Origin of the sequence: Pseudonocardia sp. 73-21, assembly GCF_001899645.1 — a bacterium.
In the GTDB taxonomy this organism is placed as follows: domain Bacteria; phylum Actinomycetota; class Actinomycetes; order Mycobacteriales; family Pseudonocardiaceae; genus Pseudonocardia.
Window position 1 is genome coordinate 176,399 of record NZ_MKVV01000044.1, and the last position, 56,922, is coordinate 233,320.

Annotated in this window: 51 protein-coding genes and 2 pseudogenes (2 of these 53 only partly in view); 29 read left to right on the forward strand and 24 right to left on the reverse strand. The window is 73.2% G+C overall.

Annotated elements, in window-relative coordinates:
* The 4 genes and pseudogenes from BGP03_RS13395 to map all read right to left on the reverse strand — a co-directional run.
* A pseudogene (locus BGP03_RS13395) lies at positions 1-454 on the reverse strand (hypothetical protein); the annotation flags it as partial.
* Between the two features lie 4 nt (positions 455-458).
* On the reverse strand, positions 459-1,073 hold the full coding sequence (locus BGP03_RS13400) for an MOSC domain-containing protein (RefSeq protein WP_298798829.1): 615 nt from the start codon (positions 1,071-1,073) through the stop codon (positions 459-461).
* Positions 1,074-1,093: 20 nt separating this feature from the next.
* A pseudogene (locus BGP03_RS13405) lies at positions 1,094-1,231 on the reverse strand (MOSC N-terminal beta barrel domain-containing protein); the annotation flags it as partial.
* A 109-nt stretch (positions 1,232-1,340) separates the two neighbouring features.
* Positions 1,341-2,114 carry a type I methionyl aminopeptidase gene (gene map, locus BGP03_RS13410; RefSeq protein WP_296373467.1) on the reverse strand — a complete coding sequence of 258 codons (774 nt, stop codon included), beginning with the start codon at positions 2,112-2,114 and terminating at the stop codon, positions 1,341-1,343.
* A 32-nt stretch (positions 2,115-2,146) separates the two neighbouring features.
* Between map and BGP03_RS13415 the strand changes: the two genes are divergently transcribed.
* Positions 2,147-2,419 (forward strand): helix-turn-helix transcriptional regulator, encoded by a 273-nt coding sequence (locus BGP03_RS13415; RefSeq protein WP_296373469.1) that lies wholly within the window; start codon positions 2,147-2,149, stop codon positions 2,417-2,419.
* A gap of 4 nt (positions 2,420-2,423) precedes the next feature.
* A complete protein-coding gene (locus tag BGP03_RS13420) occupies positions 2,424-4,703 on the forward strand; it encodes an FdhF/YdeP family oxidoreductase (RefSeq protein ID WP_298798832.1) in 2,280 nt (759 codons plus the stop codon).
* Between the two features lie 52 nt (positions 4,704-4,755).
* On the opposite strand, the gene BGP03_RS13425 is transcribed toward BGP03_RS13420, so the two are convergent.
* Together BGP03_RS13425 and BGP03_RS13430 are read right to left on the reverse strand one after the other, a co-directional pair.
* Complete coding sequence (locus tag BGP03_RS13425) at positions 4,756-5,655, reverse strand: NADP-dependent oxidoreductase (protein ID WP_296373473.1); 900 nt, start codon at positions 5,653-5,655, stop codon at positions 4,756-4,758.
* 34 nt (positions 5,656-5,689) lie between these two features.
* Positions 5,690-6,844, reverse strand: a complete 1,155-nt coding sequence (locus tag BGP03_RS13430) for a pyridoxal phosphate-dependent aminotransferase (protein WP_296373475.1) — start codon at positions 6,842-6,844, stop codon at positions 5,690-5,692.
* 61 nt (positions 6,845-6,905) lie between these two features.
* On the opposite strand from BGP03_RS13430, the gene BGP03_RS13435 reads away from it, so the two are divergent.
* The 4 genes from BGP03_RS13435 (at position 6,906) to BGP03_RS13450 (ending at position 11,909) form a co-directional block, all read left to right on the forward strand.
* Positions 6,906-8,258: a carotenoid oxygenase family protein gene (locus tag BGP03_RS13435; protein ID WP_298798834.1), complete on the forward strand. Its 1,353-nt coding sequence runs from the start codon at positions 6,906-6,908 to the stop codon at positions 8,256-8,258.
* Positions 8,259-8,280: 22 nt separating this feature from the next.
* Positions 8,281-9,624, forward strand: a complete 1,344-nt coding sequence (locus BGP03_RS13440; protein ID WP_296373479.1) for a glutamine synthetase family protein — start codon at positions 8,281-8,283, stop codon at positions 9,622-9,624.
* Positions 9,625-9,851: 227 nt separating this feature from the next.
* On the forward strand, positions 9,852-10,607 hold the full coding sequence (locus BGP03_RS13445; RefSeq protein WP_296373481.1) for a response regulator: 756 nt from the start codon (positions 9,852-9,854) through the stop codon (positions 10,605-10,607).
* Positions 10,608-10,646: 39 nt separating this feature from the next.
* Positions 10,647-11,909, forward strand: a complete 1,263-nt coding sequence (locus tag BGP03_RS13450; RefSeq protein ID WP_296373483.1) for a multidrug effflux MFS transporter — start codon at positions 10,647-10,649, stop codon at positions 11,907-11,909.
* Here BGP03_RS13450 and BGP03_RS13455 read toward each other — a convergent pair.
* Positions 11,897-12,526: a hypothetical protein gene (locus tag BGP03_RS13455; RefSeq protein WP_296373485.1), complete on the reverse strand. Its 630-nt coding sequence runs from the start codon at positions 12,524-12,526 to the stop codon at positions 11,897-11,899. The two genes, BGP03_RS13450 and BGP03_RS13455, sit on opposite strands and share 13 nt — an antisense overlap.
* A gap of 78 nt (positions 12,527-12,604) precedes the next feature.
* Between BGP03_RS13455 and BGP03_RS13460 the strand changes: the two genes are divergently transcribed.
* On the forward strand, positions 12,605-14,644 hold the full coding sequence (locus BGP03_RS13460) for a TPM domain-containing protein (protein ID WP_296373486.1): 2,040 nt from the start codon (positions 12,605-12,607) through the stop codon (positions 14,642-14,644).
* Here BGP03_RS13460 and BGP03_RS13465 read toward each other — a convergent pair.
* Positions 14,641-15,129: an NUDIX hydrolase gene (locus BGP03_RS13465; RefSeq protein ID WP_296373488.1), complete on the reverse strand. Its 489-nt coding sequence runs from the start codon at positions 15,127-15,129 to the stop codon at positions 14,641-14,643. The two genes, BGP03_RS13460 and BGP03_RS13465, sit on opposite strands and share 4 nt — an antisense overlap.
* Before the next feature lie 96 nt (positions 15,130-15,225).
* Here BGP03_RS13465 and BGP03_RS13470 point away from each other — a divergent pair, with 96 nt between their 5' ends.
* Together BGP03_RS13470 and BGP03_RS13475 are read left to right on the forward strand one after the other, a co-directional pair.
* Complete coding sequence (locus BGP03_RS13470) at positions 15,226-15,684, forward strand: MarR family transcriptional regulator (protein ID WP_296373490.1); 459 nt, start codon at positions 15,226-15,228, stop codon at positions 15,682-15,684.
* The gene (locus tag BGP03_RS13475; protein ID WP_296373493.1) at positions 15,681-16,943 is read left to right on the forward strand and encodes an MFS transporter; all 1,263 of its coding nucleotides are present in this window, start codon (positions 15,681-15,683) and stop codon (positions 16,941-16,943) included. The genes BGP03_RS13470 and BGP03_RS13475 overlap by 4 nt, the downstream gene beginning before the upstream one ends.
* Here BGP03_RS13475 and BGP03_RS13480 read toward each other — a convergent pair.
* Positions 16,911-17,405 carry a bifunctional nuclease family protein gene (locus BGP03_RS13480; protein WP_296373494.1) on the reverse strand — a complete coding sequence of 165 codons (495 nt, stop codon included), beginning with the start codon at positions 17,403-17,405 and terminating at the stop codon, positions 16,911-16,913. The genes BGP03_RS13475 and BGP03_RS13480 overlap by 33 nt on opposite strands.
* A 72-nt stretch (positions 17,406-17,477) precedes the next feature.
* Here BGP03_RS13480 and BGP03_RS13485 point away from each other — a divergent pair, with 72 nt between their 5' ends.
* Positions 17,478-18,167: a class I SAM-dependent methyltransferase gene (locus tag BGP03_RS13485; protein WP_298798837.1), complete on the forward strand. Its 690-nt coding sequence runs from the start codon at positions 17,478-17,480 to the stop codon at positions 18,165-18,167.
* 19 nt (positions 18,168-18,186) lie between these two features.
* Here BGP03_RS13485 and BGP03_RS13490 read toward each other — a convergent pair whose 3' ends face one another.
* The 4 genes from BGP03_RS13490 to BGP03_RS13505 all read right to left on the reverse strand — a co-directional run bounded on the left by BGP03_RS13490 (position 18,187) and on the right by BGP03_RS13505 (position 22,185).
* Entirely contained in the window at positions 18,187-19,143 is a 957-nt protein-coding gene (locus BGP03_RS13490; RefSeq protein WP_296373500.1) for a lysyl oxidase family protein, read from the reverse strand.
* A 61-nt stretch (positions 19,144-19,204) separates the two neighbouring features.
* Positions 19,205-20,188 carry a sigma-70 family RNA polymerase sigma factor gene (locus BGP03_RS13495; RefSeq protein ID WP_296373502.1) on the reverse strand — a complete coding sequence of 328 codons (984 nt, stop codon included), beginning with the start codon at positions 20,186-20,188 and terminating at the stop codon, positions 19,205-19,207.
* 68 nt (positions 20,189-20,256) lie between these two features.
* Positions 20,257-21,228: an AraC family transcriptional regulator gene (locus BGP03_RS13500; RefSeq protein ID WP_296373504.1), complete on the reverse strand. Its 972-nt coding sequence runs from the start codon at positions 21,226-21,228 to the stop codon at positions 20,257-20,259.
* 219 nt (positions 21,229-21,447) lie between these two features.
* Entirely contained in the window at positions 21,448-22,185 is a 738-nt protein-coding gene (locus tag BGP03_RS13505) for an SDR family oxidoreductase (protein WP_298798840.1), read from the reverse strand.
* Positions 22,186-22,349: 164 nt separating this feature from the next.
* Between BGP03_RS13505 and BGP03_RS13510 the strand changes: the two genes are divergently transcribed.
* The 4 genes from BGP03_RS13510 to BGP03_RS13525 are packed head-to-tail and all read left to right on the forward strand — an operon-like array spanning position 22,350 to position 26,914.
* On the forward strand, positions 22,350-23,402 hold the full coding sequence (locus BGP03_RS13510; protein ID WP_296373508.1) for a sugar ABC transporter substrate-binding protein: 1,053 nt from the start codon (positions 22,350-22,352) through the stop codon (positions 23,400-23,402).
* Positions 23,399-24,889 carry a sugar ABC transporter ATP-binding protein gene (locus BGP03_RS13515; RefSeq protein ID WP_296373510.1) on the forward strand — a complete coding sequence of 497 codons (1,491 nt, stop codon included), beginning with the start codon at positions 23,399-23,401 and terminating at the stop codon, positions 24,887-24,889. The genes BGP03_RS13510 and BGP03_RS13515 overlap by 4 nt, the downstream gene beginning before the upstream one ends.
* The gene (locus BGP03_RS13520; RefSeq protein WP_298798842.1) at positions 24,886-25,905 is read left to right on the forward strand and encodes an ABC transporter permease; all 1,020 of its coding nucleotides are present in this window, start codon (positions 24,886-24,888) and stop codon (positions 25,903-25,905) included. The genes BGP03_RS13515 and BGP03_RS13520 overlap by 4 nt, the downstream gene beginning before the upstream one ends.
* A gap of 46 nt (positions 25,906-25,951) precedes the next feature.
* Positions 25,952-26,914 carry a winged helix-turn-helix domain-containing protein gene (locus BGP03_RS13525; protein WP_298798844.1) on the forward strand — a complete coding sequence of 321 codons (963 nt, stop codon included), beginning with the start codon at positions 25,952-25,954 and terminating at the stop codon, positions 26,912-26,914.
* 19 nt (positions 26,915-26,933) lie between these two features.
* Here BGP03_RS13525 and BGP03_RS13530 read toward each other — a convergent pair whose 3' ends face one another.
* From BGP03_RS13530 to BGP03_RS13540, 3 genes are all read right to left on the reverse strand, one after another.
* Positions 26,934-27,896: a tat pathway signal sequence gene (locus tag BGP03_RS13530; RefSeq protein WP_296373515.1), complete on the reverse strand. Its 963-nt coding sequence runs from the start codon at positions 27,894-27,896 to the stop codon at positions 26,934-26,936.
* A 257-nt stretch (positions 27,897-28,153) separates the two neighbouring features.
* A complete protein-coding gene (locus tag BGP03_RS13535; protein ID WP_298798847.1) occupies positions 28,154-30,436 on the reverse strand; it encodes a molybdopterin-dependent oxidoreductase in 2,283 nt (760 codons plus the stop codon).
* Positions 30,433-31,014 carry a TetR/AcrR family transcriptional regulator gene (locus BGP03_RS13540; protein ID WP_296373519.1) on the reverse strand — a complete coding sequence of 194 codons (582 nt, stop codon included), beginning with the start codon at positions 31,012-31,014 and terminating at the stop codon, positions 30,433-30,435. The genes BGP03_RS13535 and BGP03_RS13540 overlap by 4 nt, the downstream gene beginning before the upstream one ends.
* A 125-nt stretch (positions 31,015-31,139) precedes the next feature.
* On the opposite strand from BGP03_RS13540, the gene BGP03_RS13545 reads away from it, so the two are divergent.
* The 4 genes from BGP03_RS13545 to BGP03_RS13560 all read left to right on the forward strand — a co-directional run bounded on the left by BGP03_RS13545 (position 31,140) and on the right by BGP03_RS13560 (position 36,517).
* Positions 31,140-32,888 carry an AMP-dependent synthetase/ligase gene (locus tag BGP03_RS13545; protein WP_298798849.1) on the forward strand — a complete coding sequence of 583 codons (1,749 nt, stop codon included), beginning with the start codon at positions 31,140-31,142 and terminating at the stop codon, positions 32,886-32,888.
* Positions 32,889-32,987: 99 nt separating this feature from the next.
* Positions 32,988-33,356 (forward strand): YciI family protein, encoded by a 369-nt coding sequence (locus BGP03_RS13550; RefSeq protein ID WP_296373524.1) that lies wholly within the window; start codon positions 32,988-32,990, stop codon positions 33,354-33,356.
* Between the two features lie 140 nt (positions 33,357-33,496).
* Positions 33,497-34,747 (forward strand): RNA polymerase sigma factor, encoded by a 1,251-nt coding sequence (locus BGP03_RS13555; protein ID WP_298798852.1) that lies wholly within the window; start codon positions 33,497-33,499, stop codon positions 34,745-34,747.
* Between the two features lie 87 nt (positions 34,748-34,834).
* Positions 34,835-36,517 (forward strand): L-lactate permease, encoded by a 1,683-nt coding sequence (locus BGP03_RS13560; protein WP_296373527.1) that lies wholly within the window; start codon positions 34,835-34,837, stop codon positions 36,515-36,517.
* A 20-nt stretch (positions 36,518-36,537) separates the two neighbouring features.
* Here the strand turns inward: BGP03_RS13560 and BGP03_RS13565 are convergent, their stop codons facing one another.
* Positions 36,538-37,527: a Gfo/Idh/MocA family oxidoreductase gene (locus BGP03_RS13565; RefSeq protein ID WP_296373529.1), complete on the reverse strand. Its 990-nt coding sequence runs from the start codon at positions 37,525-37,527 to the stop codon at positions 36,538-36,540.
* 240 nt (positions 37,528-37,767) lie between these two features.
* On the opposite strand from BGP03_RS13565, the gene BGP03_RS13570 reads away from it, so the two are divergent.
* Positions 37,768-38,763, forward strand: a complete 996-nt coding sequence (locus tag BGP03_RS13570; protein ID WP_296373532.1) for a zinc-dependent alcohol dehydrogenase family protein — start codon at positions 37,768-37,770, stop codon at positions 38,761-38,763.
* A gap of 465 nt (positions 38,764-39,228) precedes the next feature.
* Here BGP03_RS13570 and BGP03_RS13575 read toward each other — a convergent pair whose 3' ends face one another.
* Complete coding sequence (locus BGP03_RS13575) at positions 39,229-41,652, reverse strand: FUSC family protein (RefSeq protein ID WP_296373534.1); 2,424 nt, start codon at positions 41,650-41,652, stop codon at positions 39,229-39,231.
* Positions 41,653-41,775: 123 nt separating this feature from the next.
* Here BGP03_RS13575 and BGP03_RS13580 point away from each other — a divergent pair, with 123 nt between their 5' ends.
* From BGP03_RS13580 to BGP03_RS13595, 4 genes are read left to right on the forward strand one after another with little or no spacing between them, the layout of a single operon-like run.
* Positions 41,776-42,231, forward strand: coding sequence for a MarR family transcriptional regulator (locus BGP03_RS13580; protein ID WP_298798855.1), 456 nt, complete (start codon positions 41,776-41,778; stop codon positions 42,229-42,231).
* Positions 42,232-42,280: 49 nt separating this feature from the next.
* A complete protein-coding gene (locus tag BGP03_RS13585; protein WP_298798857.1) occupies positions 42,281-43,078 on the forward strand; it encodes an arpA protein in 798 nt (265 codons plus the stop codon).
* Positions 43,079-44,824, forward strand: coding sequence for a choline/carnitine O-acyltransferase (locus BGP03_RS13590; RefSeq protein WP_298798859.1), 1,746 nt, complete (start codon positions 43,079-43,081; stop codon positions 44,822-44,824).
* A complete protein-coding gene (locus BGP03_RS13595) occupies positions 44,817-45,650 on the forward strand; it encodes a hypothetical protein (RefSeq protein ID WP_296373542.1) in 834 nt (277 codons plus the stop codon). The genes BGP03_RS13590 and BGP03_RS13595 overlap by 8 nt, the downstream gene beginning before the upstream one ends.
* Here the strand turns inward: BGP03_RS13595 and BGP03_RS13600 are convergent.
* Positions 45,625-45,936, reverse strand: coding sequence for a hypothetical protein (locus BGP03_RS13600; RefSeq protein WP_296373544.1), 312 nt, complete (start codon positions 45,934-45,936; stop codon positions 45,625-45,627). The two genes, BGP03_RS13595 and BGP03_RS13600, sit on opposite strands and share 26 nt — an antisense overlap.
* A gap of 67 nt (positions 45,937-46,003) precedes the next feature.
* Between BGP03_RS13600 and BGP03_RS13605 the strand changes: the two genes are divergently transcribed.
* Together BGP03_RS13605 and BGP03_RS13610 are read left to right on the forward strand one after the other, a co-directional pair.
* Positions 46,004-46,303 (forward strand): PadR family transcriptional regulator, encoded by a 300-nt coding sequence (locus BGP03_RS13605; RefSeq protein WP_296373545.1) that lies wholly within the window; start codon positions 46,004-46,006, stop codon positions 46,301-46,303.
* Between the two features lie 549 nt (positions 46,304-46,852).
* Positions 46,853-47,290, forward strand: a complete 438-nt coding sequence (locus BGP03_RS13610; protein ID WP_296373546.1) for an undecaprenyl diphosphate synthase family protein — start codon at positions 46,853-46,855, stop codon at positions 47,288-47,290.
* A gap of 165 nt (positions 47,291-47,455) precedes the next feature.
* On the opposite strand, the gene BGP03_RS13615 is transcribed toward BGP03_RS13610, so the two are convergent.
* On the reverse strand, positions 47,456-47,866 hold the full coding sequence (locus BGP03_RS13615) for a MarR family transcriptional regulator (protein ID WP_296373548.1): 411 nt from the start codon (positions 47,864-47,866) through the stop codon (positions 47,456-47,458).
* A gap of 82 nt (positions 47,867-47,948) precedes the next feature.
* Here BGP03_RS13615 and BGP03_RS13620 point away from each other — a divergent pair, with 82 nt between their 5' ends.
* Complete coding sequence (locus BGP03_RS13620; RefSeq protein ID WP_296373550.1) at positions 47,949-49,724, forward strand: ABC transporter ATP-binding protein; 1,776 nt, start codon at positions 47,949-47,951, stop codon at positions 49,722-49,724.
* A gap of 16 nt (positions 49,725-49,740) precedes the next feature.
* On the opposite strand, the gene BGP03_RS13625 is transcribed toward BGP03_RS13620, so the two are convergent.
* The 4 genes from BGP03_RS13625 to BGP03_RS13640 are packed head-to-tail and all read right to left on the reverse strand — an operon-like array spanning position 49,741 to position 54,186.
* On the reverse strand, positions 49,741-50,337 hold the full coding sequence (locus BGP03_RS13625; protein ID WP_296373552.1) for a TetR/AcrR family transcriptional regulator: 597 nt from the start codon (positions 50,335-50,337) through the stop codon (positions 49,741-49,743).
* A gap of 10 nt (positions 50,338-50,347) precedes the next feature.
* A complete protein-coding gene (locus tag BGP03_RS13630; protein ID WP_298798862.1) occupies positions 50,348-51,256 on the reverse strand; it encodes a metal-dependent hydrolase in 909 nt (302 codons plus the stop codon).
* A 24-nt stretch (positions 51,257-51,280) separates the two neighbouring features.
* Complete coding sequence (locus tag BGP03_RS13635; RefSeq protein WP_298798864.1) at positions 51,281-53,821, reverse strand: PEP/pyruvate-binding domain-containing protein; 2,541 nt, start codon at positions 53,819-53,821, stop codon at positions 51,281-51,283.
* A 26-nt stretch (positions 53,822-53,847) separates the two neighbouring features.
* A complete protein-coding gene (locus BGP03_RS13640) occupies positions 53,848-54,186 on the reverse strand; it encodes a DUF1801 domain-containing protein (protein WP_296373558.1) in 339 nt (112 codons plus the stop codon).
* Between the two features lie 282 nt (positions 54,187-54,468).
* Between BGP03_RS13640 and BGP03_RS13645 the strand changes: the two genes are divergently transcribed.
* Positions 54,469-55,242 (forward strand): cyclase family protein, encoded by a 774-nt coding sequence (locus BGP03_RS13645; RefSeq protein WP_296373562.1) that lies wholly within the window; start codon positions 54,469-54,471, stop codon positions 55,240-55,242.
* A 61-nt stretch (positions 55,243-55,303) separates the two neighbouring features.
* A protein-coding gene (locus tag BGP03_RS13650) for a thiamine pyrophosphate-binding protein (protein WP_298798867.1) crosses the window boundary here: on the forward strand, positions 55,304-56,922 show its 5' portion. 4 nt of this gene lie beyond the right edge of the window; only the first 1,619 of its 1,623 coding nucleotides appear in the window; its start codon is at positions 55,304-55,306; its stop codon lies off the right edge, out of view.
* A protein-coding gene (locus tag BGP03_RS13655; protein ID WP_298798869.1) for an NAD(P)/FAD-dependent oxidoreductase crosses the window boundary here: on the forward strand, positions 56,916-56,922 show its beginning. The gene runs 1,592 nt beyond the window's last position; the window shows 7 of its 1,599 coding nt (coding positions 1-7); its start codon is at positions 56,916-56,918; the stop codon falls past the right edge of the window. Before BGP03_RS13650 ends, BGP03_RS13655 begins: the two co-directional genes overlap by 11 nt.

The following is a 56,922-nucleotide window of genomic DNA, read 5'->3' on the forward strand; positions in this document are numbered from 1 at the left end:
CGATCGGCGTCCCGAGCAGGCCGCCCTTGGCCGTCAGGTCGAGGCGGCCGATCAACCGGCTCGCGCGGTCGCCGGCGGGCACGACCCGGTAGGTGCAGGCCATCGGCCCGAAGCGGCGGGTCGGCCCGGGCCGGCCGACCCCGGTGATCTCCCGGCCCGGCACCACCCCGGCCACCTGGAAGATCATGACGAACGTCGTGCCGACGGCCACGTCGTCGGCACCGGGGGTGAGCGTGCGGGGGCTGCGGCGGCCGAAGTTGTCGATCAGGTCGTAGCTGTAGGGCGCCCGGGTGAGCTGGCACAGCCAGCGGAACGCCGTGTCGGCGGGCGCAGCCACGTCGACCGCGCGGATCATGCGGTGCGCCGGATCCGGCACGAGCGCGGCGCAGGGGTAGTCGGCGAGCCGCTCCTCCTCGGTGGCGCCCCAGCTCCAGGGCAGGCACGCTCTGATCACTCCGTCAGGAGACCACGTACGCGTCGCCCACGCTCACCGATCCACCCGCCGTCACGTCGGCGTACACGCCCGCGCACGCCCAGACGCCCATTCCCGGGATCTCGAGGCGGTTGTGCTTCGCGATCGTCCGCAGCGTGTCGACGTCGGCGGGGAGGTCGGACTGGGCCAGCGTCGTCATCACGCAGCGCATCACGGTGATCGACACCTTCAGCTCCGGACCGTCCCCGAGGGTGATCCCGCGGCCGGGCCACCCGTTCTCGGTGAATCCCGAGTCGTCGCCGTCGAGGACGACGTTGGGCCGGTAGCGGCGCACGTCGAAGGTGGCGTCGGGGGCGAGCTCGCGCAGGTGGTCGAGGGTGGCGTCGGTGAGGACGTGCAGGACGGCCAGGTCGAAGGACCGTCGATGTCGGGCCAGAGCTCCTCGAAGCTGCTGCCGTCGGGCCGGGTGGAGGCCAGGTGCACCGGACGGTCGAACACCGCCGAGAGGGCCTCGTCGAGGCCGGGATCGTCGCTGCGCAGCACGGAACCGTCCGGGAAGGTGATCTCGACGGGCGGCGCGGGGTCGCCGGCGACCGGCTCGGCGACGTAGCGCGCGGAGAAGTCCAGCAGGGCCGCCCACCGCTTCGGGACCTTCGCGCTCGCCACCGCGCCGGTCTCGACGTCGATCACGGCATAGGCCCGGTCGCCCAGCACCCCGCCGGCGTCGATGGTGCAGGTGCGCAGCGACTCGCCGAGCATGGATGTGACGGGGAAGCGGTAGAGCGCGGTGACGGCCATCCGACCGTTCTAGCAGCGGGACGCGGGGGCCGGCGCCGGCACTTCCGCAACCGCCCGCGAGGGGGCGAACTCGCGCACCGGGGGCGCGACTCGCGGGGTTCCGGTGGGGTCAGCGGGTTGCCGTCAGGATGCGGGGGCCGTCCTTCGTCACGGCGATGGTGTGTTCGGCGTGGGCGGCGCGGGTGCCGTCGGCGGTGCGCAGCGTCCAGCCGTCGGGATCGTGGCGGTAGGCGTCGGTGCCGCCGGCGATCAGCATCGGCTCGATGGCGAGCACCAGACCCGGCCGGAGCTTGACGCCGCGGCCGGCGCGACCCTCGTTGGCGACGTGCGGGTCCTCGTGCATCGAGCGGCCGACGCCGTGGCCACCGTGGTTCTCCAGCATCCCGAACCCCGAGGCCCGGGCGACGGTGCCGATCGCGTGGGACACGTCGCCGAGCTTGGCTCCGGCGCGGGCGGCGCGGATGCCGGCGGCCAGCGAGCGCTCGGTGGCGTCGATCAGGGCCATGTCGGCGGGGTCGGGGTCGTCGCCGACCACCACGCTGAACGCCGAGTCGGCGCACCAGCCGTCGAGGTGGACCGCGAAGTCGACCGACAGCAGGTCGCCCGCCACCAGCGGATCGGCCGCCGGGACGCCGTGCACGATCGCGTCGTTCACGCTGATGCAGGTCACCGCCGGGTAGGGCGAGGGGGCGAAGCGCGGGTGGTAGCCGAGGAAGCTCGACTCCGCCCCGGCGTCGGCGATCATGTCGGCGGCCAGCGCGTCCAGCTCCAGCGGCGTGATGCCGGGGGCGGCCTTCGCCCGCAGGGTCGCGAGGATGGTGGCCACGACGGAACCCGCGGCGGCGATGGCGTCGATCTCTCCGGGGGTCTTCAGCTCGATCACACGATAACTATAACGGTATTAGTATCCGGGTCATGGTGCGCGTCCCCCTGACCCCGTCCGAGCGCGAGCGCGGCGAACGGCTCGGCGGGCTGCTGCGCGAGGCCCGGGGCGACCGCAGCCTCGTGGACGTCGCGGCGATGGCCGGCATCTCGGCCGAGACCCTGCGCAAGATCGAGACCGGCCGCATCCCGACGCCGGCGTTCTTCACGGTCGCGACGCTCGCGGCCGCACTGGGCCTCTCCCTGGACACCCTGGTGACAGTGGTCATCCGGGACGCGGACACGATCACGGCGGCCTATCGTTGAACCCGTGACGACCTACCCCGACACCACGCCCGAGCCCGATCTCGAGGTCACTCCACCGAAGACGAAGGCGGCGGGTCTCCCCGCGGTGGCGAAGAGCCTGGGCATGGCCGTCACGCAGATGGGCGTCGGACGCACGGCCCACAACCTGCTGCGGCTCAACCAGGTCGAGGGCTTCGACTGCATGAGCTGCGCCTGGCCCGACCCCGACCCCAAGCACCGCCACACCGCCGAGTTCTGCGAGAACGGCGCCAAGGCCGTGGCCTGGGAGGGCGACACCCGCCGCATCGGCCCCGAGTTCTTCGCCGAGCACAGCCTCGACGACCTGGGCACCCGCACCGAGTACTGGATGGGCCAGCAGGGTCGGCTCACCGAGCCGATGGTGCGCCGGCCGGGGAGCACGCACTACGAACCGATCAGCTGGGACAGCGCGTTCGCGCTGGTGGCCGAGCACCTCAACGGTCTCGCGAGCCCGGACGAGGCGCTGTTCTACACGTCGGGCCGGGCGTCGAACGAGTCGGCGTTCGTCTACCAGCTCTTCGCGCGCGCCTACGGCACCAACAACCTCCCCGACTGCTCGAACATGTGCCACGAGTCCACCTCGGTGGGCCTGGCCGACACGATCGGCATCGGCAAGGGCTCGGTCTCCCTCGACGACATCCACGAGGCCGACCTGATCGTCATCTCCGGCCAGAACCCGGGCACCAACCACCCGCGGATGCTCTCGGCGCTGGAGATCGCCAAGCACAACGGGGCGAAGATCATCGCCGTCAATCCGCTGCGCGAGGCCGGGCTGCTGGGGTTCATGAACCCGCAGAAGCCGCGGGGGCTGGCCGGCAGGCCGACCGACCTGGCCGACCACTTCCTGCAGATCCGCTCCGACGGCGACCTCGCCCTCTGGCAGGCCCTGGGCCACCTGCTGCTGCGCCGGGGCGCCGTCGACCGCGAGTTCATCTCCGAGCACACCGTCGGCTTCACCGCCTACGCCGAGCACCTCAAGGAGATCGACCGCGACGAGGTGCTCGCCGCCACCGGGCTGACCTGGGCGGAGATCGAGAAGACCGCCGACATGTTCGCGAGCGCCACCAAGATCGTGAACTGCTGGGCGATGGGCATCACCCAGCACCGCAACGCCGTCGCCACCATCAAGGAGATGGTCAACGTCGCGCTGCTGCAGGGCATGATCGGCAAGCCCGGCGCCGGCCTGTGCCCCGTCCGCGGCCACTCCAACGTGCAGGGCGACCGCACGATGGGCATCTGGGAGCGCTCCCCCGACGAGTTCCTCGACGCCGTCCGCGACGAGTTCGGCTTCGAACCGCCGCGCGAGCACGGGTTCGACGCGGTCCGCGCCGTCCGGGCCCTGCGTGACGGGAAGGCGAAGGTGTTCGTCGGGCTGGGCGGCAACTTCGTGGCCGCGATGCCCGACACCGAGGTCACGGAGGCCGCGCTGTCCGGCGCCGAGCTCACGGTGCAGATCTCCACCAAGCTCAACCGCTCGCACGTGGTGTGCGGGAACACGGCGCTGATCCTGCCGACGCTGGGCCGCACCGAGCGCGACGAGTCGGGCGGCCGGACGCAGCGCGTCACCGTCGAGGACTCGATGTCGGCCGTGCACGCCTCCCGCGGACGCACCGAGCCCGCGAGCGACCAGCTGCGCTCGGAGGTCGGCATCCTGTGCGGCATCGCCGACGCCACCCTCGGCGACCGGTACGGCATCCCGTGGCGCGGGTTCGCCGGCGACTACGACCTGATCCGCGACCGCATCGCCCGCGTCGTACCCGGCTGCGACGACTACACGGAGAAGGTCCGCCGCAAGGGCGGCTTCACGCTGCCGCACCCGCCGCGCGACAGCCGCACCTTCCCGACGCGCCACGGCAAGGCCGTGTTCTCGGTGAGCCCGCTCGCCGCGGTCCAGGTACCGGACGGGCACCTGGTGCTGCAGACCCTGCGCAGCCACGACCAGTTCAACACCACGATCTACGGCCTCGACGACCGCTACCGCGGCATCCACCACGGCCGCCGCGTCGTGTTCATCGGCGCCGCCGATCTCGCCGAGCTGGGCTTCGCCGAAGGGGAGACCGTGCACCTGGTCAGCGAGTGGGCGGACGGGGTGACCCGGCGGGCCGAGGACTTCCGGCTCGTCGAGTACTCCACGCCCAAGGGCTGCATCGCCGCCTACTACCCGGAGACCAACCCGCTGATCCCGCTCGACTCGACGGCGCTGGAGAGCAACACCCCGACGTCGAAGTGGGTGGTCGTCCGGCTCGAGCGGCCCGCCACCAACTGAGCGCCGTCCCCGGACGACGATCAAGCGCGGTGGGCGGGCCAACCCCGGCCGGTCACATCCGCAGGACGACCTTGCCGCTCGTGTGGCCGTCCTCCACCGCCGCCAGGGCGGCGCCGGCCTCGGCGAAGGGGCGGACGTCGGTGACGTGGGGGTTCAGCTCCCCGGCCGCGACGAGCCGCGCCAGCTCCGTCAGTACGGCGGTGCTGCGGTCGCGCACCACCTCCGTGCCGCCGAGCTCGACCGCCAGGGCCTTGTCGGCCACCGAGGCCACCTTCGCCCGGTCGGCGACCAGCGGCGCGACCGTGCGCAGGGCGTCGCCGCCCACCAGGTCGAACACGGCGTCGACGTGCGGCGCGGCCGCACGGATCCGGTCGAGCACCCCGTCGCCGTAGGCCACGGGCACGGCGCCGAAGCCGGCGAGAAGGTCGTGCTTGCCGGGGCTCGCCGTGCCCACGACGGTCAGGCCGCGGGCCACCGCCAGCTGCACGATCGCGACGCCCACGCCGCCGCCCGCGCCGTTGACCAGCAACGTCGCGCCCTTCGGGAGATCCAGGCAGGTGAGCGCGTCGTAGGCGGTGCCGGCGGCGACGGGCAGGCTCGCGGCGTCCTCGGGCGTGACGGTGTCGGGCCGCAGGGCCGCGAACGACGCGGTGACGATCGCGAGCTCGGCCCAGCCGCCGACCATGCCGGGGCAGCCGCCGAACACCTCGTCACCCGGCGAGAAGCCCGCGACGTCCGCCCCCACCTGCTCGACCGTGCCGGCCACCTCGCGCCCGAGCACGGCGGGCGGGGTGGTGCCGTAGGAACCGTTGCGGAGCTTCCAGTCGCCCGGGTTCACGCCGGCGGCGCGGACCCGCACGACCAGGTCGTACGGCCCGGCGACCGGCTCGGGGACGTCGAGGAAGGCCTCGTTCTCCGGCCCGCCCAGCGCGGTGAACCCGTATGCCCTCATGATGTCGCCTCCGCGGGGGAGAGCACGTCGGCGATCACAGCGCCTCCTTCAGTCCGGCCAGGCGTGCCACGGCCTCGGTGAGCACCTCGTCGCGCTTGCAGAACGCGAAGCGCACGAGCGTCCGACCGAGATCGGGGTCGGCGCAGAACACGGAGACCGGCACGGCCGCCACGCCGACCATCTCCGGCAGCTTCCAGCAGAACGCCGCCCCGTCGGTGATCCCGAGCGGCGCGACGTCGGTGACCACGAAGTACGTGCCCGCCGACGGGTACACCGTGAAGCCGGCGGTGCGCAGGCCCCCGGACAGCAGGTCGCGCTTGCCCTGCAGGCCCGACGCCAGCTCGGTGTAGAACGCGTCGGGCAGCCCCAGCGCGGTGGCGATGGCCGGCTGGAACGGTGCCCCGCTGACGTAGGTGAGGAACTGCTTGGCCGCGCGGACGGCCGCCACCAGCTCCGGCGGCCCGTGCACCCACCCGACCTTCCAGCCGGTGACGGAGAACGTCTTGCCCGCCGACGAGATCGTCAGCGTCCGCTCGGCCATCCCCGGGAGCGAGGCCATCGGCACGTGCCGCACACCGTCGAAGACCATGTGCTCGTAGACCTCGTCGGCCACCACCACGGCGCCGAACTCGGCGGCCAGCTCCCCGATCTGCGTGAGCTGCTCGGCCGTGAACACCGCGCCGGTGGGATTGTGCGGGGTGTTGACCAGCACCACCTTCGTCCGCGCCGAGAACGCTGCGCGCAGCTCGTCGTAGTCGAAACCGAACGTCGGCGGGCGGAGCGCCACCGGCTTCTGCACCGCCCCGGCCAGCGCGATCGTGGCCGCGTACGAGTCGTAGTACGGCTCGAACAGCACCACCTCGTCACCGGCCTCGCACAGCCCGAGGATCGCGCCCGCGATGGCCTCGGTCGCGCCGGTGGTGATCAGAACGTGCCCGGGATCGACGTCCAGGCCGTGGAAGCGCTTCTGGTGCTCCGCCACCGCCGTGCGCAGCGAGGCGACGCCCAGGCCCGGCGGGTACTGGTTGACCCCGCCGGTGATGTTGGCCGCGGCGTCGGCGAGCAGCGACGGCGGCCCGTCGGTGTCGGGGAAGCCCTGGCCGAGGTTGATGGCGCCGGTTCTCAGGGCGAGCGCCGACATCTCCGCGAAGATCGTCGAGGTGTGCGGGCGCATCCGTTCCACGAGCATGACGGCACCGTAACCCGGAGGGCGGTTGCCGGGCGCCTCGGACGGTGAGCACGATACGGCCATGACCAATTCCAGTACGGCGTCGTACTACCTCACCGGACACATGGCGCCGGTGCCCGACGAGATCGACGTCGCCGGGCTGGAGGTCACCGGCGCGCTCCCGCCGGAGCTGTCGGGCCGCTACCTGCGCAACGGCCCCAACCCGAAGCCCGGCGAGGACCCCGGCCACTGGTTCATGGGCCACGGGATGATCCACGGCATCCGGATCCACGACGGACGTGCCGAGTGGTACCGCAACCGCTGGGTGCGCACCGGGCAGTTCGAAGGGCGCGAGCGCTTCGCCGACGGCCGTTTCGATCTCACCGTCGGCAGCGCCAACACCCACGTCATGAGCCACGCCGGGCGGATCTACGCGCTGGTGGAGAGCTCGCTGCCCTACGAGCTGACGCCCGAGCTGGAGACGGTCGGCCCGTGCGACTTCGGTGGGAAGCTCACCACCGGCATGACCGCCCACCCGAAGGAGCACCCGGCCACCGGCGACCTGCACTTCTTCGGCTACGGGTTCCTGCCGCCCTACCTGACCTACCACCGGCTCTCCGCCGCGGGCCGCCTGGAGGTCAGCGTCGAGATCCCGGTGCGCGGGGCCACGATGAACCACGACTTCGCGATCACCGAGCACCACGCGCTGTTCCTCGACCAGCCCATGACGTTCCAGATGGAGCTGCTCGCCACCGGCATGCCCTTCGGCTGGGACGACTCCTACGGCACGCGGATCGGCGTCATGCCGCTGGACCGGCCCGGCGAGGTCACCTGGTTCGACGTCGCCCCCTGCTACGTCTTCCACGTCGGCAACGCCCACGAGGACGCGGCCGGTCGGATCGTGCTGGAGGCGCCGCGGCACGGGCCCGCGGACGCCATCGCGATGTGGGGAGCGGTGGCCGGGCGCGGCGCCACCGGCCGTCCCGGCGACGACGGCACGGGCCTCTCGCAGCTGCACCGCTGGACGCTCGACCCCGCCACCGGCGCCGTCACCGAGGAGCGCGTCGACGACCGCGGGGTCGAGTTCCCCACCCTCGACGACCGGCTCACCGGCCGCCGCAACCGCCACCTCTACACGCGCGCCGACGCGGGCGACGACGTCGCGGTGGTCAAGTACGACACCGTCACGGGCGCGTCCACCGAGCACGTGCTGGGCCCCGACGTGGTGCTGGGCGAGGCGGAGTTCGTGCCGTCGACGGCCCCGGACCGCGCCGAGGACGACGGCTGGCTGATGGCGATCGTCAGCAGGCGCGACGGGAGCGCGTCGCGGCTGCTGGTGCTCGACGCGTCCGACGTGGCCGCCGCGCCCGTCGCCACCGTGCGGCTGCCGCGCCCGGTGCCCACCGGGTTCCACGGTTCCTGGATCCCCGACTGACGAGTGGTCCAGGATGGCGGGCATGACGCCGGACGTGCACAGGCTCACCGCCGCCCTCCAGGACTCCGGTGTGGCCGGGGTGACCATCAGCTGGGCCGACAACAACGGCATCCCCCGCTCACGGACGGTGCCGGTGGCGGCACTGCCGCGCGTCGCGGAGGTCGGCGTCGGGGTCACGTCGTTGTTCGCGGTGTTCGACAGCGCCGACGCCATCACGTTCGCCCACTCCGACCTCGGGACGCCCTCGGGCGACGTCCGGCTGCTGCCCGTCCTGGAGAAGCTGGTGCCGCTCGCCGGGCAGCCGGCGCTGGCGTGGGCACCCGGCCGGCAGCTCGCCGCCGACGGCGGTCCGTGGCCCTACGACCAGCGCGCGGTGCTGGAGCGCCAGGTCGACGCGCTCGCCGCCGACGGGCTCACCGCGCTCGTGGGCTACGAGATGGAGTTCGGCGTCTACCTCGACGACGACGCCGAGCCCCCGGCGCCCGCCCACGCCGGTCCCGCCTACAGCCCGCACGCGCTCGTCGCCATCGACGACTTCGTGACCGACGTGCTGCGCGACTGCGTCGCCAACGGCCTGGAGCTCGGCCAGCTGCACGCCGAGTACGGGCCCGCCCAGATGGAGCTCTCGCTCGCGGCCACCGACCCCGTCACCGCCGCCGACAACCAGCTCCTGGCCCGCCAGACGCTGCGCGTCGCGGCGAAACGCCACGGGCTGCGGCTGACCTTCGCGCCGCTCCCCGCCACCACCGTGGCGGGCAACGGCTGGCACATCCACACGTCGGTGTGGCGGGGGGACGAGAACCTGCTGGCCGGCGGCCCTGGTCCCGAGGGAGCGGCGTACATCGCGGGGCTGCTGCGCGACCTGCCCGCCGTCGCCGCCGTCACCGCGCCCAGCCAGGGGTCGCTGGCCCGGCTGCGCCCCGGCTACTTCGCGGGCGCGTACGGGTTCTGGGGCGTGGAGAACCGGGAGGCGCCCCTGCGCTACGTGCCCGGTTCGGCGTTCCTGGGCAGCGGCAACGCGAACGTCGAGCTCAAGACGTCCGATGCCTCGGCCAACCCGTACCTGTCGCTCGCCGCGGTGCTGGCGGCCGGGCGTGCGGGCATGGCCGAGCAGCTGGAGCTGCCCGAGCCGGTGCAGAGCGACCCCGGCACGTGGAGCGCCGAGGACCGTGCCGCCCGCGGGATCGCCGCCCTGCCCACCACCGCGGAGGACCAGGAGGCCGCGCTCACGGCGTCGCCGCGGGTCACCGACGCCCTCGGGCCGGAGCTGCTCGGCGCGTTCCTGGCCGTGCGCCGCTCCGACGCAGGCTCGGCCGCCCACCGCGAGCTCGACGCCGTGCTCGCGGACCTGCGCTGGCGCTACTGAGATCCAGCCGGGATCAAGCTCCGGGAGACGGCGGCGGCAGGTTCCGTGGGTGCCCGTACCCGCCGCCGCCGGGGACTCCCCTCCCCGCGCGTAGCCAATCACCGGGGGCACCGTCGTGCAGCTAGCAGCGACACCCGTCGGCGCGGGGACGGGCCCACCCCTGTCCGGACGTCGAGCTGCGCGTACCAGATCTTGCCTGGACCGCGGGCACCCGACATCATTCCGGTATGGAAAGCGACGGGCTCAGGATCCTGATCGCCTCGACGCTCGGCGGCATCGTGGCACCGCGGTTCCGTGCGGAGTTCACACCCGGCACCGTCACCGTGGCGGTGGGGGAGCAGCAGGTGCGGGAGGCGATCACCGAGAGCCTCCGGTTCGACGTGGTCCTCACCGACCTGCTGTGGAACGACACCGAGCTCGAGTACACCTTCGACGGCCTGGACGTCCTCGACCTCGTCGCCACCCTCGGCCGCCCCGCCCCGGTGCTGCTCGCCGCGCAGGGGCACGGCGTCGAGAACGACCACCTCGACGAGGCCGTCGTCCGGGACGGGGTGGCGGGCGTCGTCCGCAAGGCCGACGGGGTGGAGGGCCTCGTGCCGGCGCTGCGCCAGGTCGCCGCCGGCCGCTCGCTCGCGCCGACCCCCGCACCGTCGTCCCGCGTCTCGGTCCACGCCTACTTCGGGGCCGGCCGGCGCGGCGAGACGGCGGGGCGGATGGCGGGCGCCATCGCGTCGGGCCGCGCGGTCAACTACGACACGCTCGCCACGGCGGCCGGATGCTCGCGCAACACCGCCATCAAGATCGCGGACAAGTATCTCGGACCGCTGATCCGCGAGCGCGGCGAGCACCCCGACGATCTCCCGCTGAGCACACAGGTGGTCTACCGGTGGTGCGGCGAGCACTCCCGCTACCTCGTCAGCTGGTGCCGGCGGCACGGCCACGCGGACGTGCTCGGCAGTGGCTCAGGTCACACCCGATCGTGAACGGGAACAGCGCGCCGTTGACCGGGCCTTGACCACCAGGTGACCACGACTCCCGAGAAGGTCGACCCGACCTTCCTCTCCCCTGCGGCACCCCAGAGTCGGGGACAACGCCTCACCCTCATCGTCGTGCTGGGCGGGCTCATCGCCCTCGGCCCGCTGACGATCGACATGTACCTGCCGGCCCTGCCCACCATCACGGCCGACCTGATGACCACCTCGTCCACGATCCAGCTGACGCTCACCGGCACCCTGGTGGGGCTCGCGCTGGGCCAGCTCGTGATCGGCCCGCTGTCGGACGCGCTGGGCCGGCGCCGCCCGCTGCTGGTCGGCACGGCCGTGCACGTCCTGGCGTCCGCGGCGATCATCATCGCCCCGAACGTGGCCGTGCTCGGCGCGCTGCGCGTGCTGCAGGGCGTGGGCGCCGCGGCCGGTGCGGTGATCGCCCTCGCCGTGGTGCGGGACCTGTTCACCGGCCGCGCCGCCGCCACTCTGCTGTCGCGGCTGATCCTCGTGATGGGCGTGGCGCCCGTCGTCGCGCCGACGCTGGGCGGCTACCTGCTGACCGTCACGTCGTGGCGCGGGGTGTTCGCGTTCCTCGCCGTCTACGGCCTGATCATCATCCCGCTGACGGCCCGCACCCTGCGCGAGACGCTGCCGGTGGAACGCCGGCGCAGCGCGGGGGTCCGCCAGACCCTGCGCACCTACGGCGGGCTGTTCCACGACCGCGTGTTCGTCGGCCTGATCCTCGTGGCCGGGCTCGCCATGGCCGGGCTGTTCGGTTACGTCGCCGGGTCCTCGTTCGTGTTCCAGGAGGAGTACGGCCTCAACCAGCAGCAGTTCGGGCTGGTCTTCGGCGCGGGCGCGGTGTGGCTGATCGCCGCCACCCAGCTCAACGCCTACCTGCTGCGACGCTTCGAGCCGCGCGTGCTGCTGCTGGCCGCCGTGATCGGCGGAACCGTGTCCGGCCTCGTGCTGCTGACGCTGGCCGCCACCGGGGTGGGCGGCATCGTCGGGATCCTGGTCCCGATGTGGGCGGCGCTGTTCAGCGTCGGCCTCGCCCTGCCCAACGCGCCGGCGCTCGCGCTGGCGCGACACGGCGACGCCGCCGGCACGGCCGCCGCGCTGCTCGGGGCCGTCCAGTTCGGGGTCGGCGCGATCGTGTCGCCGATGGTGGGCATCCTCGGCAACGATGCGGTCGCCATGGGCACGGTCGTGGCGGGCGGGCTCGCCCTCGCGCTCGTCGTGCTGGTGGTCGTCGTGCGGCCGTGGCAGCTGGAGGACCTGGAGCCTCAGAGCGTCTGACGGTCGCGCACGGCCAGGAACGGCAGGAACAGCTGCGTGAGCGGGCCGATGGCCACCGCGTAGAGCACGGTGCCGACGCCCACGGTGCCGCCGAGCACGAAGCCGGCGGCCAGCACCACCACCTCGATGCCCGTGCGCACCGTCCGGATCGACCAGCCGGTCCGGGCGGCCAGCCCGGTCATGAGGCCGTCACGCGGGCCCGGGCCGAGGCGGGCGCCGACGTAGAGGGCCGTCGCGACGCCGTTGAGCACGATCCCGCCGACCATCATCGCGATCCGGGCCACGATCGTGTGCTGCTCGGGCACCAGGGCGAGCGCGGCGTCCACCGCCACCGCGATGACCAGCACGTTCGCCACCGTCCCGATACCGGGGCGCTGGCGGAGCGGGATCCACAGCAGGAGCACCAGCACGCCGGTGATCGCCGTGGTCACGCCGAAGCTCCACGGCGCGTGCGCGGTGATGCCCTCGTGCAGCACGTCCCACGGGTTGAGGCCCAGCCCCGCCCTGATCTGCAGCGCCATGCTCGTGCCGTACAGCGCGAGGCCGACGGCCAGCTGCGGGATGCGCCGCAACGGGGAACGGGTGACGGGCAACGGGCGCAGATCGACGGCGGGCACACCTCCATCCTGTCCGGCCCCACCCCCGTCACCAGTGCCAATCGACGGCGGGTGGACCGGGCCCGACATGATGGCTCCATGCGGATCGTCGGTCGCCGGTTGTCCTTCCTCCTCGCCGTCCTGGCCGCGCTGCTGCTCTCAGGTGCGGGGGCCGCGCTGGCCGACCCGCCGTCGCGGCTGGCCGACCGGGTCACCGACCGGGCCGGGGTCCTGGACGCCGCCGGTCGGGCCGAGGTGGCGTCGGCCATCAACGACCTGCGCTCGGCCGGCAAGGGCATGGACCTGTTCGTCGTCTACGTCCGGTCGTTCGACGGCGCCGACGGCCAGGCCTGGGCGGACAGGGCCGCGCAGCTGTCCCAGCTGGGCTCCCAGGGCGTGCTGATGGCCGTGGCCACCGACGACCGCGCGTACGGCGTGTCGATCGCGGACGGCTTCCAGCTCTCGCAGTCCACCACCGACACGATCATCCGCAGCGACGTGGAGCCGCGGCTCTCGTCAGGCGACTGGGCGGGCGCGGCGGTGGCGCTGGCCAACGGGCTGCGTTCCGGCGGCAGCGGGGGCAGCGGCGGGGTCGGCACGGGGGTGCTCGTCGTGGGCGGGGTCGTGGTCGTCGGAGGTGGGGCCTACCTGCTGTCGCGGCGGCGGAAGTCCCGCACCACCCGGGCGACCCCGGCCGAGCCGGCGCCGGTTCCCGAGCCCGACGAGTTCTCCGCCGTCTCCACCGAGGACCTCACCTACCAGGGCAGCCAGGCCCTGATCGCCGCCGACGACGCGGTGCGCACGTCCGAGCAGGAGCTGGCGGCGGCGAAGGCGCACTTCGGGGAGGCCGCCGTGGCCGGCTTCGCCGCGGCGCTGGAGCAGTCGCGCGCGGACATGCTGCGCGGGTTCACCCTCCAACAGCAGCTGGACGACGCCGGGGCGGGCGGGGAGAAGGCGCTGGCCGAGCCGACGAAGCGCGCCATGCTCGGCGACATCATCCGCGCCTGCCGCTCCGCCGACGAGCGCCTCGACGCGCAGGTGGCCGCGTTCGACAAGCTGCGCGACCTGGAGGCCACCACGCCGGAGTACCTGGCCGGGCTGGGCACCCGCCTCGACGCCGTCTCGGCCCGGGTGCCGCAGGTCGACGCGGTGCTGGCCTCGCTGCGCACCCGCTACGCCGCCTCCGCGCTCGAGGGCGTGGCGGGCAACCACGACCAGGCCCAGCAGCTGCTGGGCGTCGCCGCCACGGAACTGCAGGCCGCCCGCGACCAGCTGGCGAAGGCCGTCCCCACGCCCACCGAGCCGAACGCGGGCCGCAGCTCCGCCGTCGTGTCCGGGCGGGCCGCGGAGGACGCGATCACGCAGGCCGAGACGCTGCTCGACGGCGTCGGCCGGCTGGAGGGGGAGCTCGCGGCCGCCGCGGACAAGATCGTGGCGGCCCGGGCCGAGACCGAGCAGGACCTGGCGGAGGCCCGCACGCTGCCCGCGTCCGACGACCTGGCCGGGCTCGTCGCCCGCGCCGAGGCGGCGCTCGTCTCCGCCACGCAGGCCCAGCAGGCCACGCCGCCCGACCCGCTCACCGCACTGCGGCTGATCGACGAGGCCGACGACGCGCTCGACCGCGGCCTCGCCCAGGCCCGCGACGCGGCGGCCCGCACCAAGCGCGCCACCGCCGCCCTGGAGCAGACGCTGCTCACCGCGCGCTCGGCCGTCGCAGCGGCCGACGACTTCATCAGCACCCGCCGTGGCGCCGTCGGTGCCGAGGCCCGCACCCGGCTCGCCGAGGCCCGGCGCCACCTGGCCGTGGCCCAGGGCGGTGGCGACCCGACCGTCGCGATCGGGGAGGCCCAGGCCGCCGACTCCATGGCCCAGCAGGCCCTCCAGCTCGCCCAGGGCGACGTCTCGCGCTGGTCGGGGCCGTCCGGCGGCGGCTACGGCGGGGGCGGTTCGAACCTCGGGGTGGAGCTGGGCAGCCTGGTGCTCGGCGGCATCCTCAACGGCGCCATCTCCGGCGGCCGGGGCGGTTACGGCGGAGGCGGGTTCGGTGGGGGCGGGTTCGGTGGGGGCGGTGGCCGCTCCCCGGGCAGCTTCGGCGGCTCGAACACCCGCGGCCGCCGCGGCGGAGGTGGCCGCTTCTAGGTGGCGTGGGGCGTGGTCAGCGGGACGCCGACCGGCACGCCGTTCTCCAGGTACCACGTGCCGCCGGCCTCACGGGCGCCCAGCGCCGCCGTGACGCGGCGGGACAGGCGCGGCTCCATCATCACGAACAGCTCCTCGGGCGAGATGAACGCCCAGGACTCCAGCTCGTGGGGCGGGAGCTCGATCGCGTCGAGCTGCTCGTCGGTGAGCACGCCGCCGTCGAAGACGAAGCGGACGCGTTCCTCGCGGACGTGCGGAGCCCAGTCCACCACCAGCAGCCGCCCGACCGGCACCGTCAGCGACAGCTCCTCCTCCAGCTCGCGGGCCAGTGCCTCCCGCGGGCTCTCCCCGACCTCCATCCGGCCGCCCGGGATCTCCCACATCGCCTTGTAGGTCGGCTCGACGAGCAGGACGTCACCCGCCTCGTCGAGGAACAGCACGCCCGCGGCGCACTCCGGTCGGGCTCCCTCGTCGACATCCGCCATCCGATCACTGTGGCAGCCGTCACGGCTGCGGGCCACTCGGCGTTTCTCACCCCACGAGGTATATGCTTGCTGGCAGGCAACTAATTGGGGGCGGGTATGCCGGACACCTTCGACGCCGACGACGTCGCGCGCCTGCGCATCGCCCTGGCCCGCGTCTCGCGCCAGCTCGACCGCCACTCCCGCGGCGGCTCGCTCTCGACCACGCAGGCCTCGGTCCTGGCCAGCACGGCGAAGCACGGCCCCGTCCGGATCAGCGACCTCGCGGAGTTCGAGGGGATCAACCCCACGATGCTCTCCCGCATCGTCGCCAAGCTCGAGGACGCCGGGCTGCTCCGGCGTCGCCCCGATCCCGACGACGGGCGCGCCGCGCTCGTCGAGACCACCGAGGCCGGCCTGGCCCAGCACCGGACGCTGCGCGAGGAGCGCACCCGGCTGCTGACCGACCGCCTCGCCGCGATGCCGGCCGACCGGGCCGCCCAGCTCCTCGCCGCACTGCCCGCTCTCGAAGCACTCGCACAGATCCCGTCCGGACCCCTCAGCTCGGAGAACTCATGACGACGCTCGCGGCCCGCGCCGCAGCACCCCTGACCGCCCTGCGACGGCAGACCTTCGCCGCCCTGTCCAACCCCAACTACCGCCGCTACGTCTCCGGCCAGGCCGTGTCGCTCGTCGGCACCTGGATGCAGTCGATCGCCCAGTCGTGGCTGGTCCTGCAGCTCACCGGTTCGGCCACCGCGCTCGGCGTGGTCATCGCCCTGCAGACGCTCCCCACCCTCGTGCTCGGCCCCTACGCCGGCGTCGTGGCCGACCGGTTCGACAAGCGCAGGCTCATGATCGGGCTGCAGTCGGGCATGGGCGTGCTCGCGCTGCTGCTCGGCGTCCTGACGATCACCGGCACCGTGACGCTCTGGCACGTCTACGTCCTGGCGTTCCTGCTCGGCATGAACAACTGCTTCGAGAACCCGGCGCGCCAGTCGTTCATCCTGGAGATGGTCGGCCCCGACGACCTCCGCAACGCCGTCAGCCTCAACTCGGTGCTGGTCAACGTCGCGCGGGCCGTCGGCCCGGCCATCGCCGGCATCGTGATCGCGCTGGGCGGTATCGGGCTGTGCTTCCTGCTCAACGCCGTGAGCTTCGTGGCCGTCGTGGCCTCGCTGGCCCGGCTCGACGTCAGCAGGCTGAGCCGGTCGGTCCCCACGCCGCGCGCTCCCGGGCAGCTGCGCGAGGGGCTCGCCTACGTGCGTCGCACCCCGGAGCTGGCCGTGCCGCTGCTGATGATGGCGCTGGTGGGCTGCCTGGCCTACGAGTTCCAGGTGGTGCTGCCGGTGTTCGCGCAGCAGACCTTCGCCGGTGACGCGTCCACCTACGGCTTCCTGACCGCCGCGATGGGCGTCGGAGCGGTGGTCGGCGGGCTGTACGTGGCCGCGCGCGGCCGCACCGGGCTCCACGCCCTGGTGGTGGCGGCCACGCTGTTCGGGCTGGCGATGGTGGCCACCGCCCTCGCCCCGAACCTGCCTGTCGCCCTGGTCGGGATGGGGCTGATCGGCGCGTTCAGCGTCGCGTTCCTCTCGACGGGCAACAGCACGCTGCAGCTGGCCGCCGACCCGCAGATGCGCGGGCGCGTGATGGCGCTGTGGGCCGTGGCGTTCCTCGGCTCCACGCCGATCGGTGGCCCGATCGCGGGCGTCGTCGTGCAGTCCTTCGGCAGCCGCGCCGGCCTCATGCTGGGCGCGGTGGCCTGCCTGCTCGCCGCAGCACTGGGCTCGGTGGTGGCCCGCAGGTCACGGGTTGGGCGCGCCGAAGTCCTCCGGTGACACGCCTTCCAGGAAGTCCTTGAAGTCCTGGAGCTGCTTCTCCGGCGGCGCGTCCGTGCCGTCGGGGAAGAACTGCGAGATGGGCTGGCCGACGTCGTCGAGGATGTCGTCGGCCACGCCGATCGGCAGACCCTCCCGCACCGCGATCGCCAGCGCGTCGCTGGGCAGCACGGCCACGCGGGTGTCGCCGTCGAACACCAGCTCGGCCGTGTAGATGCTGTCGACCAGCGCCGTCAGCTCCGCGCGTTCCAGCTTGTGCCCGAGACCGCTGATGATCGGGATCAGCACGTCCTGCGGCAGCAGCGGGTCCTTCTCGGACCGCGTGCCCACCGAGATGACGTCGGCCTGGGCGCGGCGCAGGAACACCGGCAGGCAGCGGTCGCCGTCCTCCTCGCCGAGCAGCAGCACCGGCTCCCGGGTCCGGGAGTGCACGACCAGCCGCAGCACCCGCATCTCTCTCATGCCATCGACCTCATCCGGGCATTCTCGCCTACCGGTCGCTCGCCGCCCGGCTCGAATTGACACACTCCACGGGTGCAGAGCCTAGAGTTCGCGGCCGGGTTGTACCGGAAGTACGCCTCCGACCTCATGCCCGTCATCGAGCAGCAGCGCGCGTTCCACGCGGAGAACCGCGAGCGCATGACGCCCCAGCTCGACGACATCGAGGCCGAGCTCACCTACCTCCACCTGCGGGAGCTGCGGCCCGCCACGGTGATGGAGCTGGGCACGTTCCACGGGTGGTCCACCACGTGGATCCTGTCGGCCCTGCGCGACAACGGCACCGGCACGCTGCACTCGTTCGACCGGATCGACAACGTGGTGCGCAACGTCCCCACCGCGCTGGCCGACGGACGCTGGACGTTCGTACAGGGCGACGTCCAGAAGGCCCTCGACCTCGTGCCGCCCGACGTCGACTTCCTGTTCGTCGACGCCGACCACAGCCGCCGCTTCGGCCGCTGGTACCTCGCGCACCTGTTCCCGCTGATGCGCAGCGGCACCACGGTGAGCGTCCACGACGTCTTCCACGGGAAGAACGCGCGGATCCTCTCCGAGGGCCGCGAGGTGGTGTCCTGGCTGGACGAGCGCGGCGTCGAGCTGTTCACGGCAGCCCGCCGGCACGCGCCGGAGACGTTCGCGGCGCTCAACGAGGTGCGGGCCGAGGTGGGCATCGAGGGCGCGAGGGGCGCAGGAGTGAACCCGATGATCTGGTTCACCCTCCCCTGACCGGCCCCGGGCGGAAGGGTCAGGCGGCGCAGGTGGCCGATCCGGGGCAGCTGCGCAGCATCTTCACGGTCGGCGGGGAGACGATGACCCTCGGCGCCGCTCCGCCACCCGGCCACTGCACCGACACCGCCATCGACGACGAGTTGTTGTCGTAGTCGGACTCGGTGATGCTGCGGTCCGAATTCACCGTGTTGACCACCGTGTACGTGCCGGAGGCGACCTTGGTGAGGTCGAGCCACTGGAAGTCCACCGTGTAGTCGTAGTTGTCGCCCTGGCCCACGGAGATGCCCTCGGTGACGTCGAGCGTGGCGGGCTCACGGCGCTTGCAGGTGCTCTCGGCCAGCTTCGCGGCCAGCTCGTCCTCGGGGGTGCCGCTCTGCGGGGTCGCGGCCAGGCCGGCGGCGGACGGGGCGGTGTAGCGGTCGCCCAGGCAGAAGCCGTTCTTGCGGTCGGTGACCACCGTGGCCCCCTTCTGCGTGCGCAGCTGGAACCGGTCGAAGTCGAGCAGGTGCCAGTGCTGGTGCATGGCCGCGGGCTCGTAGTACGTGGTGGCCGCCGTGGCGTGCTGCGCCTCGGCGAACGACTGCGGGATGGCGCCGTGCACGCCGTCCTGGAACGCCTGCCGCACCGCCATCTTCGGGGTGCCGGTGCTGTCGCGGTGGCCGTAGAGCAGCAGCGGTCCGGCTCCGACGTTCTCCTCCGACGACGTGAAGCGCAGCCGGACGGCCTGGATCGGGCCGGACGTGACGCACGTGCCGTTCGGCGCGGACGCGTCGAGGACGGGGCAGACGTCCCAGTCGGTGCAGCCCATCGGGTCGCCGTCCCAGCCCGCGGCACAGCCGATGGGCGCCTGACGCAGATCGGGCAGCAACGCCTGATCGGCGGCCTGGGCCGGGGCGACCACCAGCGCGGCCAGTGTGGTGGCCGCGAGGACGACGGCGGCACCGCCGATCCACGCGAACGCTCTGCGACTCATGCCGCACCCAACGAGCACCCTGCCCGGGAGTGACGAGACTGTTGCGCGGAGTAGTACCTGCTCAGTCCAGCGTCAGCGGCAAACCGAACATCGGGAACAGAACGGCGGTGTCGAGGAACGAGTTGAGGCCGATGATGCGGCCGTCCCGGATCTCGACGACCTGGATCGCCCACGCCTCGAACCGCCCGCCGGGCGTGGCCCGGTACTGGCCCCAGCCGGGCGCACCGTTGACCGTGACGGGCAGCATCCGCGAGCCCTCGCAGGCCGCCCCCGGCCCGAGCCACCACGTGCGGACGTCGGTCGGGCCCTGCAGCCACAGCGCGTAGGGCGGCATCGACAGCACCACGTCCTCGTGCAGCAGCGCGACCATCGCCTCGATGTCGTAGCGCTCGAACGCGTGGGCGTAGCGGTCGAGCAGGGACTGCTGGTCGTCGCCCACCTCGGCGGCATGGCCCGCGTCGAGATCACGCTCGGCGAGGGTGGCACGGGCGCGCTGCAGCGCGCTGTTGACCGAGGCGACCGTGGTCTCCAGCAGTGCCGCCGTCTCGGCCGCGCTCCACTGCAGCACCTCGCGCAGGATCAGCACGGCCCGCTGCCGGGCCGGGAGGTGCTGCAGGGCCGCCACGAACGCGAGCCGGATGCTCTCCTTCGCCACCGCGGCCTCGGCCGGATCGCCACCGACCGGCACGACCATGGCGTCGGGCACGGGCAGCAGCCAGGTGGCCTCGCCGTGCTGCTCGCCCAGCGACTCCACCACCGGCGTGCCGGCCCCGCCGAAGTCCATCGGGCGGGCCCGTCGGCCGCGGCCCTCGAGCTGCGTGAGGCAGACGTTGGTGGCGATGCGGTAGAGCCACGACCGCAGCGAGGAACGGCCCTCGAACTTCGCGAGGTTGCGCCAGGCCCGGACCATCGTGTCCTGCACGGCGTCCTCGGCGTCGAAGCCGGACCCGAGCATCCGGTAGCAGTAGCCGGTGAGCTCCACGCGGTACTGCTCGAGCTGCTGCTGCAGCTCGCTCTCGGACAGGTCGGTGACGAGCTCGGTCATATCTCCCCCTCGGAAGTGACGTCGGTCTCCGAGACTAGAGGGGGCCACCGACAGTTCTCGACGAGGAATCAGCCCCGCAGGGTCTCGCTCGGGGAGACCCCGAACCGCGACCGGTACTCCGACGCGAACCGTCCCGGATGGCCGAACCCCCACCTCGCGGCGACCGTGGCCACCGTGGTGCCGTCGCCGGGGTCGGCCGCCCGCAGGTCGGCCCGCGCCCGCTCGAGCCGGACCGAGCGCAGCTGGTGCAGCGGGGTGGTGTCCAGCGAGCGGCGGAAGGCCCGTTGCAGGGCACGCGGGCCCACACCGGCCGCCTCCGCGATCGTCGTGAGGTCGATGTCCTCACCGGCGTGCTCGTCGATGAAGGCCAGCGCCCGGCGCACGACGCCCGTCGACACCGGCCCGGCGCGGCCGGCGCGGTCGATCGCCGTGTGCGGGAACGTCTCGAGCGCGGTGGCGACGATGGTGCGGAACACCTGTCCCATGACGAGCGGGCTGCTCTGCACGACGGGACTGATCGCGACGTCGCTGGTCACGTACTGCATGAACCGCCGCCAGTGCGCCGCCTTGGCCTCGGTGACCGCCCGCGCCAGGTCGAACCCCGTGCTCACGCCGGGCCGGTCGTCGCCGAGCAGTTCGGCCGCGGTCCGGTCGAACGCCGCGCGGTCGATCCGCACCTGCGCCATGCGGATGTCGGACCACTCGACGCCCATCGTGGCGTCCGGGTCGTAGGCGAACACGTCACCGGGGCCCGCGGCCACCTCCGAGCGGCTGCACCCGATCACGAACCGGCCCGAGAGCAGGTGGCTGAACAGCAGCTGGTCGTCGAGCGGCTCCCACTCCCCGTGCAGGGTCATGGTGTGCCGGCAGACACCGACCTTGAACGACCCGCACTCGGCCACGCTGTGGGAGAAGCGGAAGGCCTCGGAACGACCGGAGAGCCGGGCCGAGTGGTCGGCGTAGGCGGAGCTGAGCCAGGTGTGGGCCTCGTCGGGGTCGGTCGTGGCGACCTGGAACTGGCCGGTCGAGACGGTCTGCACGCTTTCGCCCTTCTGCCCGTTCGGGGGAAGGCCCTGACCGTACGTCGTCGGGGGGCGGCGCGGAACTCCTCCGCGGCAGGGGTTCTGTCCGCGAAGCGGCACCGGCTGTCCAGTTCGCGAGCGCGGCCCGGGCGAAAGTTGTTCGCCGCAGCCTGCTCGGGATACCTATTTGCCCGGGCCGGAGAGACCTCGGCTGGAGGGGGCACGAGGTCTCTCCGGTCAGCCCCGTCCGACGAACGGCATCCCGGCCGCGGCGATCGTCATCGACGGCACGGTCACCCCCAGCGGCAGCCGGGCCATCGCCAGCACCGCGTCGGCCACGTGGGCGACGTCGAACGTCGGCTCCGGACGGATGCTCCCGTCGGCCTGCCGTGCCCCCGTGGCGATCCCCGCCGTCATCTCCGTGGCGGCGTTGCCGATGTCGATCTGCCCGCACATGATGGCGAAGGGCCTGCCGTCGAGCGACAGGGACTTGGTCAGCCCGGTGATCGCGTGCTTGGTGGCGGTGTACGCGGCGCTGCCCGGGCGGGGCACGTGCGCGGAGATCGAGCCGTTGTTGATGATCCGCCCGCCCTGGGGCCGCTGGGCCCGCATCGCCCCGAACGCCGCACGGGCGCAGAGGAACGACCCGGTGAGGTTGACGTCCACGGTGGCCCGCCACGCCGCGACGTCGATCTCGTCGACGAGCCCGGACGGGCCGAACCCGCCGGCGTTGTTGAACAGCAGGTCGACGCGACCCCAGCGTTCGTGCACGGCGGCGAAGAGGGCATCCACCGAGCCCTCGTCGGTGACGTCGGTGGGCACCACGAGCGCCGACGGGTGACCGGCCGCGGTCTCGTCGAGGGGCTCCGGGCGACGGCCGGCGAGCGCCACCCGGAAGCCCGCTCCCAGCAGGGCGGCGGCCACCGCGCGTCCGATGCCCGTGCCGGCCCCGGTCACCACGACCACGTCACCCATCAGGTTCCTCCTCAGAGATCGGACGTCCAGAGCAAGAGCCTTGCGCACCTCGACCATCCACCGCTATACATCCCTCAGACATCCGATGTTTGAGCACGTCGCTTCCCGACGGCAGTGGTGTCGTTGACCTCTGCGACGGCCGTCCGTCCAGCCCAAGGAGATCAATGATGATTCCCGTTCCGGTACGCCGTGCCGTCGGCGCGGTCGCGGCCACGACGCTACTGATCGGCATGGCCGCCTGCAGCAAGGACGGTTCGACGGCGGCGGCGCCCGCGGCCGGTGGCTCCACCTCGATCGGCGTCGACCTCCCCCGCGCCGACTCCGACTTCTGGAACGCCTACGCCCGCTACGTGCCGCTGAAGGCCAAGGAACTCGGCGCGACGCTCGTCGGGCCCACCAACTCCCAGAACGACGTCCAGACGCTGATCAGCAACGCCGACAGCCTCGTCACGCAGGGGGCGGGCGCGCTCGTGATCGCCCCGCAGGACACCGGGGCCATCGGCCCCACCCTCGACCAGATGGCCGCGAAGAAGATCCCGGTGGTCACGGTGGACACGCGGCCGGACTCCGGGACCGTCTACATGGTGGTCCGCGCCGACAACCGGGCCTACGGGCAGAAGGCGTGCGAGTTCCTCGGCGCGAAGCTCGGCGGCAAGGGCAAGGTCGTGGAGTTCGAGGGCGCGCTGTCGTCGATCAACGGCCGCGACCGCTCCGAGGCCTTCGGCGACTGCATGAAGCAGAAGTACCCGGGCATCACGGTGTTCGCCGAGCCCACCGAGTGGGACGGGAGCAAGGCCCAGGCCGCCCTGCAGACCCGCCTGGCCACCGACCCCGACATCAACGGCATCTACATGCAGGCCGGCGGCGTCTACCTGGACGCGACGCTGCAGGTGCTCAAGCAGAAGAACCTCATCACGGCGCCGGGCGACCCCAGGCACATCACGATCGTCTCCAACGACGGCATCCCGCAGGAGTTCGCGGCCATCCGCGCCGGGGAGATCGACGCGACGGTCTCCCAGCCCGCCGACGCCTACGCGCAGTACGGCCTCTACTGGGCCCAGCAGGCGCTGGCCGGCGTGACGCCGAAGGAGGGGCCCACCGACCACGGCTCCACCGTCGTGAAGATCGCCAACGGTTTCGAGGACCAGCTCCCCGCGCCGCTCGTCACGAAGGACAACGTGGACGACAAGAGCCTGTGGGGCAACGCGACCTCATGACCCCGGTAGTGGAGGCATCGGGCGTCGCCAAGCGGTTCGGCGCCACCGTCGCGCTGGCCGACGGGCGCCTGACCGTGCAGCCCGGCGAGACCCACGCGCTGGTGGGACGCAACGGCGCGGGCAAGTCGACCCTGGTCGGCGTGCTCACCGGGCTGCTGCGCCCCGACGGCGGTGAGGTGCGGTTCGGCGGGGAACCCGCCCCCGCCCCGGGCGACCGCGCGGCGTGGCGACGGCAGGTGGCGTGCGTCTACCAGAAGCCGTCGGTGGTGCCGGAGCTGTCGGTGGCGGAGAACCTGTTCCTGCACCGCCAGCCCCGCGGCCGGTTCGGGCTGCTCTCGCCGCGGAAGCTGCGCGCGGGTGCGGCCGGGCTGCTGGAGGAGTGGGCGGTGCACGTCGATCCCGACCTCCCGGCCCGCGAGCTGTCGGTGGAGCAGCGCCAGCTCGTCGAGATCGCCGGCGCGCTGTCGCTGGGCGCCCGGTTCGTCATCCTCGACGAGCCGACCGCCCAGCTGGAGGGCCGCGCGATCACCCGGCTGTTCGACCGGCTGCGCACGCTGCGGGAGCAGGGGGTCACGTTCCTGTTCATCTCCCACCACCTGCCGGAGATCTACGAGATCTGCCAGCGGGTGACGGTGTTCCGCGACGCCCGCTACGTCCTCGACGCCGACGTCGCCACGCTGGGCCGCGACGAGCTGGTGGCCGCGATGATCGGCGAGGCCCGCGGGCTCGTGGACGTCGGCGCCGACCGGCCCACCGTGTCCGACGACGCCGAGCCCGCCCTCGAGCTGGTCGACGTGGCGGGGGTCGACCTCACCGTGCGCCGCGGCGAGATCGTCGGCGTCACCGGGTCGGCGGCCAGCGGGAAGCGGGAGCTCGCCGAGGCCGTGGTCGGGCTGCGGCCGCGCACCGGCACCGTGCACGTCGACGGGCGGCGGATCCGGCCGAACGACGTGCCCGCCGCGCTGCGCGCCGGCGTCGGCTACCTGCCCGGTGACCGCAACGCCGACGGGTTCGTCGCCGGGCTGTCGGTGGCCGAGAACGCCACCATGACCATCGCCGACCGGCTCGGCCCGGCCGGGCTGGTGCTGCCGTCACGGCGCACCGAACGGGCGCGCACGATGATCACCGACCTCGACGTCCACACGTCCGGCCCCGAGCAGCCCGTCGGCGAGCTGTCGGGCGGCAACGCGCAGAAGGTCGTGATGGCGCGCGCCCTGGCCAGCGACCCGAAGGTGCTGGTACTGGTGCAGCCCACCGCAGGCGTGGACGTGCGCTCCAAGGAGTCGCTGCTCGGCGCGGTGGACGGCGAGACCCGCGGTGACCGCGCCGCACTGCTGGTGTCCGACGAGCTCGACGACCTGCGGCTGTGCGACCGCGTCGTCGTGATGGCGGGCGGGCGGATCGTCGCCGAGCACGGGCGCGGGTGGAGCGAGGCGGAGCTGGTGGCGGAGATCGAGGGCGTGGCGATGACGGGGGACGGCGAATGACCGAGACGGCGCTGGAGAAGCCCGGGACCCCGCCCGTCAGCCGGCTCAGGCTGGGGCGGCTGCGGGACCTCGCGCTGATCCCGCCGATCATCGCGCTGCTGGTGATCGGCTACCTGATCAAGCCCGACGTGTTCCTGAGCCAGTCCTATCTGGTGGACACGGTGCTCAAGTACCAGTCCGAGCTGGCGCTGGTGGTGCTGGCCGAGGCGCTCGTGCTGATCGTCGGCAAGTTCGACCTCTCGCTGGAGTCCGTGGTCGGCATCGCGCCGGCAGTGGCGATCTTCCTGGTCGTCGGCGACACGTCGGTGCTCGGCGCGCCGTGGCCCACCTGGACCGTGCTGCCCGTCGCGATCCTGTTCGGGGCCCTGATCGGCGCGTTCAACGGGCTGCTGATCGTCCGGTTCAAGCTCTCGGCGTTCATCGTCACCCTCGCCATGCTGATCGCGCTGCGCGGGCTGCAGCTCGCCATCGTCGGCGGGGCCACGATCTCCGACCTCGCCAACCGCATCCCCGTGATCGACGACCTGGGCAGCCTGCGGTTCGCCACGATCCCGATCTCGCTGTGGATCGTGGTGATCGCGTTCGCGGTGGGCATCGTGGTGCTGGGCTACACCCGCGTCGGCCGCTCGCTCTACGCCGTCGGCGGCAACCCCGACGCCGCCCGCGCCGCCGGCATCCGCGTCGAGCGCACGATCTGGCTCACCCTCGTCGTGGCCGGCGCACTGGCCGCGCTCGCCGGCGTCATGCTCTCGGCCCGGCTGGGCTCGGTGGCCGCGGCGCAGGGCAACGGCATGATCTTCACGGTGTTCGCGGCCGCGGTGATCGGCGGGATCTCGCTCGACGGCGGCAAGGGCTCGCTGTTCGGCGCTCTCTGCGGCGTGGTACTGCTCGGACTGATCCAGAACGTGCTCACCCTCGCGCAGGTCAAGGCCGACCAGATCCAGGCCGTCAACGGCATCGTGATCCTCGTGGCGCTGCTGCTGGCCCGGCTCACGAGCGGGAAGGCGCAGGACTGACGGAGCGTGTGAAGTCCGTGTTTTGTACTCTCGGTCCGGGGGGAGCATGGACGAGCTCGTCAGCCGTATCCGCATCGACCCGCGCGCCGCGGTCCGCGTCACGTTCGACCCGTACTCGAGCGTGCTCGCCCTGGCCTGCGCCGGGGCCCGGGACCACCGGCGCGGGCTCGCCACCGCACCCGCCCGGATCGCCGGCCGGTTCCCGCAACGGGGTCTGGCCGCGGTCGCGCGGATCGTCGCGCCCGGCAGCTCGGTGGCTCCCGACTGCCTGAGCCCGCACGACCCGGCCCACGACACCGACGTGCGCGCGGAGATCGGCCGGCTCCGTGACCTGTCGGCGTCGGAGCTGCTCGGCGACCTGCGCGAGACGTTCGACGACCGGCCGCCCCGGCAGTGGGAGGAGATCGCCGCCGCGCCGCAGCGGTGGGCGCACGACGTCGCCGACGTGCTCGACGCGCTGTGGGCCGTCGTCGAGCCGGTGTGGCGCCGCGAGGACGCGCTGCGCGGGCGCGAGGCCGAGCGCGTCGGGGCCGCCGCGGCGCGGGAGGCGCTCGACATCGTGCTGGCGCAGGCCCATCCGCGCGGTCGCGCCCAGGACGGCTGCCTGGTGTTCCCCGATCCCGAGGGCACCGAGCTCGACGCGTCGGGCCGCACCGTGGTGCTGGCGCCCGTGCTCAGCGGGCTGGACGTCTCGATCTCCAACCTCGACCGCCCCGACCTCGTCTGGCTGGCCTACCCGGTGGCCGCGGGCGCCCCGCCCGACGACCCCACGGGCCTCGCCGCCCTGCTCACCCCGATGCGGGCGCAGCTGCTGGCCCGGCTCGACGGCGAGTGGGCGATGGGCCGCATCGCCGGGGCACTGGGCACGACCGCGAGCGCCGCCACCCACCACGTCGACGCGCTGGTGGCCGCCGGCCTGGTGACGCGCCGTCGCGAGGGCCGTCACCACCTGGTGGCCCGCACCGCCCGCGGCGACGGCGTCCTCGACCTCTACGGGATGACCGGCTGACGGGTCGGGACGGGACGGGTCAGCCGTCGGGGGCGGGCACCGTGATCGACGCCGGCACGGGGCGGCCGAACAGCAGCGCCGCCACGTCGCTCACGGCGTGCACGCCGCCGGCGAGCGAGCCGGCCGGCCCCACCTGATACATGATCGCCAACGTGTAGCGCTCGTCCGGCCCCGCGAAGCCGACGGTGTCGGTGACCCAGTGCTTGCCGTAGGAGTCCGACTCGAACGACCAGCCGTCCTTGTTGCCGGGCTGCTGCGCCGCGCCCGCTCCCCAGACGCCCCACTGCTGGTTGGACGCCACGCCGCGCATCGCCGGGACGAGGTGGTCGCGGTCGGGGCCCTGCAGGACGTGGGCCATCAGCGCCGCGAGGTCGTCGGTGGTGCACTTGACGAAGCCCCAGTACGTCGAGGAGGTGAAGCCCGGGACGAAGTGCAGGCCGGTCATCCCCAGGTCGTCGCGGAACCGCGCGAGCATGGCGTCGCCGCCGAACCTCTTCCACAGCCGGTCCGACGCGGCCTCGTCGGAGAAGTTCAGCATCGTGTCCATGTCGTGCCGGTCGGCCGCGGTGAGCGTGATGTCGCCGGTGCGGTTGCGCGCCAGCAGGTCGGACGCGATGGCCAGCTTGATCGTGGACGCCGTCCAGCCCTCGTGGGTGGTGTCGCCGGTGCGCCACACCGCGCCCGTCCGGCGGTCCGTGAACGCGACGGCCAGGTAGCCGTGGGCACCCACCGTGCGGCGGCTGTAGGCCTCGACGGCGGCGAACCGGCTCTGCTGCTCACAGCTCCAGGCGGACGCGGGGCAGGCCGGCGGGGCGGAGGTGGGAGCAGCGGTGGGAGCAGCGGTGGGAGCAGCGGTGGGCGCGACGGCCGTCGTGGTGACCGGAACGGTGGTGGCGACCGGCGACGCGACCGGGGCGGGCGCACCGCACCCGGTGAGCACGGCTCCGGCCAGCAGGACGGTCGCGGCGTGTCGGCGCATCATCGCCGCGGACGGTACCCGCGGGCCCGGTCCGGCCCACCGCCCAGGGCCCGCCCCACGACCTGACGGCGCGCCGAAACGGTCGGGACCGCATCGGGGTCCACGCCCGCGAGTCGGCACTTTCCCGCCCGCGAGTCGGCACTTTCCCGCCCGCGAGTCGGTGGTTTCCCGCCCGCGAGTCGGCACTTTCCCGCCCGCGAGTCGGCGGTTTCCCGCCCGCGAGTCGGCGGTTCGGGATGCCACGTCGGCGCCGGATCCGGTCAGGTCGTGCGCCCGAAACCGCCGACTCGGTCACCCGAAACCGCCGGCTCGCGGGGTGGGGTGCTGGCCGCCGGCTCCCCCGTCGCCGTCACCGTCACCGGGATCGCGTTGAGGGCGGCGTTGCCCGAGAGCGGGTCGATCACCAGCTCGTCGGTGAGCAGGTTGCTGTTCACCCCGGGGTGGGCGGCCGCGACGGTGCCGGCGTGGGTGGCGTGACCCCAGCCGTGCGGGAGGCTGACCACCCCGGGTCGGATGTCGTCGGTGATCGTCACCGGCGCCTCCACCGACCCGACCCGCGACGTCACGCGGGCGCGGTCGCCGTCGACCAGGCCGAGGGCGGCGGCGTCGACCGGGTTGACGTGCAGTGTGCAGCGGTCGGCGCCCCTCACCATCGCGGGCAGGTTGTGCATCCAGGAGTTGTTGGAGCGCAGGTCCCGCCGCCCCACGAGCACCGGGCCGTCGGACGCGCCGAGCAGGTCGTGCAGGCGCTCCGCGTCGGCGATGATCACGGGCGGGGCGAGCTCCACCGTGCCGCTCGGCGTGCGCAGGACGTCGGGCAGCCGCGGCTGCAACGGGCCGAGGTCGACGCCGTGCGGGGCCGCGGCGAGCACGTCGAGCGTGAGGCCGTCCGGGTCGGCGCCGAAACCGTCGCCGTACGGACCGGTGCGCAGCAGCAGGTCGAGCAGCCGGTCGGCGCCACGGCGGGAGCCGAGTGCCGCCACCAGCTCCGCGGGGTCGCGGCCGTGCACCGGCGAACAGGGGTCGGCGACGGCCGCCGCGGCGGCCGTCAGCGTGACGGCATCGTCGAGGGCCTCGGCGGTGGTGCCGGCGGCGATCGCGGCGAGCCGCAGCAGCATCTCGCCGTCACCCGGCCGCGCGGGGTCGGCCGGGAACACCGGCGGCGACCAGCGCGCGACGTTCCGTGCGGCGAACTGCGCGAACACGATGTCGTAGTGCCCGCGGGTGAGCGGCGACGGCGCGGGCAGCACGACGTCGGCGTGCCGCGTGGTCTCGTTGAGGTAGGCGTCCACCGAGACCATGAAATCCAGCTGTCCGAGCGCCGCCTCCAGCCGGGCGCTGTTGGGCGTGGAGAGCGCGGGGTTGCCGGCCACCGTGATCAGCGCCCGGACCCGGTCGGCGCCCGGCGTGTCGATCTCCTCGGCCAGTGCGGCCACGGGGAACTCCCCGAGCGCGCTGGGCAGGCCCCGCACGCGGGTGCGCCGGGAGCCGGGGATCCGCACGCCGCGCCCGGAGCCGTGCGGCCCGGCCGTGTTGGCCCCGCCCGCGGCGGCCGCGGGGAACAGCACGCCGCCGGGGCGGTCGAGGTTGCCCGTGAGCGTGTTGAGGACGTCCACCAGCCAGCTCGCGACGGTGCCGTGCGCGGTGGTGCAGGTGCCGATGCGCCCGTACACCGCGGCGGACGGGGCGGCGGCCAGCTCGTGGGCGAGCCGCCGGATCGTCGACGCCGGCACGCCGCACCCCTGCGCCACCACCTCGGGCGGGAACGACGCCACCGCCTCCCGTACCTCCTCCACCCCGCTGACGTGCGGCAGCGACGACACGACGAGCCCGTCGGCGAACAGCGTCTGCGCCATGGCCGCCAGCAGCAGCGCGTCGGCGCCCGGGCGGATCGTGAGGTGCTCGTCGGCGGCCCGGGCGGTGCGCGTGCGGCGCGGGTCGACCACGACGAGCCGCCCGCCCCGGCGGCGCAGCGCACGCAACCGTCCCGGCATGTCCGGTGCGGTGAACAGGCTGCCGTTGCTCACCAGTGGGTTGGCCCCGAGCACGAGCAGGAACTGCGTGTGGTCGACGTCGGGGATCGCGATGGACAGGCCCGTGCCGAACATCAGCGCCGACGCCACCTGCTTGGGCATCTGGTCGACGGTGCTGGCCGAGTAGCGCTGGTCGGTGCCGAGTGCGCGGATGAGCACCGGCCCGTAGAGCGTGGCCGCGTGGTCGTGCGAGTTGGGGTTGCCCAGGTAGACGGCCACGGCGTTGCGTCCGTGCCCGGCCAGCAGCGGCGGGAGCCGGGCCTCGATCTCGGCGTAGGCCTCGTCGAACGTGGCGGGCACGAGCACGCCGTCGCGGCGCACCAGCGGGGTGGTGAGGCGGTCGGGATCGTGGTGCAGGTCGCCGAGGGCCACACCCTTGGGGCACAGGAAGCCGTGGCTGCCCACGTCGTCGGGATCGCCCCGGACGCTGAGCACGTCGGGGCCGTCGGTGGTGATCGTGAGCCCACAGGTGGCCTCGCACAACGGGCAGGTACGGAACGCGACGGTCACCAGGTCAGTCCTCTCAGCAGCAGGTCGGCGAACTGCCGCCCGACGTCCTCGGCGGTGAGCGCCCCGGCCGGCCGGTACCAGCTGCCGAGGTGGTGGACCGCCCCGAAGAAGTAGGAGACGGCCAGGTCGGCGTGCACGTCGGAGCGCAGCTCCCCCGAGGCCTGTCCGTCGTGCACCATCTCCCGGAACCGCTCGTGGTAGGCGCGGCGGCCCTGGCGCACCCGCTCGCGCGGCTCGGGGCCGAGCAGGTGCACGGAGCGCTGGAAGATCGTCGTGTCGTCGAGGTTCGCGATGCTGGTGAGCACGACGTCGCGGGCCGCGGCGTGCAGGCGCTCGGCAGGGGTCCCGGGCCCGTCCGCGATCTCGTCGAGCCGCCGGGACTGCAGGCGCAGCACACGGGCGTACACCTCGTGGAGCAGCTCGTCCTTGGACGAGAAGTAGTGGTAGAGCGCCCCCTTGGTGACGCCCGCCGCGTCCACGATCTGCGCCACCGACGTGCCGTCGTAGCCCTGCTTCGCGAACAGCTGCGTCGCGGCGGCGAGCAGCCGGTCGGGAACCGCCGTCCGCGTCGCCGTCATGTCGCTCCGTCCGGGCCACATGGCAGACCGACCGGATGGTATGCCAGGTGGTGCCCACTGTGCGTCCTTGACACCCGCCCGTCAACGCCGCTTCACTCGTGCGTTCGCACCGCGGAGGGACACGCATGACCACCGACATCGGCCTGCCGCAGACCGTCGCCGCCCTGCCCGCCGTCGCGGCGCGGCGCTACGGCGACCGCCCCGCCCAGCGCCACCTCGCCGGTGGCGTGTGGCAGGACGTGAGCTACGCCGAGCTGCGGGAGATCAGCACGGAGATCGGGCTGGGTCTGGTCGCGCTCGGGGTGGCACCGGGCGACCGCGTCTGCGTGCTGGCCGACACCCGCGCCGAGTGGGTGCAGGTCGAGTTCGGCATCGCGCTGGCCGGCGCCGTCACGGTGCCGATCTACCCCTCCAGCTCGGCCGACGAGTGCGAGTGGGTGCTCGGCGACTCGGGTGCCGTGGTCGTCGTGTGCGAGAACGCGGCCCTGCAGGCGAAGGTCGAGTCGGTGCGCGACCGGCTCCCGGCGCTGCGCGAGGTGGTCCTGATCGACGGGGAGGAGAACACCCTCGCCGAGCTGCGCGCCCGCGCCGGCGACCGCGACGACCTGGAACGACGGGCCACGGCGGTCGTCCCGGACGAGCCCGCACTGATCATCTACACGTCCGGCACCACCGGCCGCCCCAAGGGCTGCGTGCTCACCCACCGCAACCTCACCGAGTGCTGCCGGGTGTGCGATGCGATGGGCGTGATGGACGCCTCCGACGTCGTGTACCTGTTCCTGCCGCTCGCGCACGTGTTCGCGCAGGTCATCTCGCTGGGGTCGGCCGGGATGGGCGCGGTCGTGGCGTACTGCAGCGACGGGGCGGCCGCGATCATGCCCGACCTCGCGGCGCTGTCGCCGACGCTGCTGCCGTCGGTGCCCCGGATCTTCGAGAAGGTCTACGCGACGGTCAGCGGGCTCGTCCCGGCGGAGATGCGCGCGAAGGCGGTGGCAGCCGGGATGGCCGTGCGGCAGCTCGAACGCGCCGGGCAGCCGGTGCCCGACGAGCTGGCAGCCGGTTACGCGCAGGCCGACGCGGCGCTGTTCACGAAGGTCCGCGCGGTCTTCGGGGGCGCGATCCGGCAGGCCATCTCGGGAGCCGCTCCGATCGCGCCCGAGATCATCGAGTTCTTCCACGCCGCGGGCGTGCCGGTCAACGAGGGCTACGGCCTGTCGGAGTCCACGGCGATGGGCACGCTCAACACCCTCGACGCGGTGCGGATCGGCTCCATCGGCCGCGCGGTGCCCGACTGCGACGTCCGCATCGCCGAGGACGGCGAGATCCTCATGCGCGGCCCCCACATCTTCGCCGGCTACTGGCAGAACCCCGGCGCCACCGCCGAGACCCTCGTCGACGGCTGGCTGCAGACCGGCGACCTCGGCACGATCGACGACGACGGCTACGTGACGATCACCGGCCGCAAGAAGGACATCATCATCACCGCGGGCGGCAAGAACCTCTCGCCGGGCAACGTCGAGAACGACCTGCGCCTGTCCCCGTGGATATCCCAGGCCGTCATGCACGGCGACCGCAGGCCCTACCCCGTCGCCCTGATCACCCTCGACGCCGAGGCGGTCGGGCCGTGGGCGCAGGGCGAGGGGCTGCCCGCGGACATCCCCACCCTGGCGGCGCACCCGGCCGTCCGGGCGCTCGTCCAGCAGGTCGTCGACGAGGTCAACGCGCACTACGCCACGGTCGCGCAGATCAAGAGGTTCGCGATCCTCGACCACGACCTGTCGATCGAGACCGGTGAGCTCACCCCCACCCTGAAGGTCAAGCGGCGGGTCGTCGAACAGCAGTACGCGGGCCTCCTCGACGGTCTCTACGACTGACCCGGAAAAATCTTCGCGACCGGTGTCGATTTCCGGGGTGGCCCGTTCGACGCATCGGTGAGGCAGCCACACGGCCGCCCGCGAAACAGGGAGTCGATCATGCGCTACTTCTTCTACACCTTCGGTGACGAGTCCGTTCCCACCCCGCCGCCCACGCCCGAGCTCATGGAGGAGATGGGGAAGTTCATGGCGGAGGCGGTCGCGAACGGCTCGATGGTGGCCACCGGCGGGATGGGCCCGACGGCGATGGGCGCGAAGGTCCGCCGCCAGGGCGACGAGTACACCGTCACCGACGGGCCGTTCGCCGAGGCCAAGGAGCTGATCGGGGGATGGGCGCTGATGGACCTGCCCGACCACGACGCCGCCGTCGAGATCGCCAAGCGCTTCCTCGCGATCGCGGGCGAGGGCGAGTCCCGCTTCCGCCCGGTCTTCGGCCCGGAGGACGCGGACCCGACGCTCGACGCCTGACCCGCCCGCCCGCCCCACCCTCCCGCGCTGATCAAGGCATGGATGTCGCTCCCCGCGCACGACCGACGACGTCCACGCCTTGATCGCCGCAGTCGGGGCGCCGCTTGCCCCGGTGATCGGGCAGGTGGTGGGATCGCGGCGTGCCGGCCCGGGATGCGGTGGAGGACGTCGTCCGTGCGGAGTGGGCCCGGGTGGTGGCCGGCGTCGCCCGGTTCACCGGTGACGTCGGGCTGGCCGAGGAGCTCGCGCAGGACGCCGTGGTGGCCGCGCTGGAGCAGTGGCCCGACTCGGGCGTCCCGCGCAACGCCGGCGCCTGGCTCACCACCGTCGCGAAGCGCCGGGCCGTTGATGTGTTCCGGCGCACCGAGAACGAGCAGCGCAAGTACGCGGAGCTCGGCCGGGACCTGGAGATCGACGGGGAAGGGGCGGACATGGAGCTCCCCGACCTCGACGATTCCGGGGACCACATCGACGACGATCTGCTCCGCCTCGTGTTCGTGTCCTGCCACCCGGCGCTGGCGGTCCCGTCCCGGGTCGCGCTGACCCTGCGCCTGCTCGGCGGCCTCACCACGGCCGAGATCGCGCGGGCCTACCTGACCTCCGAGCCGACGGTGGCCGCCCGCATCACCCGCGCCAAGAAGGCGCTGGCCGCCGCGGGCGTCCCGTTCGAGGTGCCGCCCGTGGCCGAGCGCAGGGAGCGCCTGGGGTCCGTCCTGGAGGTCATCTACCTGATCTTCAACGAGGGCTACTCGGCCACCACGGGCGACGACTGGCTGCGCCCCGGGCTGTGCGACGACGCCATCCGGCTCGGGCGGGTGCTGGCCGGTCTCACCCCGGACGAGCCGGAGGTGCACGGCCTGCTGGCGCTGATGGAGATCCAGGCGTCGCGGGCGGCCGCGCGCACCGGCCCGTCCGGGGAGCCGGTGCTGCTGCTCGACCAGGACCGCACCCTGTGGGACCGGCCGATGATCGACCGCGGCCTGACCGCGCTCGACCGCGCCGACCGGCTCGGCGGGGGCCCCTACACACTTCAGGCGGCGATCGCGGCCTGTCACGCCCGCGCCGCCCGTCCCGAGGACACCGACTGGGACCGCATCGCCGCGATCTACGCGGTGCTGGCGGCGATGACGGGCTCCCCGGTGGTGGAGCTGAACCGGGCGGTGGCCGTGTCGATGGCCTCGGGGCCGCAGGCCGGCCTCGACCTGCTCGACACCCTCGCCGACGCCCCGGCCCTGCGCGGCTACCACCTGCTCTCCAGCGTGCGCGGCGACCTGCTCGCCAAGCTCGGGCGCGCCGACGAAGCCCGCGCCGAGTTCGAACGCGCCGCGGAGCTGACCCGCAACACCCGCGAGCGCGAGCTGTCCCTGGAGCGGGCCCGCAGCTTGGGCTGATCGGGTGAGTCGGCCATTCCCACCGAGCGTCACGGGCGGGACGGGAGCACGCTTCCCGGCAGCCGTTCGCCCACCCGTGGAGGATCGATGCCCGCACTGCTGCTGGCCGACTACCAACAGGTCTACGACCCGCTCGGCGGCTCCCTCGGGCTGTCGTCGATCGTCGCGGTCCTGCCGCTCGTCGTGCTGTTCGTCCTGCTGGGCGTGGTGCGGATGCGGGCGTGGCTGGCGTCCGTGATCGGGCTGGTCGTCGCGCTCGTGGTGGCGGTCGTGTTCTACTCGATGCCCGCGGGCGACGCGCTCAACAGTGGTCTGCTCGGCGCCGCATTCGGCTTCTTCCCCATCATGTGGATCGTCATCAACGCGATCTGGGTCTACAACCTCACCGTCGAGACCGGACACTTCGACGTCCTGCGCCGCTCGTTCGCCTCCGTCAGCGACGACCAACGGATCCAGGCGATCATCATCGCGTTCTGCTTCGGCGCGCTGATGGAGGCGCTCGCCGGGTTCGGCACACCCGTCGCGATCAGCTCGGTCATGCTCATCGCGCTCGGGTTCCGCCCGCTCAAGGCGGCGACGGTGGCGCTGGTGGCCAACACCGCGCCCGTCGCGTTCGGCGCGCTCGCGGTGCCCATCACGACGCTCGCCACCGTCACGAAACTGCCGGTCGAGGACCTCGGCGCGATGGTGGGGCGGCAGACCCCGATCCTGTCGGTGTTCGTCCCGCTCGCGCTGGTGTTCATCATCGACGGCAAGCGGGGGCTCAAGCAGGTGTGGCCGCCCGCGCTGCTCTGCGGGGTGGTGTTCGGCGTCTTCCAGTACCTGTCGTCGAACTTCTGGTCCATCCCGCTCGCCGACATCATCGCCTCGCTCGCAGCCGCCGCGGCGGTGCTGCTGTTCACGCGCGTCTGGCACCCGGCCGAGCACTACGAGGAGGCCGACACCGACGGCCGGCCCGTCGACGTGGACGGGGGCGGCGTCAGCACCCGCACCGACACGCGCAGCGAGGTGCTCCGCGCCTACGCGCCGTACCTGATCATCATCCTGGTGTTCGTGCTGGCCACCCGCGTGCCCCCGATCACGGGCGTGGCCCCGACGAAGCCCGGCGCCCACGGCACGGGCCTCGAGGTGGCCACCTGGATCTACAACTGGCCCGGGCTCACCATCACCAGCCAAACCGGCAAGGCCGTCGCCACCACGTTCAAGCTCAACATCCTCTCCGCGGCCGGCACGCTGCTGCTGATCTCCGGGCTGCTCACGCTGCCGGTACTGAAGGTCGGCCTCGGCCAGGCCCTGCGGACCTACGGCAAGAGCCTCGCCCAGCTCAAGTTCGCGATCCTCACGGTGATGGCCGTGCTGGCGCTCGGGTTCGTCATGAACGAGTCGGGCCAGACCACCACGCTGGGCCTCTGGCTCGCCGGCGCCGGTGGGCTGTTCGCGCTGCTGTCGCCGATCCTCGGCTGGCTGGGCGTGGCCGTCACGGGCTCCGACACCTCGTCGAACTCGCTGTTCGGGGCCCTGCAGATCAGCGCCGCGCAGTCGGTGAACCTCCCGCCGGTGCTGCTGGCGGCCGCGAACTCCTCCGGCGGCGTGCTCGGCAAGATGATCTCGCCGCAGAACCTGGCGATCGCGGCGGGCGCGGTCGGGCTGGAGGGCAAGGAGGGCGAGATCTTCCGCCGGGTGCTGGTATGGAGCCTGGTGTTCCTCGTCTTCATGTGCGTGCTGGTGTACCTGCAGTCGACGCCGGTGCTGAGCTGGATGGTCGCCTGACCGTGCAGACCTGATGGTGCTCAGAGGTCGGCCGGGCCCTCCCGGGGGACCATCCCGAGCTGGTCCGCCACCTGCCCCAGCACGTCCTGGACGGCCACCGTGTCGGCCAGCGGCATCACCGCGCTCTCGGCGCGTCCGGCCGCCACGCACTCCGTCACCTCGATCAGCTCGTGCGCGTACCCACCGCCCACGTGGCCGGTCCGGATCTCCTCCGGCTCGGCGCCCGCCCGGTGCAGGACGATCGCGTCGGGGTGGTGGAAACGCGGGGGCACGTCGATCCAGCCGGCCGTGCCGAACACCCGCATCTGGCCGGGGGTGGCGCAGCGCAGCGACGTGAACAGCGACGCCGCGCGGCCGTCCGACCAGCCCAGCTGCACGGCCTCCTCGACGTCCACGCCGCGGGCGTCGAGCAGGCCGGTGGCGGTGACGGTGTCGGGCGTGCCCAGCACCATCTGGGCGAACGAGATCGGGTAGACGCTCAGGTCGAACAGCGCGCCGCCGCCGATCGCGGGGTTGTAGAAGCGGTCGTCGGGGTCCGTGGGGGCGTTGACGCCCAGCTCGCCCTGCACGGCGCGCACCTCTCCGACGGCACCCTCGGCGATCAGTTCGCGCAGGCGCACGACGGCGGGCTGGAAGCGGGTCCACATGGCCTCCATCGCGAACACGCCGCCGGCGCGGGCGACGTCGACGATCTCGCGGGTCGCCTCGGGCGTCACCGTGAAGGCCTTCTCCACCAGCACCGCCTTGCCCGCCCGCAGCGCCGCGAGCGTGACGGCGCGGTGCTGGGGGTGCGGGGTGGCGATGTAGAGGACGTCGACCTCGGGGTCGTCGACGATGCCCTGGTACGAGTCGTGCACACGCGAGGCGCCGTACTCGGCGGCGAACGCCGTCGCCCGGTCCGCCGACCGCGACGCCACCGCCACCAGCTCGGCGCCCGGCACGTGCGGGAAGTCCTTGGCGACCCCCGACGCGATCCGGCCCGGACCCACCACACCCCACCGCACAGTCATGACGCCATCCTGTCCGACGGCGGCGAGCTACATGAAGTAGGCGCCCGGCGCGGTGAGGAGCGGGGCGTTCGCGGTGACGGCCACGGCGACGGCCGCGGCCAGGCCGGACACCGCCAGGGCGAGAAGGCGACGGGACAGGGGCACGGGTACTCCGGGATGCGCGTAGTTCGGGGGAGGCGGGGAGCGTCCGGCCAGTCCGTCGCTGCCCGGGCCCGGGCCGTTACGCCGTAGGTTCCCCCCATGGCACGGACGATCAGGTTCCACGAGCTGGGCGGTCCCGAGGTGCTGCGCATCGAGGAGCTGCCGGTGCGGTCACCGGACGCGGGCGAGGTGCGGATCCGCGTCGACGCGATCGGGCTCAACCGGGCCGAGGTCAACTTCCGCCGCGGCACCTACCTCGAACAGCCCGTGCTGCCGGCCGGGCTGGGCAGCGAGTGCGCGGGTGAGGTGCTGGAGGTCGGGCCGGGCGTGGAGCGGTGGGCCCCGGGCGACGCCGTCAGCGTCGTGCCGGCGTTCTCCCAGAACGACTACCCGGTCTACGCCGAGGAGGCCGTGGTGCCCGCGTCCGCGCTGGTGGCGCGGCCGCCGGGCATGGACGCGATCACCGGTGCGGCGATCTGGATGCCGTACGTGACGGTCTACGGGATGGTCTGCGAGACCGTCCGCGTCCGGCCCGGCGACCACGTCGTGATCACCGCGGCCAGCAACAGCATCGGCCTGGCCGCGATCCAGGTGGTGCGCCACCTCGGCGCGGTCCCGATCGCCACCACCCCGGCCGCGGCCCAGCGCCGGGCGCTGCTCGACGGCGGTGCGGAGGCCGTGATCGTCACCGGTGAGGACGACCTCGTGGCCGCGATCCGCGACGCCACCGGCGGCCGCGGCGCGGCGCTCGTCCTCGACGCCGAGGGCGGGCCGCAGGTGGAGCAGCTCGTGCGGGCCTGCGCCGACGACGCCACCGTGATCGTGCACGGCGGCCTGTCCGGGCAGCCGACGCCGCTGCCCGCCGGGAACTACGCCGCGGTCTGGCTGCGCCGCTTCCACGTCGTCGCGATCACCGGCGATCCCGGGGCGCTGCGCCGCGCCGAGCACTTCGTCCGGGCCGGACTGGCGACCGGTGGCTTCACGCCCACCGTCGACCGGGTCTTCGACTTCGACGACGTGGCCGCCGCGCACGCCTACGTCGACTCGCCCGACCGCGCGCCGGGCAAACCGGTGCTGCGCGTCAGCTCCCGCTGAGCGCCTCGATCACCCGTTGACCGTGACGAAGGAGAAGCCGAAGCGCTCGCGGCCCAGCGGCAACGTGCCGTCCCGCGGAGTGACGACCGCCCCCGGGTACGCGACGGCGTCGGCGTGCCGCGCGCCAGGGTCGGCATCCGGTGCCCAGCCCGAGCTCCGGCCGCCCGCCGGTGAGCTCGTCGATCGCGGCCACCTCGCGGGCGAGCAGCGCCGACCTCCAGAACCGGCGTTGAGCACGAACGGCCCACCCCCGGGCGCACCGTGACCTCCGCGGCCCGGACCAGGGCCGGGAACGGGGCCGGTAGGTGCGGGTGGTCGGGCGCGTGGATCGTGTCGTCATCGTCGTCACCGTCGTCACCGTCGTCACCGTCGTCACCGTCGTCACCGTCGTCTCGGCGAGCCGGCACTGTGTCGGTCCCGCCCGGCGCGAACATGTGATCCCGAACCGGAACGGCCGGATGTCGATCACACTCCCGCGCCGACCCCGATCTCGTCCAGCGTGACGTCGTGGCGGCGCAACCGGTCGGGATCCGCGGCCACGCGCGCCACCGCCGAGTCGTGGTGCGGCGCCCCGACCACCACGAGGTAGGTGCCCGGGCACGGGACGTCGAGGTGGTAGCGGCCGGCGCGGTCGAGCCGCGTGCCACCCACCTGGCTGCCGCGCTCGTCCACCAGCGTGACGGCGCCGTCGACGACGGGGCCGCCCGACGGGCCGGTGACCACCCCGGCCAGCCCCGTCCCGACGGCCGGGGTCTCCCGGCGCGGCGCGACGAGCGCGACGTCGAGGACGGCGTCGGAGCCGAAGTCGCTGGTGGTGAGCCGGTGCAGCAACTGCTGCAGGTGGATCAGGGTGCGGCCGACGTGGCCGGGCTCGTCGGTCGCGAACAGCACGGCGTCGGCGCGTGCGAGGGCGTCGAGCACCTCGGGATCGGCGCTGGCCGCGGTGAGCCCGGCGAGGTCGCGGGTGGCCGCGGCCAGCGCCGCGGTCGCCTGCGCCAGGTGGGTGGGCACGGCCGGGTCCCGGCGCACCTGGGACGCCAGCGCGCGGGAGTGGGTGGCCGCCGCCGCGTAGAGCGTGAGCGCGCGGCGGACCTTCGTGGGGTCGTTGTCGAACAGCATCGGCCGGGTCAACGGCGCGGCCACGAGGTTCAGCTGCCGCAGCGCGTTCTCGACGGTGCGGGCGAGCCCGTCGAGGTCGGTGGTCTCGGCCTCGTCGTCGGGCACCTCGACGGTCGGGTCGACCCGCCGGGTCACGGCGGCCAGCATGTCGGCCAGCGAGTTCAGCAGCGTCGCCCGGGCGGCCCGGACGGTGTCGCGGGTGCTCACCGGGGCCACCAGCAGCGCCACCAGGATGCCGACGGCCGCCCCGATCGCGGTCTCCTCCAGCCGCAGCACGAGCAGCCCGTCGCTGAACTCGTTGAGCACGCTGTAGAGCTGCCCCACCATGATCGTGATGAAGAAGATCATGAAGGCGTAGGAGACCTTGATCAGGTAGAAGCCGAAGAACATGCAGAGCAGGATCGTGATCAGCACCAGGGAGGTGCTGCCCACCGTCAGGCTCGCCACCCAGATCGAGGCGAACAGCCCCACCAGCGTGCCGACCACGCGGTTGACGGCCTTGATCGCGGTCTCCGACCGCGTGGCCGTGCCGGTGAACGCGAGGAACGCGGCGAGCACCGCCCAGTAGTAGCGCTGCTGCGAGAGCAGGCTGCCGAGCACGATCGCGAGGCCACCGGCGAGGGCGACCTGCACGGCCTGGCGGGAGACCAGGTCGAGCCGGCCCAGCGGGTTCCAGCGCCCGGTGCGCGGGGCGACGTCGCGGGCGACGGCGGGCGAGCCCGGAAGGTTGCCCATCATCATCACGACGGCCGGCTCGAACGACTCGGCCGCGTCCGGCGTGGTCGCGGGCACGCGGCTGTTGCGCCGCAGGTCGCAGTACTCCAGGACCGCCGTGGCGGCGCGGCGCACGGCGACCTCGGTCGCCCGGTCCCGCAACAGCCGCGCCTCCCGCTCGGCCGCCGCGTGGTCGCCGGCGGCGAGCCGGCGGGCGACGTGGGCCACCTGTGCCGACGCGGCCCGGGGACCGGCTCCGGCGTCGAGGGTGAGCGCCGAGTGCGCGACGGCGTCGATCGCGAGCTGCGCGTCGACGAGGTGGCGGCGCAGTGCCGGGGCCGACCATCCCGTAGGGGTCGCGTCGACGTCGGCCAGCGAGCTGTCCACCATCAGCGCGCACTCCGCCAGCCGCAGCTGCCGGTCGTGCAGCCGGGCGCGGATCCGGCGACGGCGCCGGACCTCACGCGGCTCAGCCTCCAGCAGCTCCGCCGCCAGCCCTACGACCTCGCGACTGCGGGCGCCGAACGAGCGCCGCATCCGCGTGACGGTCCGGCGCGGGTTCGCCTTCAGCACCGTGACCGACAGCAGCAGGATCCACGCCGAGGCGACGACGACGAACAGCAGCAGCCCCGGCAGCATGGCCAGGGTCGCCCCGAGGAACGAGGCGAAGAAGTAGCCCATCCAGCCCATGAAGCCGTAGAAGAAGAACGACGGACCGAAGCGCCGCACGAACACCGCGGCGAACATGACCACCACGAACACGGCGAGCATCACGACGTGGCTGCCCGCGACGGCGACGCCCGCGAGCATGCCGACCCCGATGGCCACCGGGAAGAACACGGCCGTGCGCGCCTTCTCCAGCGCCGACCCGCTGGCCAGCCCCATCGACCCCATCATCGCCATGACGGCGCCCAGCAGCATCGCGATCAGCGTGCCCTGGGCCCCGGCGTGGGTCGCCGTGGCGACGAGGTACTCCACCCCCATCGCCGTCGCCAGCGCGACGACCGCGTTGCCCGCCATCCGCAGGCGGCCCAGACCCGGGTCGGAGGCGACCACGCGGTCCCTGACCCGCCGTCCCCGCTCACGTAGTGCCATCAGTCGCAACCCCGAATTCCTGAAGCATGTATGGTACCGACAATAGCCGGTATCGTGCCGGTAATCGACAGGAGGAGGGCTCCTGTGAGGACGAGCACCACGCAGCCGGTCGACGTGATCGAGCTGCAGACGGCGGTACTCCGGCGCAACGTCGAGATGGTGCGCCGCCGCGGCGAGGTCTACGTCGAGCTCGACCCCGCCGAGTACCTGCTGCTCCGCACGCTCGACGACCTCGGCCCCATGGACATCCGCACGCTGGCCTCGGCGGTCGGGGTCGACCCGTCCACCGCGGGCCGGCAGATCGGGGCGATGCACGCCGCCGGGTTCGTCGACCGCGCCCCCGCCGCCGAGGACCGCCGCCGCACGATCATCAGCGTCACGGCCGAGGGCCTGCGCCGCACCGAGGCCGTCCGCGACCGCCGCCGCGAGAACATCCGCGAGCTCCTCGAGGACTGGTCCCCGGAGGACCTGGAGACGCTCGGCGTCATGTTCGGCCGCTACAACGCGGCGGTCTCGGACAGGTACGTCACCCACACGTAGCGCCGCCACCCACCGGTGTTGTTGACTCGGGTCCGTGATCGACCCAGACATGATCGATGTGGATCTGTCCGACCCGACCCTGGTGGCCCGGGTCCGTGAGGAGCTGGTGGCCACCGGCTGCTGCGTGATCCCCGACCTCGTGCGGGCCGACCTCCGCGAGACCCTGCGGCGGGAGGGCGCCGCCGTGGCGCCGCTCGCCTACTACGACGTCGAGACGGTGAACGTCTACAACACCGAACCCGACGACACGCTGCCCGCCGACCACCCCGCCCGCATCCCGATGCGGCGCGGCAACGCCTTCGTCGCGCGCGACACGATCCCGGCCGGCGCGCTGATCCAGCAGCTCTACACGGACGCGGCGTTCCAGGCGTTCGTCGCCGCCTGCTTCGGGCTGCCCCAGGTCCACCCGCTGGCCGACCCGCTCTCGGGCCTGACCCTCAACGTCGTGACGCCCGGCCGCAGCCACCCGTGGCACTTCGACACCAACGAGTTCACCGTCAGCATGCTGACGCAGGAACCCGAGGGCGGCGGGGTCTTCGAGTACTGCCCGAACATCCGGACCGCCCGGGCGGAGAACGTGGCCGACGTGCGCGCCGTGCTGGACGGCGACCGGGAACGGGTCCGCGGCCTCACCCTGCGGCCAGGCGATCTCCAGCTGTTCCGGGGCCGCTACTCGCTGCACCGCGTGAGCCCCGTGGAGGGCGGTACCGACCGCCACTCGGCGATCTTCGCCTACAGCGAGCGGCCCGACGTGATCGGTTCGCCCGCCCGCACGCGGCAGCTGTTCGGCCGCGTCACCCCCGCGCACCTGGGCGCTACGTCCCGGGTCGACCAGCTGATGGACTAGATGAGGACGAACGTGGATCTGTCGACCCGCACCTTCGGCAACGAGGACCACCTCCCGCGCGTGCCGCTCCCCACCCTCGACGACACCTGCGACCGGTTCCTGGAGTGGTGCGCACCGCTGCTGACCGCCGACGAGCTGGCCACCACCGAGAAGACCGTCGCGGCGTTCCGCGACGGGCCGGGCCCGGACCTGCACGCCCAGCTCGCGGCCTACGACGCCCGGCCCGACACGGCGAGCTGGCTCGACGCGTTCTGGAGGCAGCGCTACCTGGGCCGACGCGACCGCATCGCGCTCAACGCCAACTTCTTCTTCCTCTTCGAGGACTCCCCGCTGGGCCAGATCGAGCGGGCGGCCCGGCTCGTCGCCGCGTCGGTGGCGTACAAGCTCAGCATCGACGACGAGACCCTGCCGCCGGTCGTCCAACGCGGGCAGGCCTTGTCGATGGAGCAGAACAAGTACCTGTTCTCCGCCACCCGCATCCCCGGTGACCCGTTGGACAGCTCCCGCAACCCGTACTCCGACGCGTGGCCGGGCCCGTCGCAGGCGCGGCACATCCTCGTCCTGCACGACGGCAACGCCCTCGCGGTCGACGTGATCAGCCCCGAGGGCCGGCCCTACGCCGTCGACGAGATCGCGGCCGGGCTGCGCGCCGCGGTGGCCGCGAGCCCGACCCGCGGGCCCGCGGTCGGGCACCTGACGACGAAGGCGCGCGCCGAGTGGGCGGCGAGCCGGACGACGCTGCTGCCGGCCAACGCCGACGCGCTCGACACCCTCGAGACGGCCCTGTTCTGCGTCTGCCTCGAGGACCTCACGCCGTCGAGCCCCCTCGAAGCCTCCGACCAGCTCCTGCACGGCGACAGCGGCAACCGGTGGTTCGACAAGTCCGTCTCGCTCATCGTGTTCGCCGACGGCACCGCCGGCTACAACGGCGAGCACTGCAAGCTCGACGGCACGACCGTGATCGCCTACCTCGACACCGTCCTGGAGACCCCCGAACCCACCGACCCGGCCGGGCTCGGCGAGACACCCGCCGTCGCGCCCGTCGCGTTCGTGCTCGACGACGCCCAGCGCGCCGACATCGACACCGCCGGGAAGGCGTTCGCCGACTACGCCGCCGACACCGCCACCTCCACGCTGTCGGTGGACTTCAGCGCCGAGCGCGCCAAGGCGCTGAAGTGCTCGCCCGACGCGTTCGCGCAGATGGCGTTCCAGCTCGCCCACGTCCGTGCGAAAGGCCACGTCGGCGCCACCTACGAGTCGATCGCCACGCGCGCGTTCAGGCACGGGCGGACCGAGGCGATGCGGGTGGTGACGCCGGAGATCCTGGCGTTCACGGCGGCGACCGGACCCGACGAACGTCGCAGGGCCTTCCGGGCCGCCGCCGACAAGCACGTCGCCCGCGCCAAGGAGTGCCAGGCCGGGCTCGCCCCCGAGCAGCACCTGTGGGAGCTGCAGCTGATCGCGGCGCGGCAGGGCCACGACGTCGACCCCCTGTACGGCTCGCCGGGCTGGACGATCATGCGCGACGACTACCTGTCGACCAGCGCCGTGCCGTCACCGCACGTGAAGTACTGGGGGTTCGGCTCCACCAGCGAGAAGTGCATCGGGGTGGGCTACGCGATGATGCCGGGCCGCTTCGACCTCTACCTGAGCACGCCGCGGGCCGTGAGCGAGCAGATGGGCATCTTCGCCGTGGCGCTCGCCGACGCCGTGCGCGAACTGGAGGAGCTGCTCGCCGATGCCTGACCCGCTGAGCGCCGAGAGCAAGGCGGACTTCAGCACGATCTACACGCAGACCGATCCGCGCGGCTACTTCCGCACGCTGCGGCTGCTGGACTACCAGGTGCCGCAGCACGCGAAGCCGGTGATCGAGGCGGCGCTGGAGGCGTCCGGGAACCGCACGGTGCTCGACGTCTGCTGCTCGTACGGCATCAACGCGGCGCTGCTGCGCCTCGACGTCGACCTGGAGACGCTCGGCGCCCGGGCGGCCGACCCGGCGCGGGTCGGGCTGGACCCGGAGTCGGTGATCACCTCCGACGCGGCCTTCCACGCCGAGCACCTGCGCCGCCCCGACCTGACGGTCCTCGGCCTCGACGCCTCCGCGCCCGCCATCGACTACGGCGTGCGCACCGGGCTGCTCGCGAACGGCTGGGCCGAGGACCTGGAGTCGACCGCCCCGTCCCCGGCGCTGGCCACGGGGCTGCGCGACGTCGGGCTCGTCGTCTGCACGGGCGGGGTGGGCTACGTCGGCCGCGACACGTTCGCCCGCATCCTGGGCGCCGTCGGAGCACCGCAGCAGCTCCGGCTCGCGGTGTTCGTCCTGCGCGTCTTCGACTACACGGAGATCTCGGCGGTGTTCGAGCCCTACGGCCTGGTGACGGAGAAGCTGCCCGGCACGTACCGGCAACGCCGCTTCGCCGACCGCGGCGAGCAGGACGCGGCGGTCCACGACGTGCGGGCGCGGGGCCTGGACCCGACGGGCAAGGAGGCCGCGGGCTGGTACCACGCCGACTGCTGGCTGACCCGCCCGGTGACGGCGGCCCCGGTCAGGATCCCGCCGGCCGCAGGCTGACGCCGATCGCGAACGCCACCGCGGCCGCGAGGACGGCACCCACCACGACGAGCTGCGCGAGCTGCCCGGGGGTGCCGAGCGGGGCCGGCAGGCCGAGCACCGCGAGCACCTGGTCGCGCAGCACCGCCGACAGCGGCAGCGCGAGGAACAGCGTGCACGAGACGGCGCCGCGGTAGGGGTCGTCCTGCCACGGGCTGCCCGCCCGGACGGCGGCCAGGCCGAGCGTGAGTCCGAGCGCACGGGCCGCTGCCCTACGGGCGGGATGTCCCGCGTCGGGGATGCCCATCTGACAGATAGTACACAGCACATACTACTTGCTGCGTACCACTCGTCGCGTAGTAGAGTCCGGCGACATGCAGGCCAACGACGCCCAGACGCTCGTGCTCTACGCGCTGGCCGACGGGCCACTGCACGGTTACGCCGTCAACACCGCCATCCAGGAGCTCACCGGGGCACGGCTCGGCGCCGGTAGCCTCTACGGGGCGCTCACGCGCCTGGAGGCGAAGGGGCTCGTCGAGCCGCTCGACGAGCAGGGACGCCAGCGCCCGGTCCGGATCACCGACGAGGGGCGCGCCGTGCTGGAGCGGGAGCTGCGCGCCATGCAACGGGTGGCCTCGGCCGGCCTGCACCGGCTCGGGGTAGCGCCGGCATGAGCGTCGAGGCCCGGCTGGTGCGGCTCTACCCCGCCGCGTTCCGGCGGGCGTGGGGCCCCGACGTCGAGACCGAGGCCCGCGCCGCCGGATGGCGGTCGTGGCCGAGCCTCGTCGCCGGCGTCGTCGACATGTGGCTGCACCCGGCGATCTGGCCGGCGCGCAGCACGGCCGAGCGGCGGGCCCGGGTCACCACGGCACTGGTCGCCGTCGGGCTCGCGGGGTGGCTCGTCGGCCACGCCGGGGCGGAGCAACACGCCCTGCCCGCCCATACCGCCTGCACCACGCTGCTGCTCCTCGGCCTCGGCCTCGCCGCCCCCTGGCCACGCGCGCTGGTGGCCACCGCCCGCCGCGTCGCACACCTGCTCGCGGCGCCGGCACTCCTCGGCGCCGCCGCCGTGGCCATGGCCCGGTCCGACCTTCCGCCACCGGCCGCGGTCACGGTGCTGGCCACCTGGTGGATGGCGCTCGGCATCGGCGCGGTCCAGGTGTGCCGAGTCCTGGCCTCCCTCGGACCGGACGCACTGGTTCCCCCGTCGCCCGTCCGGCTCCGTGCCGCGGGCCACGCGCTGGTCGCCGCGCTCGCCACGGCCGGCGCCCTGTTCCTGGTCACCGGCGACGTGCCGGCGGCGACCGGCGTCCTGCTGCTCGCGGCGGTCGGCGTCGGCACCCTGCGCGACCTCGAGCCGCAGGGGAAACAGGGATGATCGGCCCGCTGCGTGTCCACCGGGGCCGCCCGCGGCGAGACCACGGCCGAGGTGGGCGCGACGCTCACCACGGACGACATCGGCGCACACCGGCGCACACCTCTGCACCACGGGGCAGCCGGACCCGGACCTGGTGATCCTCACCGGCGGTGAGCAGCGGAGGTCGAACTTCATACCCCGGCAGAGCGCCCACGCCGAGCTGCATTTCCGCGACGCCTACCGGCCCGCGTTCCACGAGATCGACTTCCTTTGCGCGCTCCGCAGGTTCGCCCCCCGGGGATGACCACGGTCAGCCGCGTGGGCGCAGCGGGAGCAGGTCGCGGACGGGAGGGTCGCGCAGGTACGGGCCGCCCCCAGCGCGATGTCGACGTAGACGCCCGAGAGCACGGTGCCGAACAGGGGCGTGTCGACGCGGAGGTCCGCGAGCACGGCCCCGCCCGACGATTCTTCAGCCCCGCAGGCGACGCAGGATGCGGCCCAGCTCGGCGCGGTCGGCGTCGTCGAGGACGCCGAAGAAGCCCTCCGCGTCGGCGACGCGGGCGGCGCGGATCGCCGTGGCGAGCTCGGTGCCCTTGTCCGTCAGCCGCACGAGGGTGGCTCGCCGGTCGTGCGGGTCGGGGAGCCGTTCGACGAGGCCGCGCTCCTGCAGGCCGTCCACCACCTCGGTGACCGACCGCGGCGCGATACGCAGGTGCTCCGACAGCGCGCTGAGCCGCACGGTGCCGTGGCGGGCCAACGTCATGACCGCGCGGGACTGCGACGGCGTGATGTCCCACGGCGCCAGGGACTCCTTGGACCGGTGGCGCAGCGTGCGCGCGACCGCCCAGAACGCCTCGGCCAGGGACTCGTCCTCCTCCACGGGGAATAGCCTACCCAGCACTGGTGTTGCTCCCTCATGTTGAGGTAACCTCAGCATCTACCCGGACAGAAGGAGCCCTTTATTGGAACCGCCACGCATCAAGAACCGCCCCGTCTCCGCTGCCGAGAAGAAGCAGGCCCGCGAGGTCTCCCTGCGTCGCATCGGGCAGCTCTTCACCCCCTACCGCTGGCCGCTCGCGATCGTCGTCGGGATCATCGTGATCTCCTCGATCGTCGGCCTGGCCTCGCCGTTCCTGCTCCGCGCCGTCATCGACACCGCGCTGCCGGACCGCAACCTCACCCTGCTCGTCTGGCTGGTGATCGGCATGGTCGCCGTCGCCGCCGTGAGCTCCGCGCTCGGAGTGGTGCAGACCTGGATCAGCACGCGCATCGGCCAGCAGGTCATGCACGGCCTGCGTACCAGCGTGTTCGCCCACCTGCAGCGCCAGTCCGTCGCGTTCTTCACGCGCACCCGCACCGGTGAGGTGCAGTCGCGCATCACCAACGACATCGGCGGCATGCAGTCCGTCGTCACCTCGACGGCCACGTCCGTCGCCTCGAACCTCACCACGGCCGTCGCCACCGCCGTCGCCATGGCCGCGCTGTCGTGGCAGCTCTCCCTCATCTCGCTCGTCGTGATGCCGCCGGCGATCTACCTGACGCGCCGCGTCGCGACGATGCGCCGCTCCATCACCACGGCGCAGCAGCGCGAGCTGGCCGACCTCAACGTCACCGTCGAGGAGGGGCTGTCGATCAGCGGCATCCAGCTCTCCAAGACCATGGGCGCCGGCCCCGCGCTGGTGGAGCGCTTCACCGGCTCGTCCGAGCGGCTGATCGACCTGGAGCTGCGCTCCCAGCTCGCCGGCCGCTGGCGGATGGCCTCGATGAGCGTCATCTTCGCCGCGATCCCCGCGGTCATCTACCTCGCCGCCGGGTTGCCCGGCACCACCCTGTCCATCGGCACGCTGATCGCGTTCACCACGCTGCAGTCCGGCCTGTTCCGGCCGATCATGGGCCTGCTCAACGTCGGGGTCTCGCTGGTCAGCTCGCTGGCCCTGTTCGCGCGGATCTTCGAGTACCTGGACCTGCCCGTCGAGGTCGACGACCCGGAGCACCCGGTCGTGATCGACCCGTCGCAGGTGGCCGGCCACGTCCGCTTCGAGGACGTCACGTTCGCCTACGGCGGCGCCGACCACGCGGCCGTCGCGGGCGTCAACCTCGACGTGCCCGCCGGCTCCACGCTGGCCCTGGTCGGCGAGACCGGCTCCGGCAAGAGCACCCTCGCGTCACTGGTCGCCCGCCTCTACGACCCGGGCTCCGGGCGCGTCACCATCGACGGCGTCGACCTGCGCGACATGCGCCTGGCCGATCTCGCCGACATCGTGGGCGTCGTCAGCCAGGAGACCTACCTGCTGCACACCACCGTGCGCGAGAACCTGCGCTACGCCCGGCCCGACGCGAGCGACGCCGAGATCGAGGCCGCGGCCCGCGCCGCCCAGGTCCACGACCTGATCGCGAGCCTGCCCGAGGGCTACGACACCGTCGTCGGCTCACGCGGCCACCGCTTCTCCGGCGGCGAGAAACAGCGCATCGCCATCGCCCGCACGCTCCTGCGCAACCCGCGTGTCCTCGTCCTCGACGAGGCCACGAGCGCGTTGGACAACGAGACCGAGCGCGCCGTCCAGAAGGCGTTCGACGTCCTGGCGCAGGGCCGCACGACGATCACCATCGCTCACCGCCTGTCCACCGTCCGCGACGCCGACCAGATCGTGGTGATCGACCACGGCCGCGTGGTGGAGCAGGGCACGCACGCGACGCTGGTGGAGCGCGAAGGCCGCTATGCCGCCCTGGCCGCGTGACCCCCGATGACAGGAACTACGCGCGCCCCAGGAGCGCCGCCGCTTGCCCTGGCATCTGTTCTGCCGCACCCACCAGGAAGTCCACCAGCGCCTCCCGCGGCACCGGGCGCTGCGGCAGCCACTCCAGCACCGCCTCCTCGATCAGCCCCAGGTAGCCGCGGAGCACCACGAGCAGGGCCGGCGGGGGCGCGTCGACGCCGACCCAGCCGCCGATCAGCCGGGCCAGCCGGTCGCGCGTGGCGTGCATGGCGCGGCGCAGCTTCTCGTCCGTCGCCCCGCCGCGCATGACGTGCAGGTACATCTCCGCGTGCCGGTCGGCGGCGTCGATGAACGCCTCGATCCCGGCCCGGAGCCGGTCGGGCAGGGCGACGTCGCTGGTGCGCTCCAGCCGCTCGACGAGGCTGTCGGCGACCTGGTCGAACACGGCCAGCTGCAGGTCGCCGATGGTGGGGAAGTAGTGGAAGACCAGCGGTTTCGACACGCCCGCCCCGGCCGCGACGGCGTCCGGGGAGAGCGCGGCGAGGGGGTGCTCGCGCATCCACGCGTACGCGACGTCGACGAGCTGTGCGCGCCGCGCCGCCGCGCTCAGCCGCCGCTCGGAGGTCCCTGCCACACAGTCGAGCCTAGGCTCGTCTCCGGAGCTGGTCGCGCAGCGTGCCGTCGGGACCGAACAGGCGCTCGCGCCACTCGGCCTCCAGGGCGGTCGTGTCGTGGCGGTCCGGGTGGAAGTCCGGCTTCCGGAACACCCCGACGCGCGGGATGATCCGCCCGACGAAACCGCCGGGTCCGAACAGCATGCGCACGCCGTCGCGGATGTCGCGCGGCCGGCGCCACACGCCCTCGGCCAGCACCAGCCAGATCCAGCTCACCAGCGCGGCCGGGATGATCGTCGCGTCCACCAGCACCTCGGCGAGCACGCGTTCGCGGCGGCTGTTGCCGATGGTCTCGTACACCTCGTAGCTGACGGACTTGTGCTCCAGCTCCTCCAGGGCGTGCCAGATCCACAGCTCGGTGAGGTCGTCGTGGATGCGGGTGCGGAAGTCCTCGTGCGAGAGCAGCTCCTCGGCCAGCAGCGCCGTGAGGTGCTCCATCTGGGCCGTGCACGCGAGCCGTTGCCGCGCGGGGAGCAGGTCGAGCAGGCGCAGGGCCAGCGCGATCGCCTTCTCGGGCACGTCGACGTCGATGTCGCGGGAGCGGAAGACGTCGTTGAGCCGGTCGTGTTCGCGGCTGTGGATCACCTCCTGGCCGGTGAACCCGGCGACCTGCGCGCGCAGTGTCGGATCGGTGACCCGGTGCTTGAACCGGTTCACCGACTGCACGAAGAAGTCCTCCCCCGGCGGGAACGCACCGGAGAGCACCACCAGGAACAGCGTGGCCGTCGCGTTGCCGGCGTAGAGCCAGCGCGGCATCTCCTCGTTGAGCCGGAAGTCCAGCTGACGTGGGGGGATGCCGACGTCAGCGCCCCGCAGTGTTTTCTTCTGCTCGCCCACCGTGATCCCCCGCATCGTCGCGTACTGACCAGTGGTCAACACGATGACACGGTTACTGACCTCCGGTCAACGACGGCGTCGACGTACCCACCACGCGAGGCCGAGCCCGGCCGCCGCGGCGGCCACCCACCGGCCGCGCTGCGACGGCGCCACCGGCTCGGCCTCCACCGCCTCGCTCTCCGGCAGCGTCACCGTCCCGGCGTCGCCGTCGACGTGGATGCGCTCGCCGTCGGCGATCCGGCGCGTGGCCACCGCCGTGCCCAGCACAGCGGGGATGCCGTACTCGCGGGCCACGATCGAGCTGTGGGAGAGCGGCCCGCCGATGTCGGTGACCACCGCCGACGCCATCGCGAACAGCGTGGTCCACGCGGGCGTGGTGATGCTCGCGACCAGCACGTCGCCGGGCTGCATGCGGCCGAAGTCCTCCGGCCCGGTGAGCACGCGGGCGGTGGCCGTGACCTGCCCGGCGCTGGCGCCGGTACCCGTGAGGACGGACCCGGTCTGGTCCTGCAACGTCGCGGGCAGGAAGCTCTCCATCAGCCGCCAGGCCGCGCGGTCGGGGAGGATCTGCGGCGGGGTGACGCGGCGTTGCCCCCGCCAGACCATCCGGCGCTGCCCGACGTCGCCCGCCTTCCCGGCCAGGATCTCCTCGCGACGCAGCCAGAACACGTCGTCGGGCTGCTCGATCACCCCGGCCGCCACGAGGCGCGAGCCCAGCTCCCGCAGCATCCGGCGCAGCTGGGGCCAGGCCAGCCCGATGTCGCCCAGCGCGTCCTCCCGCACCGGCGCCACGCCCTGCGCCCACCGCAGCAGGCGGTTGAAGAGGTTGCGGCGCAACGGGTCCAACCGGGCGAGCACCGCGGCGGTCTCCTCCTCGCGGCGCTGCGCCGACCGGCGCTGCCGCTCGTAGGGGTCGGCGCCGCCCCCGCCCAGGTAGAACCGCAGCGTGTCGAGGACGGGCGCCGGGTCGTCGGCGGGCACGGCGTTGGCGAAATCGAGGTTGTAGATGGTGTGCCCGAAGCGGTCGAGGTGGGCGCGGAACCGCTGCTCCCACTCCGGGTCCCCCACCGGGATGGTCCCGTCGAACCCCGGCCGGTCGCGTACCCACGTGGCCAGGTCGTAGAGCGACTTCTCCGCCAGGATCGGCATGCTGTCGAACCCGAGCAGGAACGTGGCCGCGGGCGGGTCGCCGTCGCGGCGCACCAGCCGCTCGTAGAACTGCGTGAACGCCACCTCGCTCGACGCCGCGAGCGGGATGATCGCCTGCACCGCCGTGTAGTACTCCGCCCCCGCGTCCAGCAGGTCGACGACGCCGGCGAGCAGGTCCTCGTCGCTCAGGGCGTCGAGCGGGCGGTCCTTCCAGCCCTCCACGATCCCGGCGTAGTGCGGGTGCGCGCGGTCCCGCCAGCGCAGCAGCCCGCTGTGCTCACCGCTGGTGGTGAGGACCTTCAACGCCGCCGGACTGCGCAGCGAGATCCGGATCAGCCCCGCGCGGGTGTAGCGGTAGTAGGCGTACCCGTTGACGGTCGGCAGCCCGACATCTCCCGGACGGACGGCGCCCTCGCTGATGAACTCGCTCATGAGCTTCTGCAGCGAGCGGCTGACCGCACCGTCGATCAGGTCGGCGAACAGCGGCGTCAGCGGGTCGGGCAGCTGCTCGACGATGCTGGCGCGCACGTACATCGCGGTGGGATCGGCCACCGTCCAGTCCGTCGGCGGCTCGGCCTCGGGCTCGGGCAGCGCCGTGACCGGCCGCGACTGCACGATCCAGAACGTGCCGTCGGCCCGGGCCCACTCGATGTCCTGCGGCGCCCCGAAGTGCGCCTCGATCCGGGCGCCCAGCGCGGCGAGCTCGACGGCCGCGGCGTCGTCCAGCACGGCCGCCGTCCGCCGCGAGGCCGGCACCGGGCGTTCCTCCGTGCCTGCTGCCAGCGTCACCGTCATGACGGCCTTGTCGGCGGTGGCCCGGCTGCGCACGTTTCCGGCCCGGTCCACCACGACGTCGTCGGTGGTGACCGACCCGCTCACCACCGACTCCCCGAGTCCCCACGCCGCGGAGACCACCGACTCGTCGGGGCGACCGTTGGTGGGGTTGGCGGTGAACAGCACGCCCGCGGAGTCGGCGTCGACCATCCGCTGCACCACCACCGCGAGGGCGACGGACGCGGGGTCGATCCCCTGCCGCGCGCGGTAGGCCACGGCACGGTCCGTCCAGAGCGACGCCCAGCAGTCCCGCACCGCGACGAGCACCGCGTCCGCCCCGACGACGTGCAGGAACGTGTCCTGCTGGCCGGCGGAGCTGGCGTCGGCGAGGTCCTCGGCGGTGGCCGACGACCGCACGGCCACGGCGTCGGCCCCGAGGGCGGCGTGGGCCGCGAGCAGCTCGGCCTCCATCGCCGCGGGGATCGCAGCACCGGCGAACCGGTCGCGCGCGTTCTCCGGGATCTCGTTGACCGTCACGAACTCCCGGTAGGCGTCCGTCGTCAGCACGAACCCCGGTGGCACCGGGAAGCCGGCCCGCGTCAGCTCCCCGAGGTTCGCCCCCTTGCCGCCCGCGACGTCGACGTCACCCCGCCCCAGCTCCCCGAACCCCCGGATGAACCCCATGCGGGCGGATTGTGCGCCTGCCGGATTCAGGCGTCGAGGGCCCCCGCGACGAGACCGCGCAGATCCTCGTCGGTGATGTCCGCCGCGGCGGCGGGCGGGAGCCGGATGGTGCCCTTGTCACTGCTCAGCTCGGGGTGCCGGGCCGTGAAACCCCCGTCGTGGTCGGCGCGCCAGCCGTAGAACGACAGCCCGTGCCTCCAGACGCCGACGTGCAACCGCCGGTCCCCCACGACGTAGGTGGGCATCTTGTAGGCGATCACCATCTCGGCGCCGGGATGGGCGTCGAGGACGAGCCGGTGCACGCGGTCGAACAACGGCCGGTGCTCCGGGGAGATCGCGTCGATGTACTCCTGCACCGCGTCCACGGCCGACAGGCTATGCGGACGCCCGGCGCCGGGCCACCAGCCCTCGGTCCCGAGCCCTCATGATCGTTCCGGGAGAGGCCTCGTCGTCGTCGGAGCAGCACTGGGCCCCACCTCGGAACGATCATGATGCGCGACCCCACCGGTCGCGGCCCGGTGGACGCGTGAGGCGTCGGCACCCCGTCACCATTCATGGCGCTGAGCGGACGAGCTCCGCGTTCACGGGATGCGCCACCCCCGTCGACGGGCCATCGTGGCGGACAACCCCGACCGCCAGGAGTCGCCATGTCCGTCCTGACCGCCGTCCTCGACGCCGCGCGCTCCGGCGCGGTGGAGATCGTCGACCTCACCACGCCCCTGCAGTCCTCCACCCCGATCCTGGAGCTGCCGCCGCCCTTCGCCAACACCAGCCGCTTCCAGCTGGAGGAGCTCTCGCGCTACGACGACCGCGGCCCGGCCTGGTACTGGAACGACATCCACACCGGCGAGCACACCGGCACCCACCTCGACGCGCCCGTGCACTGGGTGTCGGGCAAGGACGGCCCGGACGTCTCGCAGGCCCCGCTGAGCACGCTCGTCGCGGCCGCCGTCGTGATCGACGTGACGTCCGAGGTGGAGAAGAACGCCGACTTCCTGCTGGAGGTGGAGCACGTGCAGGCCTGGGAGGCTTCGCACGGGCCCCTCCCGGAAGGCGGGTGGTTGCTCTACCGCACGGGCTGGTCCTCGCGCGGGGACGACGCCGCCGCGTTCGCCAACGCCGACGAGAACGGCCCGCACACGCCCGGCGTCTCGCCGGAGTGCGCGAAGTGGCTGGCGCAGGAGTCGCCGATCAGCGGCTTCGGCACGGAGACGGTCGGCACGGACGCGGGCGCGGCCCACTCCTTCGACCCGCCCTTCGCGTGCCACAACTTCCTGATGGGCGCGAACAAGTGGGGCCTGACGAGCCTGCGCAACCTCGACGCCCTGCCCCCGACGGGCACGCTGCTGGTGGTGTCGCCGCTGCCGATCGTCGGGGGCTCGGGCAGCCCCGCCCGCGTGCTGGCACTGGTGGAGAGATGAGCCGTGCGCGGATAACAGTGTTCCCGCACCGATTTCCGCGCACGACCCCGGAGGGGACGTCGTGAGCACGGTCGCCGAGGTCGTCGGCGCCGTGATCGCGCAGCTCGGCGTCGGACACGCGTTCGGGGTCGTGGGCAGCGGCAACTTCCACGTCACCAACGCGTTGCGCGGGCACGGCGTCCCGTTCACCGCCGCGCGTCACGAGGGCGGGGCGGCGACGATGGCCGACGCCTTCGCGCGGACCTCCGGCGATGTCGCCGTCCTGACGCTGCACCAGGGCTGCGGGCTGACCAACGCGATCACCGGCATCACCGAGGCCGCCAAGAGCCGCACGCCGCTGCTGGTGCTGGCCGCCGACACCGGTGGGGCCGCGGTACGGTCGAACTTCCGCATCGACCAGGACGCGCTGGTCGCGTCCGTCGGCGCCGTCGCGGAGCGGGTGCACTCGGCCGCGTCCGCGGTGGCCGACGTCGTGCGCGCCTACGGGACCTGCCGCGGGCAGCGTCGGACGGTGGTGCTCAGCCTGCCGCTCGACGTGCAGGAACAGCCCTGCGCACTCACCGAGGCGACGTTCGTCGAACGTCTTCCGGCCCGACCCCACGCCGACGCCGTGACGGCCCTGGCCGCGCTGCTCGACAGCGCCGAGCGACCCGTGTTCATCGCGGGCCGCGGCGCCCGGCACGCCGGCCCGGAGCTGGCCGCGCTCGCCGACACCTGCGGGGCGCTGGTGGCCACCTCCGCCGTCGCGAACGGGCTGTTCACCGGCCACGAGTGGAGCCTCGGCATCTCCGGCGGGTTCGCCACCGACCTGGCGGCGGAGCTGATCACGGGCGCCGACCTCGTCGTGGCCTGGGGCGCGTCGCTGACGATGTGGACCACCCGCCACGGCGCCCTGCTCGGCGACGGGGCCACGGTCGTGCAGGTGGACGACACGCCGTCGGCGATCGGCGCGCACCGTCCCGTGGACCTGGGGGTGCTCGGGGACGTGACGCTCACGGCAGCCGACGTCGCGGCGGTGATCAGCGCGAGGCCGGGATACCGGACGTCCGAGATCGGGAAGCGGATCGCCGCCGAGGGCCGGTGGACGCAGATCCCGGTGCCCACCTCGTCCGAGCCGTCGCGGATCGACCCGCGCACGCTGTCCGCGGCCCTCGACGCCCTGCTGCCCGCCGAGCGCACGGTGGCGGTCGACTCCGGCAACTTCATGGGCTATCCCAGTGCCTACCTGGCCGTGCCCGACGCAGCGGGGTTCTGCTTCACGCAGAGCTTCCAGTCGATCGGGCTCGGCCTGGCCACCGCTCTCGGGGCCGCCATCGCCCGCCCGGACCGGCTCACCGTCGCGGCGTTGGGCGACGGCGGGTTCCTCATGGGGATCTCCGAGCTGGAGACGGCCGTCCGGCTCGGCCTGGGGATGCTGATCGTGGTCTACGACGACGCCGGCTACGGGGCGGAGTTCCACCACTTCGAGGGCGCCGACCACGGCACCGTCCGCTTCCCGGACGCCGACCTGGCCGCGATCGCCGCGGGGTACGGCTGCGACGCCGTCACGGTGCGGTCCGAGGGCGACCTCGACGCCCTCCGCAAGTGGCTGGACGGGCCGCGGGAGCGTCCGATGTTCGTCGACGCCAAGGTCCGCACGGACGAGGCGTCCTGGTGGCTGGTGGAGGCGTTCCGTGGGCA

Coding starts and splice junctions, on each gene's coding strand:
- BGP03_RS13415 (WP_296373469.1), top strand. CDS start 2,147: ATGGTGCGCGTCCCCCTGACCCCGTCCGAGCGCGAGCGCGGCGAACGG.
- BGP03_RS13425 (WP_296373473.1), bottom strand. CDS start 5,655: ATGAGGGCATACGGGTTCACCGCGCTGGGCGGGCCGGAGAACGAGGCC.
- BGP03_RS13430 (WP_296373475.1), bottom strand. CDS start 6,844: ATGCTCGTGGAACGGATGCGCCCGCACACCTCGACGATCTTCGCGGAG.
- BGP03_RS13435 (WP_298798834.1), top strand. CDS start 6,906: ATGACCAATTCCAGTACGGCGTCGTACTACCTCACCGGACACATGGCG.
- BGP03_RS13440 (WP_296373479.1), top strand. CDS start 8,281: ATGACGCCGGACGTGCACAGGCTCACCGCCGCCCTCCAGGACTCCGGT.
- BGP03_RS13445 (WP_296373481.1), top strand. CDS start 9,852: ATGGAAAGCGACGGGCTCAGGATCCTGATCGCCTCGACGCTCGGCGGC.
- BGP03_RS13460 (WP_296373486.1), top strand. CDS start 12,605: ATGCGGATCGTCGGTCGCCGGTTGTCCTTCCTCCTCGCCGTCCTGGCC.
- BGP03_RS13465 (WP_296373488.1), bottom strand. CDS start 15,129: ATGGCGGATGTCGACGAGGGAGCCCGACCGGAGTGCGCCGCGGGCGTG.
- BGP03_RS13470 (WP_296373490.1), top strand. CDS start 15,226: ATGCCGGACACCTTCGACGCCGACGACGTCGCGCGCCTGCGCATCGCC.
- BGP03_RS13475 (WP_296373493.1), top strand. CDS start 15,681: ATGACGACGCTCGCGGCCCGCGCCGCAGCACCCCTGACCGCCCTGCGA.
- BGP03_RS13480 (WP_296373494.1), bottom strand. CDS start 17,405: ATGAGAGAGATGCGGGTGCTGCGGCTGGTCGTGCACTCCCGGACCCGG.
- BGP03_RS13490 (WP_296373500.1), bottom strand. CDS start 19,143: ATGAGTCGCAGAGCGTTCGCGTGGATCGGCGGTGCCGCCGTCGTCCTC.
- BGP03_RS13495 (WP_296373502.1), bottom strand. CDS start 20,188: ATGACCGAGCTCGTCACCGACCTGTCCGAGAGCGAGCTGCAGCAGCAG.
- BGP03_RS13505 (WP_298798840.1), bottom strand. CDS start 22,185: ATGGGTGACGTGGTCGTGGTGACCGGGGCCGGCACGGGCATCGGACGC.
- BGP03_RS13510 (WP_296373508.1), top strand. CDS start 22,350: ATGATGATTCCCGTTCCGGTACGCCGTGCCGTCGGCGCGGTCGCGGCC.
- BGP03_RS13515 (WP_296373510.1), top strand. CDS start 23,399: ATGACCCCGGTAGTGGAGGCATCGGGCGTCGCCAAGCGGTTCGGCGCC.
- BGP03_RS13520 (WP_298798842.1), top strand. CDS start 24,886: ATGACCGAGACGGCGCTGGAGAAGCCCGGGACCCCGCCCGTCAGCCGG.
- BGP03_RS13525 (WP_298798844.1), top strand. CDS start 25,952: ATGGACGAGCTCGTCAGCCGTATCCGCATCGACCCGCGCGCCGCGGTC.
- BGP03_RS13530 (WP_296373515.1), bottom strand. CDS start 27,896: ATGATGCGCCGACACGCCGCGACCGTCCTGCTGGCCGGAGCCGTGCTC.
- BGP03_RS13540 (WP_296373519.1), bottom strand. CDS start 31,014: ATGACGGCGACGCGGACGGCGGTTCCCGACCGGCTGCTCGCCGCCGCG.
- BGP03_RS13545 (WP_298798849.1), top strand. CDS start 31,140: ATGACCACCGACATCGGCCTGCCGCAGACCGTCGCCGCCCTGCCCGCC.
- BGP03_RS13550 (WP_296373524.1), top strand. CDS start 32,988: ATGCGCTACTTCTTCTACACCTTCGGTGACGAGTCCGTTCCCACCCCG.
- BGP03_RS13560 (WP_296373527.1), top strand. CDS start 34,835: ATGCCCGCACTGCTGCTGGCCGACTACCAACAGGTCTACGACCCGCTC.
- BGP03_RS13565 (WP_296373529.1), bottom strand. CDS start 37,527: ATGACTGTGCGGTGGGGTGTGGTGGGTCCGGGCCGGATCGCGTCGGGG.
- BGP03_RS13570 (WP_296373532.1), top strand. CDS start 37,768: ATGGCACGGACGATCAGGTTCCACGAGCTGGGCGGTCCCGAGGTGCTG.
- BGP03_RS13585 (WP_298798857.1), top strand. CDS start 42,281: ATGATCGATGTGGATCTGTCCGACCCGACCCTGGTGGCCCGGGTCCGT.
- BGP03_RS13590 (WP_298798859.1), top strand. CDS start 43,079: ATGAGGACGAACGTGGATCTGTCGACCCGCACCTTCGGCAACGAGGAC.
- BGP03_RS13595 (WP_296373542.1), top strand. CDS start 44,817: ATGCCTGACCCGCTGAGCGCCGAGAGCAAGGCGGACTTCAGCACGATC.
- BGP03_RS13600 (WP_296373544.1), bottom strand. CDS start 45,936: ATGGGCATCCCCGACGCGGGACATCCCGCCCGTAGGGCAGCGGCCCGT.
- BGP03_RS13605 (WP_296373545.1), top strand. CDS start 46,004: ATGCAGGCCAACGACGCCCAGACGCTCGTGCTCTACGCGCTGGCCGAC.
- BGP03_RS13635 (WP_298798864.1), bottom strand. CDS start 53,821: ATGGGGTTCATCCGGGGGTTCGGGGAGCTGGGGCGGGGTGACGTCGAC.
- BGP03_RS13645 (WP_296373562.1), top strand. CDS start 54,469: ATGTCCGTCCTGACCGCCGTCCTCGACGCCGCGCGCTCCGGCGCGGTG.